This window comes from Planomicrobium sp. YIM 101495, from assembly GCF_009707665.1.
Classification (GTDB): Bacteria; Bacillota; Bacilli; order Bacillales_A; family Planococcaceae; genus Planococcus.
In genome coordinates, this window is sequence record NZ_WLZW01000001.1 from 56,678 (window position 1) to 114,158 (window position 57,481).

Here is a 57,481-nt window from a genome sequence, read left to right on the forward strand (position 1 = left end):
CCGCTCATCTGCGAATTTCTTTACGCAGCTGAGTGGCTCGGGGATCCCCGGGCTCCGCAAAGCTTCAGCATGCTCGTCGCGGTACTAGAAGATGGCACGTTTCATTTGTTGAATTCACTCGAGAAGCATGGAAGCCCTTACTATCACTTAGTGAAAGGGCTGCGTGAAACGTTCAAGGCTTGCGTTGAACGGGAGGTTCAGGCCAATGGACATAGTTAATCAATTCTTATGGGTGATTTTCCCCTATATTTGCATCGCACTGTTCATATTCGGGCACATTTACAGATACCGCACGGATAAATTCCATTGGACTGCAAAATCCAGTGAATTTATCGAGAAGAAACAGCTGATGATCGGCAGTCTCTTGTTCCACCTCGGAATCATTCCGGTCGTCTTCGGTCATATCGGGGGCCTTGGTATCCCAAAATCGTGGATGCAGGCAATCGGAGTCAATGACCATCTGTACCATATCGGTGCAGTCTATATCGGTGGATTCTTCGGAGTCGTCACGTTAGTAGGGATGTTCATTTTGACATTCCGCCGTTTCTCCAAGAAGAACGTGCGCCAGTTGAGTTCGTTCTCGGATCTCGCCGTCAATTCGATTTTGTTGTTCATCGTTTTCATCGGAGTGTATGCGACATTCATTACAAATGCAGTGGTTCCGGATTTTGACTACCGGACGACAATCTCGGTCTGGTTCAGGGGCTTGTTCTACTTGAACCCGAACCCTGCGCTCATGTCGAATGTCCCGTTGACGTTCCAATTGCACGTATTGACTGCCTTCGCTATTTTCGCCTTGTGGCCATTCACTCGCTTAGTCCACGTATGGAGTGTCCCATTGAATTATGCTGGGAGAAGTTATATTCTATACAGAAGACATAAACATACGAAATGAAAAGAGGGGGTCCCCTCTTTTTATTTTCACTTAGGAGATATCTTAATGAGGAATTATGCGGATTACCAAACACAGATCGAACAACTACGCTCCGCTGCACAGTATGACTTCGTGGCCATTGCGCTTGTTGAGCCTGCAGAAAACCAATATGTCCTGAAATGGAAATACGGGGCTGGGAATTTGAATGACCGCTTCAAGAAAGTCGTTTTGAAATCCGGGAAAGGCATCGCTGGAATCGTCTACAAGACAGGCAAGCCGTTGCTGATCAAAAATGTATCGGGCTTCGAAGATCCGACAGGCCTGTTCAATTACCCGATCGTAACGTTCGAGAAATTGAGGAGTATCGGTGCGGTGCCTCTATGGCATAATGGCAGAGTTGCCGGCGTTCTACTGGCGGGCTTCAGGGATACGCACAAGATGACGGATGAAGAACTGGAGCTATTATGGAGAGCTGCTGACAAAGGGATCGGAAATTTGAACGGGAAGGATTTGATGCTGAGTTGATGTCAGCAAACAACGACCTGAAAATAGATTTGATGACGAAGCTGTTTGAAAACAGTACAGAAGCCATTTTTTTCTTCGACCGTGACGGGAAATCGATTTCGATGAATCCTGCAGCGGAAAAAATCGTCGATCCGGCCGTACGTAAACAGCTGAGAGAAGGCGCCGATGATGCGATTTGTAAAGCATGTCGGGGCTACACGAGCAGCACAGATCTTCAGACGTGTCTTGATTGCTATTTAAACAGTACCAAACCAACGGAATTCGCTTCTTTTCAAGTCTATTTGGATACAGAAGGAAAAGGCGTCATACCGTATGCGGCGACGTTCCATACGATCGATCCGGAGCAAGGCATTCGTGTCTTCATGCTACGGGATTTGACGCCTCAATTCGAAACACAGAAGAAACTGCATCAGAACTTGATGATGAAGCATGTCATCGAAGCGCAGGAAAGCGAACGGAAACGGATTTCGCGTGAACTGCATGACAGTGTCGCACAGGAATTGTTGAGCGCAGTCATCGAACTGCGTGCATTGAAGTATATTACCGCGAGCCAGGAGATCTTGAACAAGACCGACGAAACGAAAATGACGTTGACCCGTCTGCTCGATGATATCCGGAACTTATCTGTTGAACTGCGTCCCGCGGCACTTGATGATTTCGGACTGGAAGCGGCGTTTCGTTCGCATTTCAAGCGGACCGAGGAAAGCTTCGGCATTACCATCGAATTCAAGTCGGATATTGAAAAGAGGCGTTACAGTAACGAAATCGAAACGGTCTTTTACCGCGTCTGCCAGGAGGCGGTGCTGAATGCGATCAAGTATGCGGGCGTGGAGGAAGTGAACGTCTATTTATTCGAACGCGACAATGCTGTGCAATTGATCGTCCGTGATGAGGGGGAGGGTTTTATGATGGGCATGGAGCCGCTCGGAACCGGACTTGGCCTTTATGGCATGAAAGAACGGGCAGAGCTCGTGGATGGCCATGTCGGTATTTTTTCACAGCCGACGAAAGGGACGACTGTGCACTTACGCGTTCCAATGGGAAAGTGAGGGCGGAGAGAACATGAAAATTGTTATCGCGGACGATCATGCGATTGTCAGAAGTGGTTTTTCGATGATCTTGAACTATCAAGAGGATATGGAAGTGATCGGCCTGGCTGCAGATGGCATCGAAGCGTACCAGATGGTATCGAAGCACCAGCCTGATATTTTGTTGTTGGACTTGAGCATGCCTCCAGGAGAAAGCGGTTTGATTGCGACCGGCAAGATCAAAGAAGATTTTCCGGAGACGAAGATCCTGATTTTGACGATGCATGACGATGAGGAATATTTGTTCCATGTACTCAAGAACGGCGCATCCGGCTACATGCTGAAGAACGCGCCGGATGAGGAATTGCTGCTGGCAGTCCGGACAATCCATAGCGGAGGGACTTACATACATCCGAAGATGGCGACGTCCTTGGTCCGAGAATTCATCAGCAAGGACTCCAGCCAGAAGAACGCGGATCCATTCGAGCTGCTGACGAAACGGGAGATCGAAGTGTTGCCGCTGATTGCGAAAGGATACGGCAACAAGGAAATCGCCCAGAAGCTGTTCATCTCCGTCAAGACGGTCGAAGCCCATAAAGCGAAGATTATGGAGAAGCTGGAATTGAAGAGCCGCCCGGAAATCGTCGAATACGCCTTGAAGAAAAAGCTATTGAACTTCTAATGCAGGAAAGGAGATCCGAAATGGTGAAACAGACAGAGCTCCGATTCACGGAACCCGGCATGCGTCTGCTGGAAAACGAACATCGCTATTTGTCCTGCTTGATGGATGAATGGCACGCAATCGTTCTCGAATTCGAAAACGACGATATGACGTTGGAGGAAGGGCGCATCAAACTGAAGACGCTGCGCCAAAAGCTCTTTGAATTCATCGAACCGCTGAAGAATCATACTGACAAAGAAGAAGAGCATTTCTTCCCGGTATTAGGGACTTACATCGGCTTCGAGCAAGGACCACTTGTCGGAATTCAGGAAGAGCACCAGGAAATTGACGGCTATATCGGGCACTTTTTCCATCACACGCGGGATAACATCGACTTGATGTCATTGGAGGATCTGAGTGCAGTTGCAAAGGATGCTGGCGAAGCATTTGAGGTGCTGACGATTCATTTCGTCAAAGAAGAGACTGTGTTGTTCCCGATGGCAGAGAAATTGATGAAAGCCGCAGATCAAGATGCCTTGTACGAAAAAATGAATACCCTCATTACGTAAGTTGATGGAGCCGCTTCCTTGTGAAGCGGCTTTTTTGCGCGTTCTTTTAGCGGAAGCTGGAAAAATGGCTGACGGATCGCATGTTTAAGGGATTCCCCTTGCATGGTGAGGGGACTCCCTTATTAAAAAGGTTGTGTCGAAAGGATAAAATGAAGGCAGGGAATCAATAACTGAAATCGTAAAGAAAATTTTACGGAAAAGGTGATTTGGATGATTAAGAAAGTGCAATTACCGCTTCAAACGATGAACTTGGTCGTCGGTTTCATGGTGTGGGTCATCATTTCTTCGCTGATCCCATTCATCAGTGAAGATATTGCGATTCCGCCAGAGAGACTGGCCATCGTCACCGCTGTACCTGTCGTGCTCGGATCGATTCTTCGGATCCCGCTCGGTTATTACGCAAACGTCTTCGGTGCACGAATCATTTTTCTTGTCAGCTTCATCCTGCTTTTTTTCCCGGTGTTCTATTTGAGTGAGGCTTCCACGTTCAATGATTTGATCATCGGAGGCCTCTTCCTGGGAATCGGGGGAGCGGTATTTTCTGTCGGCGTAACGTCCTTGCCGAAGTATTATCCGAAAGAAAAGCACGGCCTCGTCAACGGAATATACGGGGCAGGGAATATCGGGACCGCCATCACGACATTCAGTGCACCGCTGATTGCGACGCAAATCGGTTGGTCTGCAACGATCAAGCTATTCCTGATCTTGCTCGTGTTGTTCGCCTTGCTGAACTTTTTCTTCGGTGACCGTCATGAAGAGAAAGTGAAAACCCCTATTTTTGAGCAGATCAAAGGCGTCTACAAAAATGAAAAGCTTTGGTTTTTCTCTTTGTTCTACTTCATCACGTTTGGCTCGTTTGTCGCATTCACGATCTATTTGCCGAACTTCCTTGTCAGCAACTACGGATTAGAGAAAGTCGACGCCGGCATGCGGACAGCCGGATTCATCGCACTCGCGACATTCTTGCGTCCGGTCGGTGGCTGGCTCGGTGATAAATTGCAGCCGTTAGTGCTGATGATGGGCACGTTCTTGATCTACACGATTGCAGCGATTGTCCTGGCTTTCTCACCGTCGATCGGTTTGTACACAGCAGGAAGTCTTGCCATCGCGATCAGCGCAGGAATCGGGAACGGTGTTATTTTCAAACTGGTGCCATTCTACTTCAATAAACAAGCAGGAATCGTCAACGGGATTGTCTCGATGATGGGTGGGCTCGGAGGGTTCTTCCCGCCGATTATGCTGTCGATTATCTTCTCGTTGACTGGACAGTATTCGATTGGGTTCATGTTGCTGTCCCAAGTGGCATTGGCGAGTTTCGTGCTTGTCGTCTGGATGTATTACCAAGACCGTCTGCAGCTTGCGGGTGAAGTATTCAACTCGACCGGCCAAGGGATTTTAGTGACAGACGTTTCCGGTCGGATCAAGACCGTCAATCCAGCATTCACAAAATTGACTGGCTTCGATATCGATGATGTCCTCGGCCAAAACCCGAGCATGATGAAATCAGGAAGACAGTCGAAAGAGTTTTACCAGAACATGTGGAAAGAAATAAAAGGGCAAGGTATGTGGCAAGGGGAAATTTGGAACGTCCGGAAAAACGGCGAAGAATATTTGCAGTGGTTGAATATCAGTGCCGTCCAGGACGATACAGGAGAAGTGGTTCGGTACGTAGGAACGTTCACGGATATTACGTCCGAGTTCGAAAGCCGTCAGTAATCGGGAGCAGGAAAGGAGGAGGTGCAGTTGAAAGAGCGTTATTCCCGTCAATTACTGTTTAAGCCGGTAGGGGAGAATGGCCAGCGGAAGTTGAGTGAGAGCGCGGTCGCCATCATCGGCTGCGGCGCACTCGGTTCTGCAATTGCCGAAACATTGACGCGTGCGGGTGTCGGAGAAATCCACCTCGTGGACCGGGACTATGTGGAACTGTCCAATCTTCAGCGGCAGCAGCTGTTCACAGAGGCGGATGCTTCTGAGATGATGCCGAAAGTGACGGCTGCCGAAGCACGGCTGAAAGCCATTCGGAGCGACTTGCGGTTATACACATACCTTGAACACCTAGGTGCACGTCTCATGGAAGAACTTACGGCGTCCTGCACACTCGTCATGGACGCGACCGATAATTTTGAAACGCGGTTGTTGATCAATGACGTCTCTGTAAAGCACGGCATTCCGTGGATTTACGGGGCGTGTGTCGGAAGTTCAGGCGTCGTGTTTCCGTTCATTCCAGGACGGACTTCCTGTTTCCGCTGCCTTCTACCTGTTTTGCCAGCAGTAAACGAAACGTGCGATACAGCGGGAATCATCCCGCCAGCTGTGCAAGTAACGGCAGCAATGCAATGCACAGAGGCTTTGAAGTGGTTAAGCGGGAACGAAGAAGCGATGCGGAAAAAAATCCATCACTTTGACTTATGGACGAACGCTCAAGTAGACATTGGTGTTTCCCGTATAAAGAACGGGCAATGTGAAACATGCGGTGACAGTCCTCGCTTTCCATCACTTGAAGACGCCTCAGCCAGCTCCTACGCAGTCTTATGCGGCAGGGAAGCGGTGCAAGTGCTACCGGATCCACAAAGAAAGATTTCACTCGGTGAAGCGGAAAAGGTGGGACACCGGTTAGGCGGTGGTGTGAGAAGTACCCCGCATTTCGTCGAACTGCAAGTGTTCGGGAAACGGGCGGTACTGTTCGCAGATGGACGTCTCATGATTCATGGCATCCGGAACGTTTCGGACGGCAGGAAATTTTATCATCAATTGTTCGGTTGAATGGGAGGGGGGCTGTGGATGTCGGAAGTGTTCGAGCTAGATAAAGAAATCCGCATTGCGGTGATGACGGTTAGTGACACGCGTACTCGTGAAACGGATACAGGTGGTGCGCTTGTCAGAGAGCTAGCGGTCGCACGCAACATGAAAATCGCTGCACAGACCATCGTGAAGGATGATGGAGGAGAAATTGAAGGTGTGATGCGTCAGTGGCTTGCTGATGTTGAAATCGATGCCATCATTTCAACCGGTGGGACAGGGATTGCGGGACGCGATATTTCGATCGAAGCGATCGCACCGTTTTATGATAAAGAGCTGCCGGGATTCGGTGAATTGTTCCGCTACTTGAGCTTCACGGAAGATATTGGGACGCGTGCATTATTAACCCGCGCTTCGGCAGGAGTGGCTAATGAAACAGCCATTTTCATCCTGCCAGGATCACGCGGAGCAGTGGAGCTTGCGATGGAGCGGCTTGTGTTGCCGGAACTACAGCACATCGTCTTCGAGCTGAAAAAGCACCATCAGTCGCGAGCGTAGTCTCCGGACTTGCCGCCAGTCTTCTCAAGCAGCATCGTCGGTCCGACAATCATCTCTTTGCCCGCCGCTTTGCACATATCGTAAATCGTCAAGGCAGCAGCGGATGCGGCAGTCAGTGCTTCCATTTCCACACCGGTCGGCCCTTTCGTTTTGACCGTTGCATACAACAAGACTTCATAGTGGGAATTCGCTTCATCGACATTCCATTCGAATGAAATATCGACGCCACTAAGTGCAAGTGGGTGACACATCGGGATGATTTGCGCAGTGTTTTTGGCAGCCATGATACCCGCTACTTGTGCAACAGCGAAGACGTCCCCTTTTTTATTCGTACCGTCTTTAATTTGTGCGTAAATCGCTTCATTAATGAGTACAGCGGATTTGGCACGGGCAGTGCGCACCGTCTCATTCTTATCCGAGACATCGACCATCTTGGCCCGTCCTTGTTCGTTGAAGTGTGTCAGTTCAGACATTGCAATCATCCTTTCCGTTTCTTAATAGTTATTATATCAGGATTAATTGAGGAGTAGATATGAATGATGGAACAACGTAAGCCGATTCCGGTTTCAGAAGCAGTACGGAAAGTGGTGGAGCACGCCGGCAAACTCGGCCATGAGCGGGTCAAGCTGGAGGACAGCGATCAGCGCATCCTGGCAGAGCCGATTGTGGCAGGACATCCAGTCCCACCGTTCGATCGTTCACCTTATGACGGCTTTGCGATTATCGCGGCGAGCTCTGCTGGTGCTTCTGGCGACAATCGCATCACATATAAGATTGTCGACCAAATCGGAGCGGGAGCGGTGTCAGAGAAGAAGCTGAGTGGGAACGAGGCAGTACGTATCATGACCGGCGCACCACTTCCGGAAAATGCGGATGCGGTCGTCATGTTCGAGCAAACTGTGGAAGCGGAAGACTCTTTTACGATCCGGAAGTCGTTCGAACCTCTCGAAAACGTATCGCTGAAAGGTGAAGACGTGGCACAAGGGGAAACGGTGATTGAAAGTGGCAGCTCCATCCATCCAGGAACAGTGGCGCTTCTTGCGACGTTCGGCTATTCGACCGTGAAAGTTGCGAAGCAGCCGGTCGTCGGGATATTGTCTACCGGGACGGAATTGTTGGACGTCAGTGAGCCACTTGTCCCCGGGAAAATCCGCAATAGTAACGGTCCGATGATCGCGGCACAGCTGAAGCGGATGGGGATTTCCTGTAAAACATACGGGTTATCAGCAGATCAGCTGGATGAGAGCTTCGAGACTGTGAAACGAGCTGCTGCTGAAACTGATTGTCTCATTACGACAGGCGGCGTGTCGGTTGGCGATTTCGATTTTCTTCCAGCCATCTATGAACGTCTCGGTGCAAAAGTGCTGTTCAACAAAGTGGCGATGCGCCCTGGCAGCGTGACGACCGTTGCGGTTGCAGACGGGAAATTCCTCTTCGGTTTATCAGGGAATCCGTCCGCATGCTTTACCGGCTTCGAATTGTTCGTCCGTCCAGCGCTGCTAAAGATAATGGGAGCAGAAAACCTGTATTTGCCAAAGACGAGGGCAATCCTTTCAGAGGACTTCACGAAAGCGAATCCGTTCACTCGTTTCATCCGTGCGATATACGACGGTCGTAATGTCAGTCCTGCCGGTTTCAACAAGTCCAATGCGGTTGCGTCGATTGCGAAAGGGAATGCTTTGATCGTCTTACCGCCTGGAACGAGAGGATTCAAAAGCGGCGATGAGGTCGATGTGCTGCTCATCGGAGTAGAGGAAGGCAGTCCGACATGGACCATTTAAATATTTTACAGGTGGTTGGCTTCAAGAACAGCGGGAAAACAACGATGATTTCTCGCTTCATTGAATCTGCAACAGTGGCGGGAAAGACGGTCTCGGTGATTAAACATCACGGTCACGGCGGACAGCCGGATTTGCCGGATATGAACACGGATAGTATGCAGTTTTTGAACAAAGGAGCGGCGAGCTCGTTAGTGTACGGAGATGGTCTTGTCCAGCTTCATTTGCAGGAACAGGACGACTTGAAAAGATTCATCGACTTCTCGTTTCTCGCGGAGCCGGACGTGATTTTGATCGAAGGATTTAAAAGCGCACCGTATCCGAAAATTGTACTTGTGCGCGAAGCGGAAGATTGGGATCAACTGAAGGGGTTAGAGGCGATTCAGCTAATCGTCACGCACGAGGGAGTAAAACTCGAGAATATCGAAACAATACAGCGAAATGAACAAACAACAATCGACGTTTTTTTTGCTCGGTGGATGAAAGAGGTGCAGGATGAAAGCATTTAGCGTAGTGACGGAGCCGATCGAACCGCAAGTGTATGCCGATTACGTGCTGCGCCCTGAAGCGGGGGCAGTGACTCTCTTTACCGGGCATGTCCGTGAGTGGACGAAAGGCGTGCAAACTCTTTACTTGGCCTACGAGGCATATGTGCCGATGGCGGAGAAGAAGCTGGCGCGAATCGGACAGGAAATCGAAGAGAAGTGGGAAGGGACACGCGTGGCGATCGCGCACCGGATCGGGGAACTCCAAATCAGCGATATCGCGGTCGTTATCGCCGTTTCCTCTCCGCACCGAAAAGTCGCGTACGAAGCAAATGAATATGCAATCGAGCGGATCAAGGAAATCGTCCCGATTTGGAAAAAAGAAATTTGGAACGACGGAGAAGAATGGATCGGGGACCAGAAGAAAAAGCCAGGAGGGGAAACAGGATGATCGATGTTCATTATTTTGCAGGGTTGAAGGAACTGACCGGGCATGAAAAAGAAAGAGTGGACTGTTCCGGCCAGACGGTGGAACAATTGAAAGCACTGTTAGTGGACAAGTACCCGGGAATCGAAGGAAGATCGATCCAGGTCGCGGTGAATGAAGAATATGCCTTGCCTGGGGATGTATTGGCAGCGGGCGATGTCGTAGCACTCATTCCACCGGTCAGCGGTGGATGATGAAAACAGTTGGCATTTTGCTTGCGGGTGGCCTGTCGAGACGATTCGGTTCGCCGAAAGCATTCGCAGAACTTGCTGGGTCAACTTTTTACGAACGAGTCTACGAGGCACTGGATGCAGCGTGTGATCAAGTCGTCATCGTTTCCCGGAAAGAGTTGCTCGAACGTTTCTCGCAGCACCTTGACGTCATCGTGGATTTACCGGAAGTGAGGGGGCAAGGGCCGCTTGCAGGAATTTACTCCGCGATGATGCTGCGGCCGGCGGAGCGGTACATCGTACTGCCATGTGATATGCCGTTTATCGGAGTAGACGAAACGCTCGCTTTGATCAAGTTGGCCGGAGAAGCAAAAGGCATTGCAGCAGTCATGACACCGAATGAAAAGATCCCGTTGTTCAGCATTTGGAATGGTGATTACAGTGCGGAATTAAAAGACGCCATCGATGCAGGAAGCTTGGGCGTCTTCGGTTTTCTCGATAACATACAGATGGAATGGATCGATGCACATTCGATCAATAAGGAACTAGAAGTGTTCAGGAATGTCAATAGTAGGATCGATTAGAGAGGGAGGGCACAATCATGGGAAGACGACCATTGAACGACCGATTAGGCAGACCGATACGGGACTTGCGGATTTCCGTTACAGATCGCTGCAATTTCCGCTGCTCTTATTGCATGCCGAAAGAGGTGTTTGGCGATGATTATGCATTTTTGCCGAAACAGGAATTGCTCTCATTCGAGGAAATACATCGGCTGACCAGAATCTTCGTTTCAATGGGAGTCAAAAAGATCCGGCTGACAGGCGGAGAGCCGCTTTTGCGCCGTGGACTGCCGGAACTCGTGAGACAGATCCTCTCAGTTGAAGGTGTAGAAGATGTCGGACTGACGACAAATGGTGTGTTGTTGAAAAAGCATGGACCGGCCTTGTATGAAGCTGGGCTCCGGAGATTGAACATCAGCCTCGATGCACTGGATCCGGTACTTTTCGGCAAGCTGAACGGCAGGGATCTAGGATCGGATACGATCCTCGAAAACATCGATTTTGCGCTCAAACTCGGCTTTGAAATCAAAGTGAACATGGTCGTTCAAAAAGGGATCAATGAATCGGAGATCTTACCGATGGCTTCATATTTCAAAGAGCGTGGCATCACACTTCGATATATCGAATTCATGGATGTCGGGACCGATAACGGCTGGAGCTTCGAAAAAGTCGTAACGAAAAAGGAGATTTTCAATCTACTGCAGGCAGAATATGACTTGGAGCCGGTCGAAGAGGATTACTTCGGTGAGGTGGCAAAGCGCTACCGTTATACAGGGAGCGATGCACAAGTCGGCTTCATCACATCGGTTTCGGAATCATTCTGTTCATCCTGCACGCGTGCACGGCTGTCATCGGACGGCAAGTTTTACAATTGCCTGTTCGCGGTGGAAGGGTTCGATATCCGCCAGCTGATCCGGGACGGAGTGGATAATGAAGAATTGCTGGAAGCGATCAGCAGTGTCTGGGAAAGACGGGCAGACCGATATTCGGATGAACGGACAGAGCAGACCGCGAAGAACCGGAAGAAGATCGGCATGTCCTATATCGGAGGTTGACGTGCCTTGGAATCTTACCAAAACATAAATTGCCCCCCGATTGCTGGAATGGACCAGCAATCGGGGGGCAGTTTCTTGTGGTATTATGCTATATTTGAAAGAAGTAGAACAAAGGGGTGTTACGATGCAACTGACAATCAAGGCGACTGGCGAGAATGTAGAAATGCTTTCGTATCTGTTGGCTAAAAATCCGGCGAACTTGTATGAGCGAAGCCAAAAAGGCCACAAAGTACGGATGTTCTTCAGCCGGTTCACGAGTGACGAACTGGAAGCGACGATCTTCGTCACACCGGATCCGCTTGAACTCATGCAAAATAAGAACAATTCCTACGACATCACGCATTATATAAACGACCGCGAGTTTGCGGTCAGCAGTATTTTCCTGTCCCTCATCCGGTCATCACTTGGTACTGCGCTGAACGGTCAGCCGAAAGACGAATACATGAAGTGGGTGGATCACCGTTTTCCCTTCACGGTCGAATTCGGTCCGGTCTCGTCTTCGCTGACCGACGAGCAAGTGGCTGCGTTATTCGAACCGATGGGATACGAAGTCGGGTTCACGCGTCCAGAGCTTCATTATTCATTCGACTTGAAAGAAAAAAGCTCGGTCCGGATCATTGCATTGACGGGATTGCAGACGCTGCAACAAGTGCTGCGCCATCTTTTCGTGCTGATTCCTGTCATCGATAACTACAAACACTACTTCATCGACGAAAAAGAAATCGAGAAAATCGAACGATACGGAGAAGGCTGGCTGGAGGATCATCCGATGCGGGAAACGATCTATCGCCAGGCGCTCCGCTTCAAGGAAGTTTACAGCAAAGTCGAACAGGCGACAAAAGAAGAAATAGTGGAAGAAGCGGAAGAAGTACACGAGCCGAAAGTCCGTTTGAACGACTTGCGCTATGACAAAATCACGGGAATGGCTGAACAGTTGAAGCCGCGGAGCATCGTGGATTTCGGCTCCGGTGAAGGGAAGCTTTCTGTACGTCTCGGTTTCATCAACAGTGTGGAACAAGTGCTGGCAGTGGAGCCGTCAGAAGTGGAAACGTTGAAAGCGAGGGAGCGGTTTGCGAAAGTGAAAGACCGTGAAGGGTTCACTGAGCCGGAAACGATGTGGGGCTCGCTTTACTATACGGATGACCGGTTGATGGGGAAGGATTTGATCATCCTTTGTGAAGTGATCGAGCACATCGACGAACCACGGTTGCCGAAAGCGCTCGATACGATTCTCCACACGTATGCACCGAAGTCGTTGATTATCACGACACCGAACCGTGAGTACAACGAAGTGTATGGTCTCGGACCGGCTTACCGGCATCCTGACCACCGCTTTGAATGGACGCGTGAACAGTTCGAGCAGTGGTGTGCAGCACGTAACCACCAGGGACACTATGGCTTGGAGTTCCATGGAGTCGGTGAAGAACAGCAGCCATACGGATTTCCGACGCAAATGTGTGTGTTCAGAAGAAAGGCGGATGCGTGATGAAAATGGCCATACCACATGCAGGCATCGTCCTGCTCATCGGCCCGTCCAACAGCGGGAAGTCGACGTGGCTCAGGAAGCTTGTACAAACAGAAGAGATCTTACCGTCCGAAGTGGTGAGCTCGGATGATTTCCGCACGATGGTCTCAGACAATGATTTCATCGACTGGCGTGATCGGCCACAAGACGAAGCGGCGGGATTGAAAGATGCATACAGCAAAATATCGGAAGAAGCGTTCTTGATGCTCGATGCAGTCATCGAGGCAAGAGGCCGGCTCAACAAGCGGGTGTTCGTCGATGCGACCCATCTCCGTTCGGACGACCGCAAACGCTACATCGAACTTGCGAAGCGGCTGCACGTGCCGATCATCGCGATTGTCTTTGATGTACCGGAGCGGGACTTGCTCGACCGAGACGACAAGCGGGACAATCCGCGTGGAAGAAAACGCATCAAGCAGCAAGTGCAAGTTTTCCGCAACGAAAAGCGTTTCATCAAAAAGGAAGGATTCGCAGCGGTTTATGAGCTGAAGCAACCGGAAGAAACGGAACTTATCAAACGGACCAATCCGATCGAAATTGATCTGGAAGCAGGAATCGATGTTATCGGGGATGTTCATGGCTGTTTTGCGGAGCTTGTGGAACTGCTCGTGAAGCTAGGATACGAGGAGAACCGGGAAGGGTTGTATGTCCACCCTGAAGGCCGCAAGTTCGTTTCGGTCGGCGATATCATGAGCCGCGGACCGGAATCACTTCGCTCGATGCTGTTTTTCCAAAAGCATGTAGAAGCAGGAGTCGCATGGATGGTCGACAGCAACCATGGCTGGAAAATCGCAAGGTGGCTCGGCGGACGTCCGGTGGAACTTTCACACGGAGATGAGAAAGTGGAGCAGGAGTTCCTCGCGTATGAAGCGGAAGCAGGAAGTAGCCAGGCGGAACTATTAAAGGAGCAACTCGCACAATTTTTACTTGCGGCACCGTCTCATTATGTGTTCAAGAAGAACGGAGTGCCGGTGCTCGTCTGTACTCATGCCGGAATCAAGGATGAATGGATCGGCAAACAGTCGCCTGCGATCAGTGATTTTTGCCGGTACGGGGACACGGCAGGGTTCGATGAGAAAGGGAAGCCGGTGCGCAAAGATTGGACGATCGCGCACAGGAGCTCGACACTCATCGTCTGGGGACACGATCCGAAGCCGAAGCCGCTCGTCATCAATCAGACGATCAATATCGACCAAGGCGCGGTATTCGGGGGAGAATTGACCGCTTACCGTTACCCGGAGCGCACATTCGAATCGGTCAAAGCGGCGCAGGACTATTCGGGAGCATCTGACAACCCGCTCGTTGAATGGGAACGGAACCGGTTGAATCCGCCGAACATCGGCAAGTTCCTGAACGGCTATACGGTCACGACAGAAGAAGTTGGCGAAGTGTGGATCCATCCGGATACAGTGAAGCCGGCGGTCGATGCAGTGTCACACTCCACGCTGCCGCTCGAACAGCTTGCCTACATTCCACCAACGATGAGCCCGACACCGAAACCGTCTGCACTGGAAGGCTTCCTGGAACATCCGAGAGAGGCGATCGACTATTACCGGAGCAACGGTGTCGATAAAATGGTTGCCGAGAAAAAGCATATGGGCAGCCGTGCAATCTTGTTGCTGTTCAAAGACGAAGAGGCAGCTGAGAAACAGACGGGGATCCGTGCGTTTGGTGTGATTTACACGAGAACGGGCAGACGGTTCTTTGACGAAACGGCCGAGCATGAAGTGGTATCGCGTCTGCAAACAGAACTTCACCGGATCGGCTATTTCGAGAAGTACGAAACAGACTGGGTGTTGCTCGATGCGGAAATCATGCCGTGGAATTTGAAAGCACGCGAGCTGATCTCTTCACAGTACGCCCACGTCGCCGAAAACGCTGTCGCGGATCGGACGTTACTGAAGGCGAAACTCGAAGCGGGACTAGAACGGATTTCTGGATTGCAAGACTGGCTGGATGAGTACAGCAGCAAGCTTGAGAATGCCCGAACGTTCACGGAAGTATTCCAGAAGTATTGCTGGGATGTGGAGTCCGTCGGAGCGATTCAAATCGCGCCGTTCCATGTGCTTGCGCATAGCGACCGCACGTTCTTCGACAAGTCCCATGAATGGCATATGGAAATGAACCAGATGCTCGCTTCGGAATCGGAGCTGTTCGTCGAAACGGAATGGAAAGTGATCACAGACGAGGCGAGTGAGCAGGAGGTCATCGATTGGTGGCTCGCGGTGACGGAGGATGGCCACGAAGGAATCATCATCAAACCGGACCGTTTCATTGCAAAAGCAAGAGGCAAAACAATTCAGCCTGCGATTAAGGTGAGAGGCCGGAAGTATTTGAGTATCATTTACGGGATGGACTATTTGGAGCCGGCGAACTTGTCACGGTTGAAGAAGCGTAACACAGGAAAGAAACAGAAGATGGCATTGAAGGAGTTTGCGCTTGGTGTTGAAGGGGTTAGCCGGTTTGTTGGCGGCGAGTCACTCGAGCGTGTGCACGAGTGTGTGCTCGGCGTATTGGCGCTCGAATCCGACCCGGTCGATCCGCGGTTGTAATGCTGATATGAAGAGAGATGTGTGATTAAACACTTGCTCATGATTTCTAATATAAGTAAAAAAATAGAAACAGGTGGCGAAAATGGAGGTTTTCGTCACCTGTTTTTTCTGTTTTTTAGTTGTTAAGCAAGAACCGGATAGCCAAGTTTTTCGATTGTATCTTTTACATTTTCTTCGGCAATTTTGTCAGGGTCGAACGTTGCTTTCACTTTCGAGGAGTTGAACAGTACCTTCACTTCCTCGACCCCTTCCATTTTTCCGACCTTCCCTTCGATCTTCTTAATACATGTTGGACAAGTTAGAGGCTCAAGCTGGAATTTGACTGTTTTCATCTCGATCGCTCCTTTGTTTTTTCTATCTTAAGTATAGCTCCAGCTGCGATATGAATCCTTGACGTGGGTCAAGTTTCGATTGACATCAGACCTCACGACAGGAAAGAATTCCGCAGAAAGCGCTGGAACTTGATGGGCGTCAAGTTGTTATTTCCCGTAATGGATTAAGATGAAGGTAGAAAAGAAATAATAATCGGGAGTTGAGCGGAATGATCATGTTTATTCACAAACAAAAGAAGAAGATCACGTTCATTGCTGGGTTCTTGCTTGTCCTGGCACTGGTCCTGCATTTTACGGGCCATCATGACATGAGGCAGCTCGCACTGATCGTCGCGACGGTCATCGCAGGAATTCCAATCGCGATCAAAGCGTTCCAAGCGGCGCGCATGAGAGCCTTCAGTATTGAGCTGCTCGTGACGATCGCGGTCATCGGTGCGCTATTCATAGGTGAGTACGTCGAGTCAGCTGTCGTGACGTTCCTGTTCCTTTTCGGGGATTACCTTGAAGCGCGGACGCTCGAGAAAACGAGAAGTTCGCTACGGGAATTGGTGGACCTTGCACCACAGGAAGCGGTCGTTATCCGTGACGGGAAATCCTTCACAGTACCAGTCGAAGAAGTGGAAGAAGGAGATCGTGTCATCATCCGGACGGGTGGAAAAGTGCCGGTGGACGGACGCATTGTTACTGGTCAAGCATCACTGAACGAGGCAGCCATCACAGGTGAGTCAGTACCAGCTTTGAAAGAATCAGGCGACAAAGTTTTTAGTAGTACGATTCTCGACACGGGCTACATTGAAATCATCGCCGAGAAAGTCGGAGACGACACGACATTCGCGAAAATCATCGAACTTGTCGAAGAAGCGCAGGAATCGAAATCGAAAACAGAGAAGTTTTTAAATAAATTCGCCAACATCTATACGCCAGCAGTCGTCGTCTTGTCCGTACTCGTCTACATCCTGACACGCGACCTTCACTTGGCCATCACGTTCCTTGTTATCGCTTGTCCTGGAGCGCTAATCATCGGTGCACCGGTATCAAGTGTAGCTGGAATCGGGAACGGTGCGAAACACGGTGTCCTCGTCAAAGGGGGCGAAGTGATGGACCGTTTCGCGAACGTCGATACACTTGTTTTCGACAAGACAGGGACGCTGACGAAAGGGAAGCCGGAAGTGACAGATATTCACGTGTTCGGAAATTACGCTGAGCAGGAACTACTGGCTTGGGTTGCTGAGGCAGAGACAGCTTCCGAGCATCACCTTGGACAGACCATCGTCAAAGAAGCGAAGACACGTGGACTCGACTTCAATCATGATCCGGAAGACGTTAAAGTCATCAAAGGGAACGGACTCGCAGCGACGGTAGAAGGCCGCGTGCTCGTCATCGGTAACAAAAAATTGATGCAAGCGAAGAACATCATCATCCCCGCAGCGGTCGAGCAATATGCAATCGAGCGGGAAAAAGCGGGCAATACTGCAATCATCGCAGCGGTCGACGGGAAAGTTGCTGGTATCTTCTCCATCGCGGACCAGATCCGTGACGATGCAGTCGCAGCACTTGGCGAACTGCGGAAGAACGGCGTCAAGAAAATGATCATGCTGACGGGGGATAATAAACACACTGCAGAACTTGTCGCGACGAAGCTTGGCCTCGATGAATTCCACGCAGAATTGTTGCCGCAAGACAAAGTGGCATACGTCAAGCAGCTGAAAGAGCAAGGGCATGTCGTCGCCATGGCAGGAGACGGAGTCAATGATGCTCCGGCAATCGCGACAGCGGATATCGGTGTCGCAATGGGCGAAGGAGGCACCGACATTTCGATGGAAACAGCGGACGTCGTTTTGATGGCTGATAAATTGATGCAGTTCTCACACGCCTATTCACTATCGAAAGCAACAATTCTCAACATGAAGCAGAACACGGCATTCGCAGTCGGTACGGTGTTCATCCTATTGATCGGTGTCTTGATGGGGTCGATCCATCTCGCTTCCGGCATGTTCGTCCATGAAGCGAGTGTCCTGCTGGTCATCTTGAACGGCATGAGGCTCATGGGCTTCGGAAGAAAGAGTTCGTTGCTCGCACGGTCTGCACAGTCTGCTCTTGCATAACATCGTATGAACAAGGAGGAGAACGTTTTGAGAAAAGCGGTTTTTGGACTGGCGTCTTTGACTTGTCCATCGTGTATGAAGAAAATAGAGGACGCATTAACTGGCTGGGCAGGGATGGGAAGTGTCACCGTATTCTTCCATCTGGAGAAAGTCCGAGTGGAATTCGACGAGAACATCACGACTGCCGAAGAAATTGAACGTGTCATCGCAAGTCTCGGGTATCCGATCATCGGAACGAAAATTGCATAATCGATTAAGATGTACACACAATTCTGGATTGGTGTGTACATCTGTCGTTAGAAAGACTACAATCTAGGCAGAAGCAGTTTGGAAGGGGGACGCTGTGCGTGAAACAACCGGAAGCATGTAACCACGGATTCGGAGACGGCGGGAAAGCACTTCAGCTCTGTGTCTCAATCGTGCCGATATTCAATCACCTGGAGCCGGAAGAGATGGAGGAAGTCGTCAAGACGACGCGTCCGGTATCATTGAGGCGGGGGGACTTCCTCTACAGTGCCGGTGATGCATCCGACGCCTTGTCGATTATTCACCGAGGCAAAGTGAAAGTATACCGCTTAGCAGAGAACGGAAAAGAGCAGCTGATCCGCATTTTGGATGCAGGCGATTTTACAGGGGAGCTGGCGCTATTCACCGAAACGATCCACGATGCATATGCAGAAGCGATGGAGGAGACGGAGATCTGCAGCATCCAGCGTCCGGCCTTGCAGGAGCTCTTGACGAAGTATCCGAATATCTCGATGAAGATTTTGACGGAGTTCTCGAGGCGGCTGAACGAGGCGGAGAACCAGATGACGAGCTTCACGACGGAAGATGTCGAGACACGGATCGCCCTTTATTTAGCGGAACAGGTGGAAGCGAGCCGTTCGATGGAAATCCAGCTCAAGATGACGCGGAAGGATTTGGCATCTTATCTCGGGACGACACCCGAGACGATCAGCCGGAAACTCGCGAAGTTCGAAGACGAAGGATGGATCGTGCAGATGGGTCAGCGTACTATCCGTATCCTGGACTTGGATGCACTATTGCTTCTTTGAAATGAAAAAAAGCCCCGGACGATTTTTTCGTCCGGGGCTTGTCGTTGCTTAAAATGCTGCCGTCCAGCCAGCATCCGCCGTGATGACGGAGCCGTTGACGAAGCTAGAGTCGTCAGAAGCAAGGAACAAGGCAACTTGCGCCACTTCTTCGGGTTGTCCGACGCGTGGGATGACGCCTTGTGCGAGACGTGAACGCCCCATGCCGAATTCGTTGATGTTCTTCATGGACGCGCTGATGTTCGTTTCGACTGCTCCTGGAGCGATCGCGTTACACCGGATCCCTTTTTGTGCATACATATAGCCAGTATTTTTCGTCATGCCGACAACCGCATGTTTGGATGCACCATAAGCAGCTCCGGCATGTGCACCGTTCTGTCCGCCAGTTGATGCAATGTTGACGATGACGCCGTTGCCTTTTTCAAGGAAAATCGGGATTGCACGACGCATTGCGCGCATGACACCTTTCGTGTTGATGTCGAAAATTAAGTCCCATTTCTCATCCATAATGTCTGCCACCGGTTCGAAACCGTCCATGATTCCAGCATTGTTTACGAGAACATCAAGCGTGCCGTATTCGTTGATTGCTGCATCGATCATTGCGTCGATGTCTTCTTGCTTCGCAACGTTTGCTGATACTGCTGTCGCATTACCGCCACTGTTCTTGATGCTTTCAACAACTGCTTCAGCACCTTCTTTGTTCAAGTCCGCGACGATGACTTTCGCGCCTTCTTTCGCGTATAATTCCGCGATTGCTTTGCCCATTCCAGACGCTGCACCTGTGACGACTGCTACTTTGTTTTCCAATTTCATTGAAAAAACCTCCTCGTTTTATTGAACAACTGTATGTTAAAATTATAAAGCGTAGACTAGGTGTTTTACAATCACCAAAAATTCAGAAAGTGTACATTTAAGAACATATTCCGGATTTTTGTTCAGTAAAAGGAGGTGGGAATCGGATGGATTTACGTGTATTGAAAACAAAGGAAGCGTTGCGAAATGCGTTGCTCCTGCTTTTGAAGGAAAAGCAGCTCGGCGCAATTTCGGTAACTGAGATTTGCAAGGTGGCGATGGTGAACAGAGGAACGTTCTATTCGCATTACGGACGGGTGGAAGATTTGTTCGAGGAATATTTCAAGAAGATGATGGAGGATCTCGGAGCGTCTTACGAGGAACCGTATAAGCATATGGAGTTGTTGAAGGCGAAAGAGCTGAAGCCGAAATCAATTCGTATATTCCATCACATCGAGAAGTATCAGCCGTTTTATCGGATTGTCTTCTCGAAAGGCGCACCGCTGTCGTATTACTATTTGTTTTTTGACCATATCCAAACGTTAATGCAAGCCGATATGGAGAAGCGACACCGCGCGACGATTGATATCCCGATGGTGAGCGCCTATCAGGCGAATGCCATCGTCGGACTGGCAATCGAGTGGTACCGTCAGGATTTCCAGCAGACGGCGGAAGAGATGAATGAGACTTTCGTGCGGATTTTGCGCGGGGAAGAATAAAAAAACCAAGCAAGGCTGAGCACCGTGCTTGGATTTTCTGCTGGTTACTTTTTCTTTTCTACCGCGACGAGGAATGGCGGGGAATGTTGCTGATTGATGAAGCCGTATTGCAGGACGTCGAATGCCTGCTGCGGCAAGTTTTGCAAAAACGCCATCACCGCATCCCGTTCTTCGCTGCCACCTTCGTGACCGGAATAAATGACGATGAGGACGAGACCGCCAGTTTTCAACAAGTCGAGGCACTGCGAAATCGCCTCGAGCGTACTGTCCGGCTTCGTGATGATCGCGTGGTCACCTTTTGGCAAATAGCCGAGGTTGAAGACTGCTGCGGCAATCGGCTCAGTGACGTACTGCGTGATTTTTGAATGGCTGTCATGGACCAGCTCGACGTGCGTGTGTGCAGCAACTCGCTCAGCAGTCGCTTGGATCGCCTGCTCTTGTATATCGAACGCGTATACTTTTCCGGTCGGCCCTGTCAGTTGTGAAAGGAATAGCGTGTCGTGACCGTTCCCGGCAGTTCCGTCAATGACGTAATCTCCTTGTAATACGGCTTCTTCAAGCAAAGATTTTGTGAATGGCAATACTCGTTTCAAACTCATCCTTCGACACGCTCCTTGTAATTCTTTCCTTGCCAGCTCTCTCGGCGTTCAAGCTCCGCATCGATGCCATTTAGCACATCCCACTTGTTCGTGCTCCACATGGGTCCAATCATCAAGTCGATCGGGCCATCACCCGTAATGCGCTGGACGACCATTTCCGGTGGCAGCACTTCCAATTGATCAGCGACGAGGGAAATGTATTCCTCTTTCCCGAGAAATTCGACCATGCCTTTTTCATACTGCTTGACCATCGGCGTGCCTTTCAATAAATGAAGCAAGTGGATTTTGATGCCTTGTACGTCGAGCTTCGCGACTTCGCGTGCTGTCTCCATCATCATCTCCCGGTCTTCCAGCGGCAAGCCGTTGATGATGTGCGTACATACCTGAATCCCACGTTTGCGGAGCTTCGTCACACCTTCCACATACGCTTCGAAATCGTGCGCACGGTTGACGAGCAGCGCCGTCCGTTCGTGCACGGTCTGAAGCCCAAGCTCGACCCACAAATACGTCCGTTCGTTCAGCTCCGCCAAATAATCGATGACATCATCCGGCAAGCAATCTGGACGTGTGCCGATACTGAGGCCGATGACATTTTCCTGGTTGATCGCGGCTTCGAATTTTTCACGCAGTACTTCGACTGGTGCATGGGTATTCGTATAGGCCTGGAAGTAGGCGATGTATTTGCCGTCTTTCCATTTCTTATGCATTTTTGTTTTAATCGCTTCCATCTGGACCGGGATCGGATCGACGCGGTCGCCTGCAAAGTCGCCAGACCCAGCGACCGAGCAAAATGTGCAGCCACCGTATGCGACCGTGCCGTCCCGGTTCGGGCAGTCGAAGCCGGCATCCAGTGCAATCTTCATTACTTTATGGCCGAAGTGGTCGCGCAAATGGCGGTTCCATGTATAGTAGCGTTTGCCGTCTGAAGCGAAGGGCAAATGGGTCTCCATGTAAAAACAACTCCTCTGGTGTTTATTATATCAAATGTTGAGCGGAGGTAGAGCGGCTGATATTTATCCGACGAAGCAACAACACAACAAAACGTGGGCAAATGTTGATGGAAAGTTAAGAAAATTAAACCCATTTCAAAAATTGGACATCATCCACTATTTTTATTGTAAAAAAGGGAAGTTTCTCTTGTTGTTCAGTTGGAAAAGGAATACAATTTCCTATGGAATTTAGTGGATGAAGGAGAGTTTGCTGTGCCGAAACAAGTTTGGCTGCTTATTATTGGAATGTTGGTGAACGTCACGGGTAACTCGTTTCTCTGGCCGTTGACGACCATTTATATGAATGAACATCTGGGGAAATCGCTGACGGTAGCCGGCCTCGTTTTGATGGCAAACGCTGGAGCGGCAGTGGTCGGGAACTTGCTTGGCGGTGTCATGTTCGACAAAGTCGGCGGATATCGCTCGGTCCTGCTTGGCATCGTCGGGACAGTCTTCGCACTTGTCGGGCTGACGCTGTGGCATGAGTTCACGCCGTTCGTCATTTTTTACACAATCATCGGATTTAGCGGCGGGATTGTATTCCCAAGTATGTATGCGATGGTCGGTACAGTATGGCCAGAAGGTGGTCGGAAAGCGTTTAACGCCATCTATTTGGCGCAAAACGTCGGTGTCGCAATCGGGCCGGCAATGGCTGGATTTTTGGCAGCCTATAGCTTTGATCTTATTTTCACCGCGAACTTGGTGATGTACATCCTGTTTTTCTTCATTGCATTGTTCGGATTCAAATCGATGTCGATTTCGAGTTCGATTCAGACGTCGGTCATTCAGGAAGGAAAGAAAATCCGCAACCGCGCACCATTTTACGCATTGCTCATCGTCAGCATCGGTTATTTGCTGTGCTGGTTCGGGTATGTGCAATGGCAATCGACGATCTCTGCCTACACGCAGCAGATTGGAATTACCTTACCGCAATATAGCTTACTTTGGACATTGAACGGGTTATTGATCGTCATCGGCCAGCCGTTCATCCGGCCGATCGTCAAGCGCATTGAAGATAATTTGAAAGCACAGATGGTCATCGGGATCGTCATTATGATTATTTCATATATTGTCGTTGCATTCGCTGAGGAATTCAGCATGTTCGTCATCGCCATGGCAATTTTGACCATCGGGGAAATGTTCATTTGGCCAGCGGTACCGGCACTTGCCAACCAATTGGCACCAAAAGGACGCGAAGGTTTATACCAGGGGATCGTCAATAGTGTCGCAACGGGCGGCCGGATGATCGGACCGTTTTTCGGTGGGGTGCTGGTCGACTCATACGGGATGTCAGCGCTGTTCATCCTCGTCGCGATTTTACTCCTTGCAGCCATCGTTACGTCGGTACTTTACGACCGGCCGCTCGAGGCAGCGGAAGCAGCAAGAACAGCAGAACCAATCGAATCAATGTGATAGAAACCGGAGCCCCGGAAATTTGCCGAGCTCCGGTTTTTTCTATAGAATTGCGTTTACAGAAGGACTTTGTTTAAATTGAAGTGGAAGGTAAATGATAAGTTTGACAATTGTGCGAGGGGGAGTAGCAGATGAAACCGATTTATCAATCGGCAAAAGAGGCTGTAGAGCCGATCAAAGACGGCGCGACGATCATGGTAGGAGGATTCGGGTTGGTCGGAATTCCGGAACAGCTGATCTTGGCGCTAGTCGACAAAGGAGTTAAAGACTTAACCGTCATATCGAACAACTGTGGCGTTGACGAATGGGGTCTAGGCCTATTGCTGAAAAACAAACAGATCAAGAAAATGATCGGTTCGTACGTTGGCGAGAACAAAGAGTTCGAACGCCAAGTACTAGCAGGTGAAATCGAAGTCGAGTTGACGCCGCAAGGCACATTGGCTGAGAAGATGCGTGCGGGTGGAGCAGGCATCCCGGCATTCTTCACTCCAGCTGGCGTTGGCACGACAGTCGCAGACGGCAAAGAAATCCGCGAATTCGATGGCAAAGAATACGTTCTTGAACATGCACTGACAGCGGACTTTGCACTTGTCCGTGCAGCGAAAGCGGACAAGATGGGGAACCTTGTCTACAACAAGACGGCGCAAAACTTCAACCCGCTCGCGGCAGCGGCAGGCAAAGTGACGATTGCGGAAGTCGAAGCGATCGTAGAAACCGGCGAACTGGATCCGCATCACGTACAAACTCCGAGCATTTACGTGCAAGGATTGCTTCAAGCGGACCAGGAAAAACGGATTGAGCGTTTGACAACACGCAGCTCTTAAGAAATGGGAGGGACCGAAATGGACAAGAAATTGCAGAGAGAACGAATTGCAAGACGTGCAGAAAAAGAAATCAAAGACGGGGACTATGTCAACCTTGGAATCGGCATGCCGACATTGGTAGCGAACTTCATCTCTGATAACAAGCAAGTCGTCTTGCAGTCAGAGAACGGACTGCTCGGCATCGGGCCATACCCGACAGAAGATGAAGTGGATCCGGATCTCATCAACGCCGGGAAAGAAACAGTGACGACGATTCCGGGATCCGCTTATTTCACGAGCGCAGAATCATTCGCGATGATCCGCGGCGGACATATCGACGTCGCAATCCTCGGCGGAATGGAAGTTGCAGAAAACGGCGACCTTGCGAACTGGATGATTCCAGGCAAGATGATCAAAGGAATGGGCGGCGCGATGGACTTGGTACATGGTGCGAAGAAAGTTATCGTCATCATGGACCACGTGTCAAAAGACGGCTCTCCGAAGATCAAGAAGCAATGTGACTTGCCACTAACAGGGAAAGGCGTCGTCAACAAGATCATCACAGAACGTGCAGTGATCGAAGTGACAGACAACGGCCTTGTTTTACTTGAAGTCTTCGAAGGATTCTCGGTTGAAGATGTCGTCAATTCGACGGATGCACCACTGAATACGGATAACGTCAAAGTCGCGTGAGCTATTGCCAAACGGCAGCTCCTCGGCTAAAATGAAAGTAATAGGCTGTGACCGTGAAGAGGAGCAGTAGGACACTTTCCGTTTTTTAGAGAGCTGGTATTGGTGGGAGCCGGCAAATGGAACGTTCGAACTCACCTCGGAGTCGTGTATGTGAACACAAGTAACATACACCGTTTTCCGCGTTAAGGAATCAAGTTGAGCGACATAGATCGCTAATTTGGGTGGCACCGCGGGCAAAAACCCGTCCCTTACGTTTTTTAAGGGACGGGTTTTTTATTTTGTCCGGAGCGGCTTCACGGAGAATCACGCCATTTCTAGGAGGAATGAACATGACATTCAAGCACAAAGACATCGAGAAAAAATGGCAGAAGCATTGGGAGGACAACAAAACATTCAAGCTGGAAACAGATTTCGACAAACCGAAATTTTATGCACTTGATATGTTCCCTTATCCATCCGGCGCGGGTCTGCACGTCGGTCACCCCGAAGGCTACACAGCGACAGATATCTTGAGCCGCATGAAACGCATGCAAGGATACGATGTCCTGCATCCGATGGGCTGGGACGCATTCGGCTTGCCGGCTGAACAATATGCGCTTGATACAGGGAATGACCCTGCGGAATTCACAGCGAAGAACATCGCGACGTTCAAACGCCAGATCCAAGAACTCGGATTTTCTTACGACTGGGATCGCGAAGTGAACACGACGGACCCATCTTACTACAAATGGACGCAATGGATTTTCATCCAGCTTTACAATAAAGGCCTTGCGTATGTGGACGAAGTGGCAGTCAACTGGTGTCCGGCACTCGGCACGGTATTGGCGAACGAAGAAGTGATCGACGGCTTGTCAGAGCGCGGTGGACATCCAGTCGAGCGCCGTCCGATGCGCCAGTGGGTTCTGCGCATTACAGAATATGCGGATCGCTTGCTTGAAGACTTGGAAGACCTTGACTGGCCGGAAAGCTTGAAAGACATGCAGCGGAACTGGATCGGGAAATCGCAAGGTGCCCAGCTCCGTTTTGAAATCGATGGCACGGAGCATTCGTTCGAAGCGTTCACGACACGTCCAGACACGATTTTCGGTGCGACGTATGCAGTGCTTGCACCGGAACATGCTCTAGTCGCAGACATCACAACAGCAGAACAGAAGGAAGCGGTCGAGCAGTACATCGATTCTGTCAAAACGAAGAGCGACCTCGAGCGAACAGATTTGGCGAAGTCCAAGACGGGAGTTTTCACAGGTGCATATGCATTGAATCCAGTGAACGGCGAGAAAATGCCGATCTGGATCGCTGACTACGTCCTTGCAACATACGGGACGGGTGCCATCATGGCAGTTCCTGCACATGACGAGCGGGACTACGAATTCGCGAAGCAATTTGATTTGCCGATCGTCGAAGTTGTTTCAGGCGGAAACATCGAAGAAGAAGCTTACGCTGGTGACGGCGAGCTCATCAACTCGGACTTCCTGAATGGCTTGAACAAAGAAGAAGCAATCGCTAAAGCGATCGAATGGTTCGAAAAAGAAGGAACTGGCGAGAAGAAAATCACGTACCGTCTGCGCGACTGGTTGTTCAGCCGTCAGCGGTACTGGGGCGAGCCGATTCCGATCATCCACTGGGAAGATGGGACGATGACACCGGTCGACGAAGCGGATCTGCCATTGATGTTGCCGATCACGGACGACATCAAGCCGAGCGGTACAGGCGAATCACCACTTGCGAACATCGCGGACTGGGTCAATGTCGTGCATCCTGAAACGGGATTGAGGGGCCGCCGCGAAACGAACACAATGCCGCAATGGGCGGGCAGCTGCTGGTACTACTTGCGCTACATTGACCCGAATAACGATGAAATGCTTGCTGATCCGGAGCTCTTGAAACACTGGCTGCCGGTCGACATCTATATCGGCGGAGCGGAACACGCGGTTCTTCACTTGTTGTATGCGCGATTCTGGCACAAAGTGTTGTACGATCTTGGCGTCGTCCCGACGAAAGAGCCATTCCAGAAATTGTTCAACCAAGGAATGATCCTTGGCGAAGGCAATGAGAAGATGTCCAAGTCGAAAGGCAACGTCGTCAACCCGGACCACATCATTGAAAGCCACGGAGCGGATACGCTGCGCTTGTATGAAATGTTCATGGGGCCGCTTGACGCTTCAATCGCTTGGTCGACAAACGGCTTGGAAGGCGCACGTCGTTTCTTGGACCGCATCTGGCGGTTGTTCATCGAAGACGACGCATTGAGCACGAAAGTTGTCGATGCGAACGATGGCAAGATGGAGAAAGTATTCCACCAGACCGTGAAGAAAGTGTCTGAGGATTTCGAAGCGCTGCGCTTCAACACAGCGATTTCGCAATTGATGGTCTTCATTAACGAAGGCTACAAGGCAGACACCATTCCGAAAGAATACGTCGAGAGCTTTGTAAAATTGCTTTCGCCGATCGCGCCACACGTAGCGGAAGAGCTATGGGAGAAACTTGGTCACTCAGAAACAGTCACGTACGAAGAGTGGCCGACGTACGATGAGTCGAAATTGGTCGACGATGTCGTAGAAGTGGTCGTTCAAGTGAACGGCAAAGTGCGGACGAAGATTTCCGTTGCGAAAGACATTACGAAAGAGGAACTGGAAGCAGCTGCGCTTGCGGATGAAACGATTCAGAAGGCGGCGGAAGGCAAACAGATCCGCAAAGTGATTGCGATTCCTGGGAAACTTGTGAACGTAGTTGTTGGATAACTGATAAGAGGGAGCCCTGGCTGGTTAGCTGGGGCTTTTTTTGACGGGAGAAGAGGGGGTATTTTGCTTCCGGATAGTATTTTCGGTTTGCGGATAGTATTTTGGTGATTCCGGCTAGTATTTCACGTCTCCGGATAGTATTTGGTCAATTCCGGATAGTAAATCGATTTTGAGGCCAGGAGAGGGAGCCGTCACAGTCGATTCCGGTGCCATAATCCCCAGGTTCCAGTTTCTACATGTGTTGTCCGATCGCGAACTCCTATCATCAACCACGAAAAAGAAACCGATCACGCACAATGCGCGACCGGCTTCATCGAACAAAATTTAATTAAACTTCTTTCGAGAATGCCGCAGCACTTCTCCCGGCAACGTTGCCCGTGACGAGTGCGGATGTAATATTGTAGCCACCTGTGTAGCCATGGATATCGAGGATTTCACCACAGAAGTACAGGCCGGCTTTTTTGCGGGATGCCATCGTTTTCGGCTCGATTTCCTTGATCGAAACACCGCCGCCAGTGACGAACGCCTTCTCGATCGACTGCGTGCCGTGAACGACCATTTCAAAGCCAGTGATTTCCCTGGCGAGCGCACGCACTTTTTCAGCAGGAAGCTCTGCTCCGATCGCCTGCGGATCGATGTCAGCACGTTCCATCAAGAACAGCAACCAGCGTTCTTGTGTGACCGAGCGCCAGACGTTCTTAACGGATTTTTTCGGTTCAGCTTTCATCATGGCGTGCAATTCCTGGAAAGCGGATTCCGCGTTCAAGTGCGGCAAGGAATTGATCCGCATCGTGACAGGCATTCCGCCATTTTTCTTCAGCTCCTTGACGACATACTGGCTGCAGCGGAGAACCGCAGGGCCACTGATGCCGAAGTGCGTGAAGAGCATGTCCATTTCGTGGGTGATGATCGGCTTGCCATTTTTCTTCAGCACCGAGACTGCCGCTCCGCGTAAAGCGAGGCCTTGGAGTTCACGGCTTTGGATGAACGGTTCTTTCGACAGCACAGGCACTTCGGTCGGATACAGTTCTGTCACCGTGTGGCCCGCGCGTTCCGCCCACGGATAGCCGTCGCCGGTCGAGCCGGTCTGCGGCACCGCTTTGCCGCCGACTGCGACAACGACGGCGATCGCTGTGAATTCTTCGCCGGTTTCAAGACGGACGCCTGTAATCCGCTCATCGTCCATCAATAATTTTTTGACAGGGGACTGGAGCATCACGGTCACGTTGAGGCGGTCCATTTCGTTGAACATTGCTTCTGCGACGTCTTGTGCACGGTCCGACACGGGGAACATGCGGCCGTGGTCTTCTTCCTTCAACGGCACACCGAGCCCTTCGAAAAAGTTAATGATGTCGTCGTTGTTGAAAACGGAGAACGGACTGTACAGGAAACGTCCGTTGCCCGGGATGTTTTTGACGATTTCTTCGAGTGGCAACCGGTTGGTCACGTTACAGCGGCCGCCACCGGAGATGACAAGTTTTTTCCCAAGTTTTTTCCCTTTTTCTATTAACAAAACTTTTTGGCCGTTCATTGCGGCCGCGATGGAAGCCATCAGCCCAGATGGACCGCCACCGATGATGATTACGTCATACATGAAAAAACACACTTTCTTTTTTCTTTTAGTATACAACAGACTGCGCTGTCCGTTGAGTAATTTCATTTATCGGTGTAAACTAGCGAGTAGATTGCTTTTTAATTGAACTTAGTCAGGAAGTGCGAAATGTCCACATTACTCAAAGGAACAGCTATTTTAACTCTAGGTTTGTTTTTGTCGAAAGTTTTGGGCGTTATTTACATTATTCCGTTTTATGGAATGGTCGGTGAAGAAAATATCGTTCTTTACCAATATGCCTATATTCCATATAACTTGATGCTTGCCGTGGCGATTTCCGGCGCGCCGCTTGCATTCTCGAAATACGTCGCCAAGTATAATTCGCTCGGCGATTACGAAACCGGGCGAAGGCTTTTGAAGTCCGGATTATTGACGATGATGGTGACCGGCTTTGCGTCTTTTCTTGCCCTGTACTTCCTGGCAGATGTCATTGCACAAATAACCATCGATCCGAAAGATGAAGTTTTCACAGTTGACGATGTCGCCGATGTCATCCGCTGGGTCAGCTTCGCATTGATCGTCGTGCCGTTCATGAGTTTGTGGCGTGGCTTTTTCCAAGGCTATAACTACATGATGCCAACCGCCGTATCTCAGCTGATCGAACAGATCGTCCGGATTGCGTTCCTGCTTGCAGGTGTGTATGCGGTCATCCACCTCATGGGAGGGACACCGAAATCAGCGATTCAGTTCGCGGTGCTGTCCGCTGCAATCGGTGCAGTCGGGGGCTTGCTCTCACTCGTTTACTTCTGGCGGAAGAAACAGCCGGAATACAATGAGCTGCGGCTGAACTCAGTCGAATCGTACAATGTGCGGTTACGCGATATGTATAAGGAAATCCTGACGTATGCGATTCCGATCGTCTTTCTTGGCGTCGCGAACCCGTTGTTCCAGCTTGTCGACATGCTGACGTTCAGCCGGGGGATGAGAGAAGCGGGCAATGCAGCCAACGCCAGCATCTATCTCGGGATGCTGAACATTTCTGCGCATAAGCTCGTCATGATCCCGGTTATGCTCGCGACCGGTTTCTCGATGGCGCTGATTCCGCTGATCACGAAGTATTACACGAAAAATGAGCATCGTCTGCTGACGCGGACATTGGATCAATCGTTCCAGATCATCCTGTTCTTGACCGTGCCGGCAGTGATCGGGATGGCTATGTTGTCCGATGAGTTATACCATGTGTTTTACGAAATCAGTGAAGTCGGCTCCGGTGTCCTGGCGTTCTACTTGCCGGCCGCGATCCTGTTCGCCTTGTTCCCGGTGACAGCATCCATCCTGCAGGGGATCAATCAGCAAAAGTGGATCATCCTGAACTTGCTGGTCGGTCTGCTGCTGAAATTGTCGCTCAACATTCCGCTTATCACCGCTTTCGAAACGTACGGTGCAATTCTTGCTACGGTCATCGGCTATTGTGCCGCAATCGGGATGAACATCGCCGTCATCATGGTGACGATGAACTACCGATCGAAACTGGTGGTCCGCAGAACGATCCTGATCATCCTATTGAATGGTGTTATGGCGCTTGCGGTGCTCGCAACGTTGTTCGCCATCGATTTCTTCATTCCGATGGATGCCAAGTGGCAGTCAATCATTCGGATCCTGATCGTTGGTGCGGTCGGTGGGGCAGTTTATGGCTATTTGAGTTTAAAAATCGGCATCGCACAAAAATTATTCGGCGAGCGGTTGACGAAAATCACACGGAAATTCGGTTTCTAGGGGGCGATGTTTAAGTGAGACTCGATAAATTTTTGTCTGATATGGCATTCGGTTCGCGCAAGGAAGTGAAAGTGCTGCTGAAATCCAAAGCAGTGGAAGTGAACGGCCATGTAGAGAAAGACCCGAAGCAGCACGTCGATCCGGACAAGGATACCGTCACAGTCAACGGCGAACCGGTCGTTTATCAGGAATTCATTTACTTGATGCTGCATAAACCGCCTGGTGTCGTCTCGGCGACGGAAGATACGCGTGACCCCACGGTGATTGACCTGCTCGGACCAACGGAACAGCATTTCAAGCCTTTCCCGGTCGGCAGGCTCGACAAAGATACGGAAGGCTTGCTGTTGCTGACGAACGATGGAAAGTTGGCGCATGAACTGTTGTCTCCGAAAAAAGATGTCGGCAAACGGTACTATGCCCAAATCAACGGCGTTGTGACGGAGGAAGACAGCGAAGCGTTCAAGCGCGGCGTCACACTCGACGACGGCTACGAAACGAAACCGGCGGAGCTGACCATCTTGAAGAGCGACGACATTTCCGAAATCGAACTCGTCATCACGGAAGGGAAGTTCCACCAAGTGAAGCGCATGTTCGAAAGCAGAGGAAAGCGCGTGACGTACTTGAAACGACTTTCGATGGGCAAGCTCAAACTCGACCCGGAATTGAAAATTGGTCATTACCGACCGTTGACGGAGGAGGAATTCGCAAGTCTCCGCCCGGCAAAACAATAAAGAACAAAAGCCTCCCCAATTGAATTGGAGAGGCTTTTGTTCTTCAGGAAAGGGGTTATGAGGGCATTTTGACTTTTTTCTTCGTCGTTGTCCATTTGCCGCGAGTTGGACTTTCTACCAAATCGTTAAAGGCTAACACATTCAAATCTCGTTGAATGGTGCGAGGAGTGATGCCGAATTCATCGACTAAATCTTGCGTACTAACAGTCCCATTATCCAGGATGTACTTGTACATATCTTTAATACGAATGAGCATGCGATCAGTTGTAGGTTTCAAAAGAGAACCACTCCTTCATCTTTTTTCCTAATAAGCAAAGACAAGCGGACGGGTTACCGATATGAATCACTCAGTTGAACAATGCCATTAGCCAGCTCCTTTTCCGGAATAATAAGTGTAGTCAGAATTTATGACAACTAAATTATAACGAAAGATTTCCGCGATGGCTATGATTTTTACTTAATTGAAAGAAGCTTAACACCATTTTTACAGAACGATTTCATTTATGAAGGGCTTTGATATGATCCGAAGCAGGGGGAAATTTGCGCTTTTTTCTGTTCATTTCGCTGAAACAGTGTACAATAGCGATATTGAAAAGGAGTGAACCGGATGAACTGGCAAGCAGAAGCAGAAAAGCGACGAGCGGAATTGACCGGGCAATTGCAGCGGTTGATCGCCATTCCGAGTGTGTTGAGCGAAGAGACGTCGGAACAGGCGCCGTTTGGGAAAGAAGTAAGACGTGCACTTGATTGGGTGCTCGAAGAAGGGGAACGCCAAGGATATCGCGTGAAGAATGTCGCGAATGTGGCAGGACATTTGGAAATCGGTGAAGGGAAAGAGCTTTTCGGAATCCTCGGACACGTGGACGTCGTACCAGCAGGAAGTGGCTGGAAGCATGATCCGTTCGGCGGCGCAATCGAAGGCAATAAATTGTTCGGACGCGGGGCGATCGACGACAAAGGGCCGACGATTGCGGCTTGGACTGCACTGAATATGGTCAAAGATTCAGGGCTGACGTTCGATAAGCGCGTGCGCTTGATCGTCGGAACGGATGAGGAAAGTGGTTTCCGCTGCGTCGAGAAGTATTTCCAGGAAGAAGAGATGCCGGGCGCAGCATTTGCACCGGATGCGGATTTTCCGCTCATCAATGCGGAAAAAGGCATTGCCGGCTTGAAATTCTCGGTCGATGAAATCGGTGCTGACGATGCACTCGTGTCTTTCCATTCCGGTGAACGGACGAACATGGTGCCGGACGTCGCCACGGCAGTTGTGGATAACAGCCGTGACTGGCAAGAAGCGTTTGCAGTGTTCCGTGATGTACAAGGACTGGAAGGCTCAATCGACGTGCAAGACGAAACGGCAACACTTGTCATCCGCGGCAAATCGGCGCACGCCATGGAGCCGGATGCAGGCGTTAATGCCGGCATCCATTTGGCCACGTTCCTGGCGCAACAGCTTGATGGCGCAGGTGGGGCATTCAGCCGCTTCATCGCCGACCATTTCTCCGGCGATTCACGCGGCCGTGCGCTCGGCTTGGCTTACGCCGACGAGGAATCCGGCGATACAACGTTGAACCTCGGCATCATGCGCTATGTGCGCGGAAGCCATGCATACGGCGAAGTAAGTTTGCGCTATTCGATCACCTATCCATTCGCGGACAAGCTCGAAGCGCTAAAAACAGCAGGCATCACGTATGAAATCACATCAAACTCGGAACCGCATTACGTCGACGGAGACGACCCGTTCGTCCGGACATTGCAAAAAGCTTACGAAGACAATACGGGTGAACGTGCGGAACTGCTGGCGATCGGCGGGGGGACATACGCCCGCGTGCTCGACAAAGGGGTGGCATTCGGTATGCTGTTCCCGGGAGAGCCGGACGTCGCGCACCAAGCAGACGAATTCGTGGACATCGATAATTTAGTGAAAGCAACAGCAATCTACGCACAGGCAATCAGCGAGTGGGCATGTAAAAAATGATGAAAGAGGGAATCGACATGGATTGGATTTTGTATAACGGTGACTTAATCAAGGAAGATGAATTGAAATTATCAAGAGAAGATCGCGCGTATCAATTCGGTGATGGCATCTACGAAGTAATCCGGATATACGGAGGCGACTTCTTCACAGCGGAAGAGCACATCGACCGCTTTTACGAAAGCGCAGAAAAAATCCGCATGGTATTCCCTTACACGAAAGACGTTTTCCACAAAATGCTCCATGAATTGGTTGAGCGGAACGAAGTGACAGACGGACAAGTATATGTGCAAGTGAGCCGTGGTGCATCAATGCGCCAGCACCACTTCCCAGAGCTTGCAGAACCGGTTCTAGTGGCTTCCACAAAGCCGCTTTCACGTCCGGTTGAGTGGATGAAAGCAGGCGTCAAGGCGAAGCTCATCGAAGACGTTCGCTGGCTGCGCTGTGACATCAAGAGCTTGAATCTCCTCGGCAACGTCCTGGCGAAACAGGAAGCGCATGAAGCAGGCTGCTTCGAAGCGATCCTGCACCGCGGCGACGTCGTGACGGAAGGTTCTTCTTCGAACATGTTCGGCATCAAAGGCGGAATCCTTTACACACACCCAGCAACGAACTTAATTTTGAATGGCATCACACGACGCGTCATCATGCAAATTTGTAAGGATTTGGACATCGAGCTTCAAGAAACGGCCTTCACAGTCGACCAGGCCCTGGCGATGGACGAGTTCTTCATGTGCTCGACTACAGCGGAAATCTTACCGGTCATCCAGATCGACGACACAGTGATCGGCAACGGTAAGCCGGGGAAAGTGACGAACCGGTTAATCGAAGCGTTCGAAGCGCGCATCGGCGTGTCCGTCAACGCATAATGGAACAATGACCGTTTTCCGCAGGAATGTCCGCGGAAAACGGTTTTTTCATGGTAAACTATGGAGAGGTGATAGAAATGGCAATCCATTATTTTATCGGCATTCCCGTCCCGCTTTCACTAGCAGAGCAATTGATCGAACAACGGGACGGCTGGAATCTTCAAGGCTTCAAGCGTTACCCGGAATCAGTGGACCTGCACTTGACACTGTCGTTCATCGGAGCGGCGGAACCGGATGAAGTGGAAGGAATGACCGAGCTCCTCGGGAACGTCACCGCGAGCCCGTTCACTTTGAAGATCAGTCGGACGGAAACATTCGGTCCGGCAGACAAGCCGCGCGTCGTTTTTGCCGCAGTAGAAGACAATCAGGCGCTAATGCAACTGCAGCGACAAGTGCTGGAGGCAATCGGACAGCTCCAATTCAAGCTGGATCCGAAGCCGTTCCATCCGCACATCACACTTGCCAACAAGCGGGCAGGCGATGAATCGTTGCCGGCAGTGATGCCGCTTGCATCGGTGCAATTCGAAGTAACCAAGTTTTGTCTGTACCGGATCGCGCCGCAACAGACGCCGCGGTACATAGAAGTCGCAGCGATTGCATTGGCATCACAAGTAAACCGTTGAGAGGAAGATCCCGAAGACGTGAAGACTATTTTTTTGATTAATCCTGTTGCCGGCAATGGCAAAGCGTTAAAGAAATGGCTGCATCTTAAAAGCCAGATCCGGTCCCCGCACGAAGTCATCCAAACGGAGAAGGCCGGACACGCAACTGAATTGGTCCAGCGTTTTGCGGATGAAGGCGAACGTGCACTCGTCGTCGGGATCGGAGGCGACGGGACGATGCGAGAAATCATCACAGCCGCTGCGGGGGTTGCGCATTTATCTGTCGGATTCGTCCCGGCAGGCTCAGGCAACGATTTCGCTCGTGGCTTCGCTTCGTTCAAACACGGAGCGGACATCGAACGTTATTTGGCACAGCAGACGGAACGACCGCATGACCTCGGCCAAGTCGGGGAAAATGACCCGATTGTATTCGTATCGAGTACGGGAATCGGGTTCGATGCGGAAGTGACTGCCCGCGTCAACAAGTCCCCGCTGAAAAAAGCCTTGAACCGCATCGGCATGGGGAAACTCGCCTACGCGCTACTCGTGGCGAATTCGCTGGTCAAGTTCCAGCCATTCACGCTGGAAGTGGCGGAAGCGGGGGAAGTCCGCCATTTTGAAGACGTCTGGCTCGCAACCATCAGTAACCAACCGTTCTTCGGCGGCGGAATGAAGCTGTCGCCGACTTCCAAGACCGATGACGGCAAATTGGAAATCACCGTCGTCCATGGCATCCGCCGATTGAAACTGCTGCTCGTTTTTGGTACGGTATTTACCGGAAGCCATCTCCGCCTTAAAGAAGTAGACCAATGGCACAGCGAGGCATTCCAACTGAAAACGGATGCAGCCGTCAGCCGCCACGCTGATGGTGATGCCGCAGGAACTACACCGCCAAACGATGCGGTTCTTTATACAACGAGCAAGAAGCGCTGGCTTCTCGCCCGTAATCAAACATAGAAAGAGGATTGACCATGAGAGCAAGATACAAACCGTGGGCTGCAGACTTGATCGCAGCCAATCCGGAGATCGTCATCCCGGAACCACAGCAACATAAAGGAAAATGGCACGAAGTATTCGACAACGACCGACCGATCCATATCGAAGTCGGATCAGGGAAAGGCCGTTTCATCAGTGGCATGGCCAAGATGAATCCAGACATCAACTACATCGGCATCGAATTGTTCGAAAGTGTCATCGTCAGCGCGCTCGAAAAAGTACTTGAAGAGGAAGAAGGCATCCCGAACTTACGCTTGTTGGAAGTGAATGGGGAAGCTTTGCAAGATTTCTTCGAAGCAGGGGAAGTCGGCCTTGTCTATTTGAACTTCTCGGATCCTTGGCCAAAAACGCGCCACGCGAAACGCCGCCTTACGAACGAACGCTTCTTGAAGCTGTATGAATCGATTTTGCCGGTCAACGGCGAAATCCATTTCAAGACGGACAACCGCGGACTTTTCGAGTACAGCTTGAAAAGTATTTCGGAATACGGCATGCTATTGACAGATGTTTCACTTGATTTGCACGCAGAAGAGCCGGAGTGGAACATCATGACTGAGTACGAAGAGAAATTCTCAAGCCTTGGTCAGCCGATTTACCATCTCGAAAGTCGTTTTCAAAAATAAATCCACAAAGGGGGACTTGAAATGGATACGATGAAACTCAATGATCTACAACTGACATGGCTCGACGGGGGAACGACGATGTTAGACGGCGGGACGATGTTCGGTGTTGTACCGAAAGTCGTCTGGTCGAAACGTTATCCAGTCAACGAAAAAAACCAGATCGAACTGCCGACACACCCGATTCTGATCGACACTGGCAAAGAAAAGCTGCTGATCGACACAGGACTCGGTGACGGCAAGCTGGACGAACGCCAGCTGCGCAACCTTGGCGTTTCATCACAGTCGCGTCTTGAGAGCCAGTTGGAAGAGCTCGGTTTGACTGCAGCCGACATCGATCACGTTCTCATGACACACTTGCACGGTGACCATGCGGCAGGACTGACGAAATGGCAAGGTGAAGGACTCGTATCGGTCTTTCCGAACGCAGTGATTCACACGTCAGCTATCGAGTGGGACGAAATGCAGCACCCGAACATCCGGTCACGCAATACATACTGGAAAGAAAACTGGGAGCCAGTCGCAAGCCAAGTTCAAACGTTCGAAGGCGAGACAGAAATCGTCCCGGGTATCCGAATGATCCACACGGGTGGTCACTCGAACGGCCACTCCGTCGTCAAAATGACTTCCGGTGATGAAACAATCCTTCACATGGGCGATATCATGCCTACGCATGCACACCAGAACCCGCTGTGGGTCTTGGCATTTGACGACTATCCGATGGATTCGATCTATGCGAAAGAAAAGCTGATGGAAGAAGCGCTCGCAGGAGGCTACTACTTCACGTTCTATCACGACGCCTACTACCGCTATCTGAAATGGAGCGCCGATGGCAAAGAAATCATCGACGCGCTGCAGTATAAGGATAAAGAGTAATAAGATGAAAATGAGCCTATCCCAATAGCTTTTATGGGGATAAGCTCATTTTTTTTAGAGTTTTCTATGGGAGTGGAGGGGATTAAATGGGAAGTCGCTTGCGGCTTAAGGACATGGCTCCCCCGGTAAGCTGAGCTGAGAACCGCTCATCTTACCACTCCGCCATGTCCAGGCCAGCCACTTCGCTGAGGGTGTGGGAGAAATGGTAGTGAAATGGAGTTTTCATTTTATTCTAATGTTGGTATTGAGTTGAATGTTTGGGCGGCTGACTGCGTAGGCCGCCCGGGTTCTAATCTAGTGAGTGTAAAAGAAAGAGCGGGTGTCGCATGGGAATCCGCTTCGTCGCTTCGGACAGGGCTCCCGGAAGAAGCCAAGCTGAAGAACGCTTGTCTTACCCTCCGCCCAGTCCAAACCAGCCACTCCGCTGTGGATGTGGGAGAAATAGTGATGAAATGCCATTTTCATTTCTTTCTACTGTTGATGTTGAGTTGAATGTTCGGGCGGCTGACTGCGTAGGCCGCCACTCTCAGTTGATTTTGTGTTTAATAGTTATCGGGAGCGTAGCAATATTGATTCCTTCTTATCCAGCATCGCGTTGCAGCTGAAAATTGGTGAAGTTTGACTAGATGATTACGAGATACGACTATGCCAACTTGCTCATTATCGAGTGCAAAAACATCTGATTCACGATTAAATTTAAGATGACAAACCTCCTGAGCTTGCCGGCTACTATCCGACACCTTCTAGTAGAAAGCGACATAAGCAGCTTATGCAGGAATCATCCCAATCACTGAAATTCTACAAAAGCTCCGATTCTCGAACGAGCTGAGCCGAAATGGAAGAGTGAGCGTGCCGGAGGAGTCAAGCTAACCCGAGACCCCGCAGGTTGCAAAGCGGCCGAGGAGGCTCGGGTCAGCGCCTCCAGCTCGTGAAACTCTGGAATGCAGGTCAGCAGGATTCTGATTTCGACAATCCCCAAGAAAGTGGGTTCGAAATGATCACAAAATAAAAAAAGCCGCTGCAAACGCAACATGCGTATTTGCAGCAGCTGGACAGCCATTACACTTTATTGATTTCCACAATCGCCCCAGTATAAGCATCTGCAGCAAATTCGAATTGCTGGAGCTCATCATCCTTGTGGCGACTGATTCCGCCTTTGTAGACGTCTGTCGAAATTGCATAGCGGTTGAAAGGCTCGGCTTTCATGTAGATCCAAGAACCGTCAATCGGTCCCTCTTCCTTGAACGCATTCTTGACCGATTCCAAAACATCATCAGCAGGATAAAGCGTTTGACGGCGATCATTCACTTCTTTGATCAAATAAGCAGCAGCTGCTCCTGTCACAAATCCGATTAACAAATCACGATTTTTCACTGGCCATTCCTCCTCTGTCGATTGCCCCAATTGTAACATAAATGAAAGAGCCAACGCATCTGGGAGCCTTTCGCCGAACTTTTCTTTCGTTAAGCGAAATAATAGTGGCAATTTACTGATAAAAGCTCTAAACTGGAAAAAGAGATTGTTTAGAGGGGGATATTGAAAATGAATCAAGAAACATTGCAGATGTTCAAGACGTTGACGGAACTGCCTGGTGCACCGGGGAACGAGCACGAGGTCCGCAAGTATATGAGAACTGAGCTGGAGAAAGTTTCCGATCGTATCATCCAGGACAATTTAGGAAGTATTTTCGGTGTGCGTGACGGCGCAGCAGACGGCCCGCGCATCATGGTTGCCGGCCATATGGACGAAGTCGGCTTCATGGTTACACAAATCACAGACAACGGCATGATCCGTTTCCAGACACTTGGGGGCTGGTGGAACCAAGTTATGCTTGCGACGCGGGTGGAGATCATTGTCGGCGACAAGAAGATTCCAGGAGTCATCGGCTCGATCCCACCTCATCTATTGAGCGATGAAGACCGCAAGAAGCCGATGGAAATCAAGAACATGTTGATCGATATCGGTGCGGATAGCAAAGAAGACGCACAGGAAATCGGTATTCGTCCAGGGCAGCAGATCGTCCCGTTCAGCCCGTTCACACCGATGGCCAACGACAAGAAAATCATGGCGAAAGCTTGGGACAACCGTTATGGCTGTGGTCTTGCAATCGAACTGTTGAAAGAATTGAAAGACGAGAAATTGCCGAACCAATTGTTCTCTGGCGCTACGGTTATGGAAGAAGTCGGCCTGCGCGGTGCACAAACGGCAGCGCATATGATCGATCCGGATCTTTTCTTCGCACTTGATGCGAGCCCGGCGAACGATGCGAACGGCAATAAAAATGAATTCGGCCAGCTTGGCAAAGGGACGCTGATGCGCATCCTCGACCGCAGCATGGTAACACACCGCGGCATGCGCGAATTCGTTTTGGATACAGCTGAATCAAACAACATCCCATATCAATACTTCGTTTCACAAGGCGGAACAGACGCAGGGAACGTCCACACATCGAACGAAGGTGTACCGAGCTCAGTTATCGGAATTTGTTCGCGATACATCCACACATCTGCTTCGATTATTCATACAGATGACTATGCGGCTGCGAAAGAACTGATCGTCAAGCTTGTGAAAGCAGCCGACCGAGCGACAGTTGAAACGATCAAACAAAACGGTTAAAAAAAGTGCCTTCGGGCTCTTTTTTTTGAAGAAAATTTACGCAACCGAAAAAGGGGACACGTTATGCACAACATCAAACTAGCGGTAGCATCGTTGAACAAAGCGAAGGTCGGTGCCGTCGCAGCAGTTATCGAGAAGCTCGAATGGGATACCGATATCCAACCAATGAATGTCGAATCCGGCGTTTCTGCTCAGCCGATGACACTGGAGGAGACGAAGAGGGGAGCGGTCAACCGCGCACAGAACGCCTTACAGGGAGATCGTGACATGGCAATCGGTCTTGAGGGCGGTGTCTTCATGATGGAAGATGGCATGTACCTTTGTAACTGGGGCGCACTCGCAACATCCGATGGCCGCGTCTTTACAGCAGCAGGTGCACAAATTCCGCTTCCGAAAAGCATCTCCGCTGAACTGTTGCGGGGCAGGGAACTCGGTCCGGTGATGGACATTTATGCGAATGAATCCGGCATCCGGAACCATAAAGGCGCGATCGGAGTTTTAACGAATGGCATGATGAATCGGGACGAAATGTTCGACCATCTCGTCACTTTATTGATCGGGCAATATGTGCGCGACAGCGATTAAGTTGCAACTCCACTTAAACACTATTAAAATAAAGCATAGTATAGTGAGGGAGGAATTCATTTGCCTCGAAGATTAGGAATGATCATACTGTTGGCATCAGCCGGTTTTTTGGCCGCATGCGGTGCAACGATGGAAGAACGTGTACAAGAAGGAATCGATGATACGCGGGCAGCGTTTGAAGCTGAGCCGGAAAATGCGAATGAGACTGCTGACCGGACAGAATTTTATTTGCCTGGCGAGTATACTGTAGAAGACCCTTCCGATGAAAATAATATTATCGTGACCGAAGGCGGTGACTCGTTCGTCTTGTTCGTCAACCCGAACGAAGCACCCGATAGTCAATTGTTTTATGAGCTGCAACAGCCTCTTGCGGAGGAGTGGATAGCGAACGAAACGTTCCAGGAAAATGAACGGTTCGGCTTCGTGACGGTCCGTGAAGTGGCGGAAGACCGTTTCGAAATCGTAGCAAGTGCTGGTGGTGTGAAAATGACGACATTATCGGAGGAATCCGATGTGGCGGACAACATGGAATGGATGATGAAGACGGTCCGTTCCGTCGATACTGGAAATTAGGAGCTGAGACTGATGAGAGAGCTACAATCAATCGAGGAATTCAAGCAACTGGCAGACAATGAACCGGTCATCTTCATGTTCACAGCCGGCTGGTGTCCGGATTGCTGCGTGATCGACCCGATCATGCCGGAAGTGGAAGAGAAATTCAGCACGTATACATTCGTTTCCGTCGACCGTGATCAGTTCATCGATCTGTGTGTCGAACAGGAAATCTACGGAATCCCGAGTTTCCTCGGTTTCCGGGACGGCAAGGAAGTCGGCCGTTTCGTCAGTAAAGACCGCAAGACGCAGCAAGAAATCGAATCGTTTATCAACAACCTGTCAGAATAAAAAATCCGAACGGTTCACCCCCAGGGGAGAGCCGTTTGTTTGTGGAAAGGCGGAAAGAAATGAAATCATCTGAATTGATTGGTATATTGAAAAGCCGCATGCCGGGCGAAGAAATCCGTTGGAGCTTCGACCGCGAGAAGGATTCATTACGTATTGAGCATACTGGAATCGGCCAAGGGATGACACTTGGCATCCCGCAAGTCATCAACCGTTACAAAGCAAAAGGTGACGCAGCGATCGACGAGGTCGTCTACACGATCAGCGAGACGTTCAAAGCGATGGAGCTTGAGGAGAGCGGGGCAATTGCAGAGAGCGATCAAATCTTCCCGGTCATCCGTTCGACGTCGTTCCCGGAAGAGTCGCGTGAAGGCATCCGTTTCGTGACAATGGACCATACTGCGGAGACGCGTGTCTATTTTGCCCTTGACATTGGCAATACGTATCGCTTAATTGACGAAAATATGTTAAATTCATTAAGTCTTACTGAAGCACAGCTGCAGGAGATGGCGAAATTCCAAGCAAGAAAATTGTCGACTTCGGTGAAACAGGATGAAGTTGCAGGGAATATCTTCTATTTTTTGAATGAAAATGATGGCTATGACGCTTCCCGCATTTTGAACGAAGCGTTCTTAAAAGAAATGAAAGAAAAGATCCAAGGGGATATGACGGTTTCGGTGCCGCACCAAGATGTGCTGATTATCGGCGATATCCGCAATGAAACAGGTTATGATGTATTGGCCCAGATGGCAATGCACTTCTTCACAAATGGGAAAGTCCCGATTACATCACTGTCATTCGTCTACGAAGACGGTGTGCTTGATCCGATCTTCATCATGGCTAAAAACAGACGCGAGCAGGAGGAAAAATAAAAATGAATGTTTTCTACAATACAAAAGGTATCGGTGATACGCTACTCGTTCGTTTACAAATGGAAACACCAGAGAAAATCACACCGGAAACATTCGGTGATATCACGCTGATTAAAGATGCAGAAGGGCAAGTGGCAGGCTTTAACTTGTTCAACGCTTCAACTTATTCGGATGCGTTGAAAGAAGACACTGCAGTTGAACTGAACGAGCAGCTTGTAACAGACCTTCAAAATGCACTGGAGAAGAATGGTGTCAGTTTGACATTGGAAGTGGATTTGACACCGAAATTCGTCATCGGATTCGTAGAGTCAAAAGAAAAACACCCGAATGCTGACAAACTGAACGTTTGCCAAGTAGTTGTTGGGGAAGAAACATTGCAAATCGTCTGTGGTGCTCCGAACGTCGAGCAAGGACAAAAAGTGGTCGTGGCGAAAGTCGGCGCTGTTATGCCTTCAGGGATGCTCATCAAAGACGCAGAACTGCGCGGTGTTCCTTCAAGCGGCATGATCTGTTCAGCAAAAGAACTGGCATTACCGGATGCTCCAGAGCAAAAAGGGATTCTTGTTTTGCCTGAAGACACTGAAGTCGGTGCAGCATTCGAAGTGAAGGCGTGACGAGTGATGAGCTGGTTTAAAAACTTATGGAGCCGTGTATTCGATTCGGATGATGACGAAGCCCGGTTGGAAGATGCCCGGAAACAGCCGCAACCAAAGACCGCACGATCTGCACCTTTCCGATTTCCGCTCATACCGGATGAAGATAAGCAGGCATTTCTAGCAGGGGAACCAGACGAACAAGAAATCCAGGATGTACGCCCGACCGCCCGGATCGAACCATCGATGAAGCGGACTGAATTGCGTGCAGCTGATCGCGACCGTTTTCGGGACCAGGATATCATCACACCGGTGACACCGGTACGGAATCCGCGTCCTATCCGAGAAGTGAGCAGAACCGCACCGCTTCCGAAGCGGACGGAATTGAAAGACAAGCCGGGATCATCCCGGCGGTTCGAGCCGACTCGGGTGCCTTCCCCTGTCTACGGATTCCAGGAGCAGCGTCCGTTACCGATCGAGCAATTGCTTGATCAGAAAGAGACAGCAACAGGGCCGGAGACGACGACGGAAATCTTGAAGTCGGATCAGCATGAAAAAGTCGGCAAAGACCGGACTGGCATGGAAACCTTCATCAGCGATGTCGCACTGACTCCCTCTGCAGCACAGCAGGCGGAGCGGGTGCGGATGGAGCTGAAAGGATTGCGCTACGTCCAGCCGGAAGAAAAAGTCGTCGCACCACCAGTACAAGAGAAAATCACAATGCCCGAAGAGATAGCCCAGCCGGAAGTAGTAGCTGAACCTGTTGCTGAACCTGTAACACCCGTGATTACCGCCGAACCACAAAGCACTGAAGAACCAATTGAAATAGCAGAACCGATCGAGAAGCCGGCAGTCGCCGAAGCTTATGTTTCACATGCGCCGCCAGCTCCGACGAAAATCGAAGTGCCGGAACAGCTTGAGGAACCGATCACAGAAGAGCCGGAAGAAACACCACAAGCAGTAGAAGTGGTCGAAGAACCGGTCCTTGTCCCTGCACCTGTAGCTGAAAAAGTTGCAGAGCCTGAAGTGAAGAAACCGTCGACGGAGAGGAAAGTGCCGTTCAACGTCTTAATGCTGAAGTCGGACAAACAAAAAATGCAACAGCGTCCGGTTGGAAAACCGGTGTTGCCGAAAGCGGTCCAAGAAGTGAAAGCGCCGGAACTTGTCGTCCAGCAGCCTGAAGTGGTTGCAATAGAAGAGACATCTGCGCCGGAAGTCGAAGTACCGCAGACAGAGATTGTCAAAACGGCTGAGCCTGTCGCCGCTTATTTCTTGCCTGAAAAAGATTCATTGCGTCCACCTGAGAACGATTTGATCGATACGGAGTGGATGGAAGAGCAGGGAGACCGCCTAGTCGAGGCGCTCTCGCATTTCCACATCAATGCGGAGATTACGTCAATCGTACAAGGCCCCGCCGTCACACAATTTGAATTGACCGTTGCCCACGGCGTGAAAGTCAGCAAGATCCGCAACTTGGCGGATGACTTGAAGCTAGCCCTGGCAGCACGTGATATCCGTATCCAAGCACCGATTCCTGGGAAGAGCTCAATCGGCATCGAAATTCCTAACCGCAAATCGCGCCCGGTACGTATTTCTGAAATTATCGGCAGTGATGTATTCACCTCATCCGATTCACCTTTGGAAGCGGCACTTGGCCTTGATTTGACAGGGAAACCTGTGAGTGTCGACTTGCGGAAAATGCCACATGGCTTGATTGCCGGTGCAACAGGTTCCGGAAAATCGGTGTGCATTAATTCAATTCTCGTCAGTTTGCTATTTAAATCGACACCACGTGATTTGAAATTATTGCTGATCGATCCGAAAATGGTCGAACTTGCACCGTATAATCATATTCCGCATTTGCTGAGTCCAGTCATCACGGACGTGAAAGCAGCGACCGCTTCCTTGAAATGGGCAGTCGAAGAAATGGAGCGTCGCTATCAGTTGTTCGCCCACACAGGCGTCCGCGATATCGCGCGTTATAATAAGATGGTTGCCTCTAAAGGACAACCAGCACAGCACTTGCCGCACATCCTCATCATTATTGATGAGTTGGCGGATCTCATGATGGCCGCGCCGTCTGATGTCGAAGAATCGATTTGCCGCATCGCCCAAAAAGCGCGTGCTTGCGGAATCCACTTGGTCATCGCCACACAGCGTCCATCCGTGGATGTCATTACCGGCTTGATCAAATCGAACATCCCGACACGCATCGCCTTCTCTGTATCGTCCCAAGTGGACAGCCGGACAATCCTGGATTCCCAAGGAGCAGAACGTCTTCTCGGGAAAGGGGACATGCTATATTTAGGAAATGGCATGTCAGCACCGGTCCGGATCCAAGGAACATTCGTCACAGATGAAGAAATCGAAGACGTCATCGCGCATGTCCGGAAGCAAGGTGAACCGGAATACATCTTCAAAGAAGAGGAATTGATCCGCTCGAGCTACATGGCTGAAGAGCAAGATGAACTGTTCGAGGAAGCGTGCCGACTCATCGTTACACAAAGCACGGCTTCTACATCGATGCTGCAACGTCACTTCCGGATCGGTTATAACCGCGCAGCGAGACTTATGGATATGATCGAGGAGCAGGGAGTCATTTCGGTCCAAAATGGCAGCAAACCGAGGACTGTTCTGATGACAAAAGAGGACATGGAAGAAGTGTTCCAGTAAAAGGTGCTCATCATCATCAAGATTTTAGCTACCAAATAGCAGAAAAGTTATGATATAATCAACTGATTAACAATTAGAAGGTAGCAGCTTGGATAAAGCAGCATACATAGAAGCTGGTTATCCAACTTCCACAGGGGGTACGTTTATGAATACAATGCATTTTACCGGCATCAAAGGCTCCGGGATGAGTCCGCTTGCTCAAATTATGCATGATATGGGAAAGTACGTGCAGGGATCTGACATCGACCAGCACTTTTTCACTGAAGATCGTTTAAGAGAACGCGGAATCGAAATCTTGCCGTTCGATCCGGAAAATATCAAAGAAAATATGACCATTATTGCAGGCAATGCATTCCCGGACGACCATCCGGAATTGTTGCGCGCGAAAGAACTTGGTGCTACAATCATCCGTTATCACACATTCCTTGGCGATTTACTGAAGCAATTTGTCTCGGTCGCTATTACAGGCGCCCACGGGAAAACGTCGACGACAGGATTGATGGCGCACGTCTTGGCAGGCTTCAAACCGGTTTCTTACTTGATCGGTGACGGCACTGGATACGGTCAGGAATCCTCGCACTTCTTCGTATTGGAAGCGTGTGAGTACCGCCGTCATTTCCTTGCATATCATCCCGACTATGCCATCATGACGAATATCGATTTCGATCATCCCGATTATTTCGGCGGAATCGACGATGTCTTCCAGGCATTCGAGGAAATGGCACAGCAAGTGAAAAAATGCATCATTGCTTGCGGTGATGATGCTTATTTGCAACGCATCCAAGCACCGGTGCCGGTCGTCTATTACGGCTTCGGTCCGGAGAATGATTTCCAGGCGCGCAATATCGTCAAGACTCCAGAAGGCACGACGTTCGACGTGGTCGTGCGTAATGAGTTCTTCCATACATTTACTCTGCCGATGTACGGGGACCATGCGATTTTGAATGCACTCGGTGTCATTTCATTGTGCCATTACGAGAACATCTCGGCAGACATCATCCAGCGCCAATTCGACAGCTACGAAGGCGTTAAACGCCGCTTTACGGAAACGATCGTCGGAAGCCGTGTATTAATCGACGATTATGCACACCATCCTACCGAAATCAGTGCGACTCTTCAGTCTGCCCGCCAGAAGTTCCCGGATCGTGAAGTGATTGCGGTTTTCCAGCCGCATACATTCTCGCGGACGGAAACATTCCTCCAGGAGTTCGCGGACAGCCTTGACGGAGCCGACAAGGTTTATCTATGCGATATTTTCGGATCGGCACGCGAGCAAAAAGGCGAGCTGACAATCCAGGACCTAGCCGACAAAATCGACGGTGTTAAATTGATTGAAGTGGGAGACCTGTCTCCACTCATGGATCACGAAGATGCAGTCTTCCTATTCATGGGTGCAGGAGATGTGACGAAATTCCACGAAGAATTTGAACGCCTGCTAAAAATGCAGGAAACAGTGTAACATGTGAAAGGCAGTTGCCAAAGGAAGAATACTCCTTTTGGCAACTGCTTTTTTGCGTATTCCCCGCGGATTATAGAATGTTCCGTCTATCTCGAAAAGGAGAGAAAGTTAAAGGATTTCTAGAAGACATGTCGAATAAGAACTTGAACCGGCAAAGTTTACTGTTCGAGAAGGAGGGGTAAAAGAGAGTAGAACAATTTATTCACTTTTCAAAGGAGGAATTAATATGGATTGGTCGATACTGCTCTACATAGCTGCAATTGTGGCTGCGATCGGGTTCCTTGTCCTATGTATTGCATTGGCAATGACCTTGAACTCATTGAAGAACATTCTAAAAGAGGTTTCAGGAACGGTGGCAGGCTTGGAGAACCAATTGCAAGGCATTACGCTTGAAACGACGAACCTCCTGCATAAGACGAATTCCCTAGCAGAAGACGTGCAAGACAAATCACAGAAACTGAACGGTCTTGTAGACGCTGTGAAAGGAATCGGCAACTCGGTGACGGACTTGAACTCATCAGTACGCCGCGTCACTTCTTCCGTGTCGACTTCGGTCGAACAGAACGAAGATAAGATTGCACAGGTTGTTCAATGGAGCAACGTCGTTCTTGGCATCCGCGACAAGTGGAAAGAGCGTAAAGTATACGAAGCACGTGCTCAAGCACCATATGAGCCAGTACCGGGCCAAAAGCGCCTACCGCATAACCAATAAAAAAACCGATATTCAAAAACACTCTGGAGGGATTCACAATGGGAAACTACGACAAACCGAACTACAACGAAAACACGTACAATAAAGACTACTACTCTCAGAGCGGTGCAAACTACCAGCACAGCGACTACACGCCACAATCCTACGGCATGTACAACCGCTACGATGACCTTTATGATTTCGAAGAAGAGTCAGCATCAAAAGACTTCATCATCGGTGCGCTGATCGGGGGAATCCTCGGGGCAGCAGCGGCATTGTTCCTAGCTCCAAAATCAGGCAAGGAACTGCGCACGGACTTGAATACGCAAGCAACGATGCTGAAAGAGAAATCAAGCGAATATACGGACATCGCAAAAGAGAAATCCGGCGGCTTGAAGCAGCAGGTGATGGAGCAATCGACGAAAGTAGTCGACAAAGTGAAAAACATGAAAGGTGGTTCTTCACCGATGGACGATGGCACAGCATCTTCCGAAGGAGAGGAATCGATCGAAATGCTGGACACAGTCCAAAACACGATCGAAAAAGCTGAGTCTACTGGACAAGATGCATTCACTTCCACTGCGAACGCCTTGAAAGAAGCAGTCGAAGAAGTGAAGGAAGAAAATAAAGAAGAAATGAAAAACAACAAAAACGTTTAATAGCTGGGAGCGAATGGAATGGACAACTTGATTCGCGTACAGAGCCTGGAAGAGCTGAAACAGGCCACAGCCGATACACAGCACTTCTGGCTGTTCAAACATAGCAGCACATGCCCGGTATCTGCCGCGGCATGGAATGAATTCAACGAGTATGCTTCACTGCATCCGAATCAGAAATTCTTATTTTTGGTGGTACAGGAAGATCGACAACTATCGAATGAAATCGAGCGTATTACCGAAGTGAAGCATGAGTCACCCCAGCTGTTCCACTTTGCGAGTATGCAGGTGGATTGGCATGAATCTCATGACAATATCAAGAGCAAGGCGATGCAGGCATTTATTGCATGAGCCGAGCAAAAAGGAAATCGGAGCGGCGAGTTGCTGCTTCGGTTTTCTTTTTGTTTTGCGGCTGACTGCGCAGGCCACCGGGGTTCTGATTTGGTGAGTGGAGGAGTGATTTGGGTGTCGCATGGGAATCCGCTTCGTCGCTTCGGACAGGGCTCCCGGAAGAAGCCCAGTCCAAACCACCTCCTCCGCTAGGTGTTGTGGGAGAAGTGGGAGTGAGGTGGAGCTTTCATTTTATTCTAATGTTGGTATTGAGTTGAATGTTTGGGCGGCTGACTCCGTAGGCCGCCCGGGTTCTAATCTAGTGAGTGTAAAAGAAAGAGCGAGTGTCGCATGGGATCCGCTTCGTCGCTTCGGACAGGGCTCCCGGAAGAAGCCAAGCTGAAGAACGCTTGTCTCCTTCCTCCGCCCAGTCCAAACCACCTTCTCCGCTGGGTGTTGTGGGAGAAGTGGGAGTGAGGTGGAGTTTTCATTTTATTCTAATGTTGGTATTGAGTTGAATATTTGGGCGGCTGACTTCGTAGGCCGCCACTTTCAGATGATTTTGTGTGTAAAAGTTATCGGGAGCGTAGCATTATTGATCCCTTCTTATCCAGCATCGTATTGCAGCTGAAAATTGATTGGGGTTGACTATATGATCACGCGATACAACTTTGCCAACTTGAAGTATGATAAACTTCTTGAACTTGCCCGCTAATACTTGTCACCTTCTGATAGGACTAGAAGAAGGCACGGTATGCAGGGATCATCCCACTCCATAAAATTTTATGAAACTCCCGTTATCGAACGAGCTAAGCTGGAATGGAAGAGTGAGCGTGCCGGAGGAGTCAAGCTAATCCGAGACCCCGCAGGTTGCAAAGCGGCCGAGGAGGCTCGGGTCAGCGCCTCCAACTCGCGATCTCTGGAATGCAAGTCAGTCGAACTCCATATATTAATATCCTTTTTTCAATCTAACAGGTCAACCGGAAACAAACTTAGTAATTCTTCTTAAATTCCGACTACTACCCCCAATCCCTTATTACCGATTTTTAATCAATAATCACAACTTTCTACCTAATAAAATACTTTCGCGCGTTGAAGCACTAAAACTTTCTTCGTGACTTTCGGAAATCCATTGCATATAATAGGTCTTATACGTTAAGATGATTCAAATACATGTGATAGTGAAAGGAGAAGCAATTTTATGAGCCCACTAGATTTAGAGCAACTTAGAGAGCAAGTCGACGCAGTTAATCTTCAGATTCTCGGTCTTATCAACGAACGCGCGAAAGTCATCCAGGAGATCGGTAAGATCAAGGAAAAGCAGGGGGTAAATCGCTTCGACCCATTGCGTGAACGTCACATGCTGGATTTACTGAAAGAGAACAATATAGGTCCACTTGATCAGAAGACAGTCGACCATATTTTCAAAGAGATCTTTAAATCGGCACTTGATATGCAAGAAGAGGATCAACGCAAAGCACTTCTTGTTTCCCGTAAACGGAAATCGGAAGATACGATCATCACGATCAACGGCGAGCGGATCGGTGATGGCACGCCATCATTCATCTTCGGTCCATGTGCTGTAGAATCACAGGATCAAGTATCACAAGTCGCAGCAGCGATCGGCGGAAAAGGTCTGAACTTGATCCGTGGAGGAGCTTACAAGCCACGTACATCGCCTTACGATTTCCAAGGACTTGGACTTGAAGGCCTGAAAATGTTGAAGAGTGCAGCAGCAGCCCACAACCTTGCAGTCGTATCGGAAATCGTTACGCCATCACATTTGGAAGAAGCTTTGGACTACGTGGATGTCGTACAGATCGGTGCGCGTAACATGCAGAACTTCGAATTGCTTAAAGCAGTCGGGGATATCGGAAAACCGGTCCTCCTGAAACGCGGAATGTCAGCGACGATCGACGAATTCGTCAACGCAGCTGAGTACATCATCGCTTCAGGGAACGATCAGATCATCCTTTGTGAACGCGGAATTCGCACATACGAAAAAGCGACGCGCAACACATTGGACATTTCAGCAGTGCCAATCCTTAAACAAGAGACACATCTTCCAGTATTCGTCGATGTGACGCACTCGACTGGTCGTCGTGACCTCTTGTTGCCAGCAGCGAAAGCGGCGATTGCAATCGGAGCTGATGGCGTCATGGCAGAAGTGCACCCGGATCCGGCGGTTGCGTTGTCTGATGCACAGCAGCAGATGGACCTTCCACAATTCGATGCATACTACGATGCGTTGATGACATTCATGAAACAATACGAACTAAAATCATAATTCATTGAAAAACCGGATTCTTTCCGGTTTTTTTTAATTATTGATTGAACGCGTCCAACTATCGTATGATTAAGGGAGAAGTGGAAAGGAGGCGCATCATGACCGTAACAATTTATGATGTTGCACGGGAAGCGAACGTATCGATGGCAACGGTGTCAAGGGTTGTAAACGGCAACCAGAACGTCAAGCCAGCAACGAGGAAGAAAGTATTGAAAGTGATTGAAGATTTAGGTTACCGTCCGAACGCAGTGGCACGAGGATTGGCGAGCAAGAAAACGACAACGGTCGGCGTCATCATTCCCGATATCTCAAATAGCATGTTTGCGGAGCTTGCACGTGGAATCGAGGACATCGCGACGATGTACCGCTACAACATCATTTTGTCCAACTCGGATCAGAACGAGAACAAGGAATTGCAGCTGCTCGAGACAATGCTCGGCAAGCAAGTGGACGGAATTGTCTTCATGAGTGACATGCTGTCTGATGAGTTGCTGACGGAGATGAAACGCTCACGGACGCCGATCGTTCTGGCGGGATCTCTTGAGGAGAGTGGAGAGCTTGCATCTGTTAATATCGACTATTACGGCGCAGCTTATGAAGCGGTTAAGAAACTAACAGCAAATGGTCATAAGAAAATCGCTTATTTCTCAGGCCCGCTAAAATCAAAGGTCAATAAAACACATAAGCTGAAAGCATATCAGCAAGCTTTGCTTGATGCAGGCATCGAATTCGATCCGCGCTACGTCATTGAAACAGACAACTCGTACGATGATGCGGTCGAAGCAGTGCGTTCCCTGCACAAGATGGACCTGATTCCGACAGCTTACTTCGTCAACAACGATGAAATGTCGATCGGCGTCATTCATACAGTCGAAGAGGACGGACAGTCGGTTCCGGCACAAGTGGAGATCATCAGTTATGAGAACTCCAAACTTGCGCGGATGGCACGTCCGATGCTGACGTCAGTCGCATTGCCGCTTTATGATATCGGTGCTGTTTCGATGCGTCTTTTGACGAAGTACATGAACAATGAAGAAATCGAAGAGAAGCAAGTGATCTTGCCATATCGGATCGAAGAACGGCAAACGACCAAGCAATAATATATTGAGCAAAAAAGAGTTGCTCCGGAATGTCGTCAAAACGACTCCCGGAACAGCTCTTTTGTTATTTGTTTCGAATGATATAAAGTGCTTTCTCCATCATTTGTGCATTCTTATCGGTGATTTCAGCTTTACGTGGAATCGGTTTGTACAGCCCGTCCGGATCATCCCAAGTGCCGATCAATTCGACAGGGGACTCGGGCTGCCATTTGTCGAGCCAGTTTTGTGGAAGAGGGCCTTCCGGAAGAGGGACATTGTTCATCTCCATCCAGATCAAGGACCAGGCACGCGGAACGACACGCCAAATATCGTAGCCACCGCCGCCGACGGCAATCCACTTTCCGTCACAAAACTCATGGGCAAGTTCATGGGCGATTTTCGGGATCTCCCGGTAAATCTTCATCGTCGAAGACAAGTGCGTCAGCGGATCGAGATAATGAGCATCCGCGCCGTTCTGACTGAGTATTACATCGGGTTTGAAAAATTCGACAATTTCGCGCATGGAGGTGCGATAAATATCCAAGAACGATTCATCTTCCGTGAACGCATCGATCGGGAAGTTGAAGGAAGTGCCGTAGCCTTGCCCATTGCCACGCTCGTTGATGTTCCCGGTGCCTGGGAAGAGGTAACGGCCGGTTTCATGGATGGAGACCGTACAGACGTCCGGATCGTCGTAGAAGCACCACTGCACGCCGTCTCCGTGATGGGCATCTGTATCGATGTACAACACGCGCGCGCCGTATTTCTGTTTGATGTAGTTGATCGCGACGGAACTGTCGTTGTAAATGCAGAATCCCGAAGCTTTCCCGCGGAATCCGTGATGAAGGCCGCCGCCAAGGTTCAGTGCATGCTGAGCTTTTCCTTCCATCACGTAATCAGCGGCAGTCAAAGTCCCACCGACAAGCCGCGCGCTCGCTTCGTGCATGTTTTCGAAAATCGGTGTATCTTCCGTACCGATGCCGAACCCTTCGCCAGCTTCCGGAGACAATTCACCACGGCTCGCTTTTTTGACGGCTTCGATGTAGCGTGGATCGTGTGCGAGCATCAGCTCTTCATCCGTTGCGATCCGTGCAGGCACGACCGAAGCAGCATCGAGTGCGTTCATTTCACGCAACAAGTCGATTGTCAGCAGCAATCTTTTTTGATTGAATGGATGCGTCTCAGAGAACCGATACCCCAATTGGTCATCTGAGAAGACAAACACCGCATGCTTCATGGACGCATGTGAGGGTTTTGCGGCCAAAGCACGTCATACCCCTCTTCTCGCAACTGTTCAGTGATGGTGAATGGATTCATGGTTTGGACGCGGAATGTCAAAATCTTGTTCCGATTGTCCTCTTTGTCGGGGTAAACGAGAACGCTCAATACGTTCACCTTATGTTGGTGGAACACTTTCGTCACTTCATACAGTTCACCGGCGCGGTTCGGAACGCGCAGCTCGATCTGAGAGCCTGGCTGATGTGCGCCCGTCAGTTCGATATACGCGTATAGAAGATCTGTTTCGGTCAGGAAGCCGACCAGCTTGTCGTTGCTGACGATCGGCATGCAACCGATTTGCTGGTCATGGAAGATGGCTGCAATTTCTTCAACGAACTCCATCGGATGGGCAGTCACAGGATTTTTCGTCATGATTTCTTCTACCGGTGTCGAATACGCATCGGAGGAATCGGCTGATGTAAAGCGGGAAGGTAATGCTTCTTTCAAGTCGCGGTCGGTAATGACGCCGATGACTTTTTCCCCTTCGACGACCGGTGCATGACGAATCTTTTTCGCTTCGAACAAGTCGAGCACGTCTTTTGCAGTCTGTTTGCGGTTGACGGTATGGACTTCTGTTTTCATGATTTCTTCAAGCAGCAAAATACTCACCCCTTCAGTGGATTCAATACATATAACGGTTCATAAAGCGCAATTGGTCAAATTTCTGGATGGATTCTGCGTCGACGCGTGAGCCGATCCGTGCCATCAGGCAGTTTGCCGGATGCGAGCTGATTTCAGGGTCGTCCGTCGCGAAATATTCGAGGCCGCCGTTTTGCATCATCTTCTCCATGATCTTCCGGTATTCCCAGACGTTCAAACCGGTGCCTTTCAAATCCCAGTGCCAATAATATTCGGTCGTGATCACGATGAAATCGTTGTATTCATCTGCGCTCATCGATAATTTCAATAATGATTTCCCGACGCCGCTCCCACGATATTCCGGAATGACTTCGATGGCGCCGAGTTCGATCAAGTTGTCCATTTTCCCTTCAGACCAGCGTTCGAGCGGATCAGGGTAGAGAAACGTCACATAGCCGACGATCAACTGGTCTCTGCGTGCTACATAAATGCGGCCATCCGGCAAGCCGGCGATTTCAGCAATCGCTTTGTGTTGCTGAGGTGCAGGTCTGAATGCGATCAAGTCTTCGTGAAAGTCCATCGCCGTAAGTGTTTCCGGAGAAAGGGGCCCTTCGAGGACGAGGGGGCCACTTTTCGTTTCGAGGTCCAGCGATAAATATTCTTTTACATGCTCCATTAATACACCGCCTCTTCATCACAATTACCTCTATTATACACAATTCATCCCGAAAGTTTTAAGTGGAAAGTAGGAAGAAATAATTATATTCTAAAAAGTTGAAATAATTCGCGTTTTCCAGACAAAATATTGTAATATATAAATAGAGAAATCAGAAAGGGTGATTGGATGAGTTCAACAACATTGCAACCGAGCGAAGGGGATCATCAATTACATAACTATGAGGAACTTGCTTCGAACTTTGACTGGTCTGAAGTAGAGAAGGCGTTCAGCTGGTATGAGACCGGCAAAGTCAATATGGCTTACGAGGCGATCGACCGCCACGCCGAGTCCAACCGCAAAAATAAAGTAGCTCTTTATTATAAAGACGATAAACGGCAAGAAGAGTATACATTCCAGGATATGAAGGAAATGACGAATAAGGCAGCGAATGTGCTGGATGCTCACACGGATTTCGAGAAGGGTGACCGGATCTTCATTTTCATGCCGCGTTCACCGGAATTGTATTTCATGATGTTCGGCGCTTTGAAGAAAGGGCTGATTGTCGGTCCGTTGTTCGAGGCATTCATGGAAGGGGCGGTATATGACCGTCTCGACGACAGTGATGCTAAAGCGATCATCACCACACCGGATTTGGTCGGGCGCGTGCCGTTCGACCGGCTGCCGAAGCTGAAGACGATCTATTTGATCGGGGAAGACATTCAAGAGAATGAGCATACGGTGGATGTCTTGAAAGCGCTGGACACCGCTTCCGGCTCGTTTGAGATCGAATGGCTCGATAAAGAAGATGGTTTGGTGCTGCATTATACGTCCGGTTCGACTGGCCGTCCTAAAGGGGTCTTGCATGCGCAATACGCGATGGTGCAGCAGTACCAGACAGGCAAGTGGGTGATGGATTTTACGGAGGATGATATTTATTGGTGTACAGCCGACCCAGGTTGGGTGACCGGCACAGCCTACGGGGTCTTCTCGCCATGGCTGAACGGTGTGACCACATTGATCGTCGGTGGCCGATTCTCTCCGGATGCTTGGTACAAAGCGATTGAGGAATACAAAGTCACAATCTGGTACAGTGCGCCGACCGCCTTCCGGATGCTGATGGGAGCGGGCGATGCAATCGTCGAATCACACGACTTATCGAGCTTGCGCCACGTGCTGTCCGTCGGTGAGCCACTGAACCCTGAAGTCGTCAAGTGGGGAGCGGAAGTGTTCGACAAGCGCATCCATGATACGTGGTGGATGACGGAGACGGGTGCCCAGGTCATCTGTAACTATCCTGCACTCGCGATTAAGCCGGGCTCGATGGGCAAACCGGTGCCGGGCATCCATGCGACGATCGTCGATGATCAAGGCAAAGAACTGCCGCCGAACCAGATGGGGAATCTGGCGATCAAAAAAGGCTGGCCAGCGATGATGCGCCAAATCTGGAACAACCCGCAAAAATACGACTCTTACTTCCTGAAGGATGAATGGTACGTTTCAGGGGATTCGGCATACAAGGATGAAGATGGCTACTTCTGGTTTCAAGGCCGTGTCGATGATGTCATCATGACGTCGGGTGAGCGCGTGGGACCATTCGAAGTCGAGAGCAAATTACTTGAGCATCCCGCAGTTGCCGAAGCAGGAGTCATCGGGAAACCGGACCCGGTGCGAGGTGAGATCATCAAGGCTTTCGTCGCACTGAATGAAGGATATGAACCTTCGGAGGAATTGACGGAAGACATTCGCCAATTCGTAAAGAAAGGACTGGCGGCACATGCGGCACCGCGGGAGATCGAATTCAAGGACAAACTGCCGAAGACGAGGAGCGGCAAGATCATGCGCCGCGTGTTGAAAGCATGGGAGCTGGATCTGCCAGCCGGTGATTTATCGACGATGGAAGACTAAAAAAACGCACCGCTGAATGTCAGCGGTGCGTTTTTTTTAGTGCATATTATTCTTCATCTTCTTCCGGTGGTGTGTCGCCGTCGCCTTCTTCCGGTTCATCGGGCTCATCCGGTGCTGGCGTGTCTCCTTCCGGTTCATCTTCCACAGGCTCATCATTTGAGTCGCCGTCGCTTCCGCCAGATCCTCCGCTTCCTCCACTTTCAGCTGGTGGTGGAGAAGCCGGTTCGCTTGATGCGCTTGTCACCGTATTGGAAAGAGGGGACTGCTGGCCAGTAATGTCGACTGCAACAACGAAATAGCTTCCAGCACTAGGAATTCTGAAGGAATTGCTCCGTGCTTCCGAAATGGATGCGACGAGTGAATTGCCGCCGCCTGTCCGGTACACACGGTAGCCGACAACGTCATTTGAAGCAGAGTTGCTCCAGGTCAGTGTTCTGCCATTTAATGACGCCTGTACCCCTGCTGGTGCCACGCCGTCATGGCTCAGCGCTGCTGAAGACACGACGCGGGAGAAGC

General features: G+C 50.1%; 59 protein-coding genes and 1 other annotated feature (2 of these 60 cut by a window edge). Of the genes, 47 read left to right on the top strand and 12 right to left on the bottom strand.

Going from position 1 to position 57,481, the window contains the following annotated elements; all coding sequences use genetic code 11:
- The 9 genes from narJ to GIW82_RS00420 form a co-directional block, all read left to right on the top strand.
- Positions 1–219, top strand: partial view of a nitrate reductase molybdenum cofactor assembly chaperone gene (narJ, locus tag GIW82_RS00380; protein ID WP_370455937.1) — the 3' portion only. It extends 357 nt beyond the left edge of the window; only the last 219 of its 576 coding nucleotides appear in the window; its start codon lies beyond the left edge, outside the window; it ends in the stop codon at positions 217–219.
- Entirely contained in the window at positions 206–895 is a 690-nt protein-coding gene (gene narI, locus GIW82_RS00385; protein WP_154747963.1) for a respiratory nitrate reductase subunit gamma, read from the top strand. Before narJ ends, narI begins: the two co-directional genes overlap by 14 nt.
- A gap of 45 nt (positions 896–940) precedes the next feature.
- Positions 941–1,399: a GAF domain-containing protein gene (locus GIW82_RS00390; protein WP_154747964.1), complete on the top strand. Its 459-nt coding sequence runs from the start codon at positions 941–943 to the stop codon at positions 1,397–1,399.
- Positions 1,399–2,448, top strand: coding sequence for a sensor histidine kinase (locus GIW82_RS00395; protein ID WP_154747965.1), 1,050 nt, complete (start codon positions 1,399–1,401; stop codon positions 2,446–2,448). The genes GIW82_RS00390 and GIW82_RS00395 overlap by 1 nt, the downstream gene beginning before the upstream one ends.
- Before the next feature lie 13 nt (positions 2,449–2,461).
- Positions 2,462–3,109 (top strand): response regulator transcription factor, encoded by a 648-nt coding sequence (locus tag GIW82_RS00400; RefSeq protein ID WP_154747966.1) that lies wholly within the window; start codon positions 2,462–2,464, stop codon positions 3,107–3,109.
- Between the two features lie 20 nt (positions 3,110–3,129).
- A complete protein-coding gene (locus GIW82_RS00405; RefSeq protein ID WP_154747967.1) occupies positions 3,130–3,657 on the top strand; it encodes a hemerythrin domain-containing protein in 528 nt (175 codons plus the stop codon).
- Between the two features lie 210 nt (positions 3,658–3,867).
- Positions 3,868–5,373 carry a nitrate/nitrite transporter gene (locus GIW82_RS00410; RefSeq protein WP_154747968.1) on the top strand — a complete coding sequence of 502 codons (1,506 nt, stop codon included), beginning with the start codon at positions 3,868–3,870 and terminating at the stop codon, positions 5,371–5,373.
- A 27-nt stretch (positions 5,374–5,400) separates the two neighbouring features.
- A complete protein-coding gene (locus GIW82_RS00415) occupies positions 5,401–6,420 on the top strand; it encodes a ThiF family adenylyltransferase (RefSeq protein WP_154747969.1) in 1,020 nt (339 codons plus the stop codon).
- Positions 6,421–6,438: 18 nt separating this feature from the next.
- Complete coding sequence (locus GIW82_RS00420) at positions 6,439–6,954, top strand: MogA/MoaB family molybdenum cofactor biosynthesis protein (protein WP_154747970.1); 516 nt, start codon at positions 6,439–6,441, stop codon at positions 6,952–6,954.
- Here GIW82_RS00420 and moaC read toward each other — a convergent pair.
- Positions 6,939–7,427, bottom strand: a complete 489-nt coding sequence (moaC, locus tag GIW82_RS00425) for a cyclic pyranopterin monophosphate synthase MoaC (protein ID WP_154747971.1) — start codon at positions 7,425–7,427, stop codon at positions 6,939–6,941. The genes GIW82_RS00420 and moaC overlap by 16 nt on opposite strands.
- Before the next feature lie 63 nt (positions 7,428–7,490).
- Between moaC and GIW82_RS00430 the strand changes: the two genes are divergently transcribed.
- The 8 genes from GIW82_RS00430 to GIW82_RS00465 all read left to right on the top strand — a co-directional run bounded on the left by GIW82_RS00430 (position 7,491) and on the right by GIW82_RS00465 (position 15,569).
- Positions 7,491–8,735, top strand: coding sequence for a molybdopterin molybdotransferase MoeA (locus GIW82_RS00430; protein ID WP_154747972.1), 1,245 nt, complete (start codon positions 7,491–7,493; stop codon positions 8,733–8,735).
- Positions 8,723–9,241 carry a molybdopterin-guanine dinucleotide biosynthesis protein B gene (gene mobB, locus GIW82_RS00435; RefSeq protein ID WP_154747973.1) on the top strand — a complete coding sequence of 173 codons (519 nt, stop codon included), beginning with the start codon at positions 8,723–8,725 and terminating at the stop codon, positions 9,239–9,241. Before GIW82_RS00430 ends, mobB begins: the two co-directional genes overlap by 13 nt.
- Positions 9,228–9,668 (top strand): molybdenum cofactor biosynthesis protein MoaE, encoded by a 441-nt coding sequence (locus GIW82_RS00440; RefSeq protein ID WP_154747974.1) that lies wholly within the window; start codon positions 9,228–9,230, stop codon positions 9,666–9,668. Before mobB ends, GIW82_RS00440 begins: the two co-directional genes overlap by 14 nt.
- A complete protein-coding gene (gene moaD, locus GIW82_RS00445; RefSeq protein ID WP_154747975.1) occupies positions 9,665–9,898 on the top strand; it encodes a molybdopterin converting factor subunit 1 in 234 nt (77 codons plus the stop codon). The genes GIW82_RS00440 and moaD overlap by 4 nt, the downstream gene beginning before the upstream one ends.
- Complete coding sequence (gene mobA, locus GIW82_RS00450; RefSeq protein WP_230309122.1) at positions 9,895–10,458, top strand: molybdenum cofactor guanylyltransferase; 564 nt, start codon at positions 9,895–9,897, stop codon at positions 10,456–10,458. Before moaD ends, mobA begins: the two co-directional genes overlap by 4 nt.
- A 17-nt stretch (positions 10,459–10,475) precedes the next feature.
- Positions 10,476–11,492, top strand: coding sequence for a GTP 3',8-cyclase MoaA (gene moaA / locus GIW82_RS00455; RefSeq protein WP_154747976.1), 1,017 nt, complete (start codon positions 10,476–10,478; stop codon positions 11,490–11,492).
- A gap of 124 nt (positions 11,493–11,616) precedes the next feature.
- Positions 11,617–12,978 carry a 3' terminal RNA ribose 2'-O-methyltransferase Hen1 gene (locus tag GIW82_RS00460; protein WP_154747977.1) on the top strand — a complete coding sequence of 454 codons (1,362 nt, stop codon included), beginning with the start codon at positions 11,617–11,619 and terminating at the stop codon, positions 12,976–12,978.
- Positions 12,978–15,569 carry a polynucleotide kinase-phosphatase gene (locus GIW82_RS00465; RefSeq protein ID WP_154747978.1) on the top strand — a complete coding sequence of 864 codons (2,592 nt, stop codon included), beginning with the start codon at positions 12,978–12,980 and terminating at the stop codon, positions 15,567–15,569. Before GIW82_RS00460 ends, GIW82_RS00465 begins: the two co-directional genes overlap by 1 nt.
- 122 nt (positions 15,570–15,691) lie before the next feature.
- On the opposite strand, the gene GIW82_RS00470 is transcribed toward GIW82_RS00465, so the two are convergent.
- Positions 15,692–15,901, bottom strand: a complete 210-nt coding sequence (locus GIW82_RS00470) for a heavy-metal-associated domain-containing protein (protein WP_154747979.1) — start codon at positions 15,899–15,901, stop codon at positions 15,692–15,694.
- A gap of 209 nt (positions 15,902–16,110) precedes the next feature.
- On the opposite strand from GIW82_RS00470, the gene GIW82_RS00475 reads away from it, so the two are divergent.
- The 3 genes from GIW82_RS00475 (at position 16,111) to GIW82_RS00485 (ending at position 19,061) form a co-directional block, all read left to right on the top strand.
- Complete coding sequence (locus tag GIW82_RS00475; protein WP_154747980.1) at positions 16,111–18,006, top strand: heavy metal translocating P-type ATPase; 1,896 nt, start codon at positions 16,111–16,113, stop codon at positions 18,004–18,006.
- A gap of 27 nt (positions 18,007–18,033) precedes the next feature.
- Entirely contained in the window at positions 18,034–18,255 is a 222-nt protein-coding gene (locus GIW82_RS00480) for a heavy-metal-associated domain-containing protein (protein ID WP_230309123.1), read from the top strand.
- A 98-nt stretch (positions 18,256–18,353) separates the two neighbouring features.
- Positions 18,354–19,061: a Crp/Fnr family transcriptional regulator gene (locus tag GIW82_RS00485; protein WP_370455940.1), complete on the top strand. Its 708-nt coding sequence runs from the start codon at positions 18,354–18,356 to the stop codon at positions 19,059–19,061.
- Between the two features lie 48 nt (positions 19,062–19,109).
- Here GIW82_RS00485 and GIW82_RS00490 read toward each other — a convergent pair whose 3' ends face one another.
- Positions 19,110–19,871 (bottom strand): SDR family oxidoreductase, encoded by a 762-nt coding sequence (locus GIW82_RS00490; RefSeq protein ID WP_154747982.1) that lies wholly within the window; start codon positions 19,869–19,871, stop codon positions 19,110–19,112.
- Between the two features lie 146 nt (positions 19,872–20,017).
- On the opposite strand from GIW82_RS00490, the gene GIW82_RS00495 reads away from it, so the two are divergent.
- Positions 20,018–20,569 carry a TetR/AcrR family transcriptional regulator gene (locus GIW82_RS00495; protein ID WP_154747983.1) on the top strand — a complete coding sequence of 184 codons (552 nt, stop codon included), beginning with the start codon at positions 20,018–20,020 and terminating at the stop codon, positions 20,567–20,569.
- Positions 20,570–20,613: 44 nt separating this feature from the next.
- Here GIW82_RS00495 and mnmM read toward each other — a convergent pair whose 3' ends face one another.
- Both mnmM and mnmL read right to left on the bottom strand, forming a co-directional pair.
- Complete coding sequence (gene mnmM, locus GIW82_RS00500) at positions 20,614–21,168, bottom strand: tRNA 5-(aminomethyl)-2-thiouridylate-methyltransferase MnmM (RefSeq protein ID WP_154747984.1); 555 nt, start codon at positions 21,166–21,168, stop codon at positions 20,614–20,616.
- Positions 21,165–22,118 (bottom strand): tRNA modification radical SAM protein MnmL/YtqA, encoded by a 954-nt coding sequence (mnmL, locus tag GIW82_RS00505; RefSeq protein WP_154747985.1) that lies wholly within the window; start codon positions 22,116–22,118, stop codon positions 21,165–21,167. Before mnmL ends, mnmM begins: the two co-directional genes overlap by 4 nt.
- A 252-nt stretch (positions 22,119–22,370) precedes the next feature.
- Between mnmL and GIW82_RS00510 the strand changes: the two genes are divergently transcribed.
- From GIW82_RS00510 to leuS, 4 genes are all read left to right on the top strand, one after another.
- Positions 22,371–23,570 carry an MDR family MFS transporter gene (locus GIW82_RS00510; RefSeq protein WP_370456160.1) on the top strand — a complete coding sequence of 400 codons (1,200 nt, stop codon included), beginning with the start codon at positions 22,371–22,373 and terminating at the stop codon, positions 23,568–23,570.
- A gap of 131 nt (positions 23,571–23,701) precedes the next feature.
- A complete protein-coding gene (locus GIW82_RS00515) occupies positions 23,702–24,394 on the top strand; it encodes a CoA transferase subunit A (protein ID WP_154747986.1) in 693 nt (230 codons plus the stop codon).
- An 18-nt stretch (positions 24,395–24,412) separates the two neighbouring features.
- Positions 24,413–25,066: a 3-oxoacid CoA-transferase subunit B gene (locus tag GIW82_RS00520; RefSeq protein ID WP_154747987.1), complete on the top strand. Its 654-nt coding sequence runs from the start codon at positions 24,413–24,415 to the stop codon at positions 25,064–25,066.
- Positions 25,067–25,110: 44 nt separating this feature from the next.
- Positions 25,111–25,318: a binding site (T-box leader), on the top strand.
- 77 nt (positions 25,319–25,395) lie between these two features.
- Entirely contained in the window at positions 25,396–27,807 is a 2,412-nt protein-coding gene (gene leuS, locus GIW82_RS00525) for a leucine--tRNA ligase (protein WP_154747988.1), read from the top strand.
- Positions 27,808–28,135: 328 nt separating this feature from the next.
- Here the strand turns inward: leuS and GIW82_RS00530 are convergent, their stop codons facing one another.
- Positions 28,136–29,401 (bottom strand): BaiN/RdsA family NAD(P)/FAD-dependent oxidoreductase, encoded by a 1,266-nt coding sequence (locus GIW82_RS00530; protein WP_154747989.1) that lies wholly within the window; start codon positions 29,399–29,401, stop codon positions 28,136–28,138.
- Between the two features lie 126 nt (positions 29,402–29,527).
- On the opposite strand from GIW82_RS00530, the gene GIW82_RS00535 reads away from it, so the two are divergent.
- Both GIW82_RS00535 and GIW82_RS00540 read left to right on the top strand, forming a co-directional pair.
- Positions 29,528–31,135: a putative polysaccharide biosynthesis protein gene (locus GIW82_RS00535; RefSeq protein ID WP_154747990.1), complete on the top strand. Its 1,608-nt coding sequence runs from the start codon at positions 29,528–29,530 to the stop codon at positions 31,133–31,135.
- Positions 31,136–31,149: 14 nt separating this feature from the next.
- Positions 31,150–31,866, top strand: a complete 717-nt coding sequence (locus GIW82_RS00540) for a pseudouridine synthase (protein ID WP_370455941.1) — start codon at positions 31,150–31,152, stop codon at positions 31,864–31,866.
- Between the two features lie 55 nt (positions 31,867–31,921).
- On the opposite strand, the gene GIW82_RS00545 is transcribed toward GIW82_RS00540, so the two are convergent.
- On the bottom strand, positions 31,922–32,143 hold the full coding sequence (locus GIW82_RS00545; protein WP_154747991.1) for a DeoR family transcriptional regulator: 222 nt from the start codon (positions 32,141–32,143) through the stop codon (positions 31,922–31,924).
- Positions 32,144–32,473: 330 nt separating this feature from the next.
- Here GIW82_RS00545 and pepV point away from each other — a divergent pair, with 330 nt between their 5' ends.
- The 6 genes from pepV (at position 32,474) to GIW82_RS00575 (ending at position 37,804) form a co-directional block, all read left to right on the top strand.
- Positions 32,474–33,844 carry a dipeptidase PepV gene (gene pepV, locus GIW82_RS00550; protein WP_154747992.1) on the top strand — a complete coding sequence of 457 codons (1,371 nt, stop codon included), beginning with the start codon at positions 32,474–32,476 and terminating at the stop codon, positions 33,842–33,844.
- Positions 33,845–33,861: 17 nt separating this feature from the next.
- Entirely contained in the window at positions 33,862–34,710 is an 849-nt protein-coding gene (dat, locus tag GIW82_RS00555; RefSeq protein WP_154747993.1) for a D-amino-acid transaminase, read from the top strand.
- A 77-nt stretch (positions 34,711–34,787) separates the two neighbouring features.
- Positions 34,788–35,333 carry an RNA 2',3'-cyclic phosphodiesterase gene (thpR, locus tag GIW82_RS00560; protein WP_195913908.1) on the top strand — a complete coding sequence of 182 codons (546 nt, stop codon included), beginning with the start codon at positions 34,788–34,790 and terminating at the stop codon, positions 35,331–35,333.
- A gap of 18 nt (positions 35,334–35,351) precedes the next feature.
- Positions 35,352–36,269 (top strand): diacylglycerol/lipid kinase family protein, encoded by a 918-nt coding sequence (locus GIW82_RS00565; RefSeq protein ID WP_370455942.1) that lies wholly within the window; start codon positions 35,352–35,354, stop codon positions 36,267–36,269.
- A 14-nt stretch (positions 36,270–36,283) separates the two neighbouring features.
- The gene (trmB, locus tag GIW82_RS00570) at positions 36,284–36,931 is read left to right on the top strand and encodes a tRNA (guanosine(46)-N7)-methyltransferase TrmB (RefSeq protein WP_154747995.1); all 648 of its coding nucleotides are present in this window, start codon (positions 36,284–36,286) and stop codon (positions 36,929–36,931) included.
- A gap of 21 nt (positions 36,932–36,952) precedes the next feature.
- Positions 36,953–37,804, top strand: coding sequence for a YtnP family quorum-quenching lactonase (locus tag GIW82_RS00575; protein ID WP_154747996.1), 852 nt, complete (start codon positions 36,953–36,955; stop codon positions 37,802–37,804).
- A 1,059-nt stretch (positions 37,805–38,863) separates the two neighbouring features.
- Here GIW82_RS00575 and GIW82_RS00580 read toward each other — a convergent pair.
- Positions 38,864–39,178, bottom strand: coding sequence for a hypothetical protein (locus GIW82_RS00580; RefSeq protein WP_370455943.1), 315 nt, complete (start codon positions 39,176–39,178; stop codon positions 38,864–38,866).
- A gap of 168 nt (positions 39,179–39,346) precedes the next feature.
- Here GIW82_RS00580 and GIW82_RS00585 point away from each other — a divergent pair, with 168 nt between their 5' ends.
- The 13 genes from GIW82_RS00585 to ccpA all read left to right on the top strand — a co-directional run bounded on the left by GIW82_RS00585 (position 39,347) and on the right by ccpA (position 52,566).
- Entirely contained in the window at positions 39,347–40,420 is a 1,074-nt protein-coding gene (locus GIW82_RS00585) for a M42 family metallopeptidase (protein WP_154747998.1), read from the top strand.
- 63 nt (positions 40,421–40,483) lie between these two features.
- The gene (locus GIW82_RS00590) at positions 40,484–41,005 is read left to right on the top strand and encodes a DUF84 family protein (protein WP_154747999.1); all 522 of its coding nucleotides are present in this window, start codon (positions 40,484–40,486) and stop codon (positions 41,003–41,005) included.
- A gap of 78 nt (positions 41,006–41,083) precedes the next feature.
- Complete coding sequence (locus GIW82_RS00595; protein WP_230309124.1) at positions 41,084–41,578, top strand: hypothetical protein; 495 nt, start codon at positions 41,084–41,086, stop codon at positions 41,576–41,578.
- 12 nt (positions 41,579–41,590) lie between these two features.
- Positions 41,591–41,908: a thioredoxin family protein gene (locus tag GIW82_RS00600; protein WP_154748001.1), complete on the top strand. Its 318-nt coding sequence runs from the start codon at positions 41,591–41,593 to the stop codon at positions 41,906–41,908.
- A 59-nt stretch (positions 41,909–41,967) separates the two neighbouring features.
- Positions 41,968–42,777 carry a DUF1444 domain-containing protein gene (locus GIW82_RS00605; protein ID WP_154748002.1) on the top strand — a complete coding sequence of 270 codons (810 nt, stop codon included), beginning with the start codon at positions 41,968–41,970 and terminating at the stop codon, positions 42,775–42,777.
- 2 nt (positions 42,778–42,779) lie between these two features.
- Positions 42,780–43,391 carry a YtpR family tRNA-binding protein gene (gene ytpR / locus GIW82_RS00610; protein WP_154748003.1) on the top strand — a complete coding sequence of 204 codons (612 nt, stop codon included), beginning with the start codon at positions 42,780–42,782 and terminating at the stop codon, positions 43,389–43,391.
- A gap of 6 nt (positions 43,392–43,397) precedes the next feature.
- A complete protein-coding gene (locus tag GIW82_RS00615) occupies positions 43,398–46,043 on the top strand; it encodes a DNA translocase FtsK (protein WP_154748004.1) in 2,646 nt (881 codons plus the stop codon).
- 145 nt (positions 46,044–46,188) lie between these two features.
- Complete coding sequence (murC, locus tag GIW82_RS00620; RefSeq protein ID WP_154748005.1) at positions 46,189–47,502, top strand: UDP-N-acetylmuramate--L-alanine ligase; 1,314 nt, start codon at positions 46,189–46,191, stop codon at positions 47,500–47,502.
- Between the two features lie 226 nt (positions 47,503–47,728).
- Positions 47,729–48,214, top strand: coding sequence for a DUF948 domain-containing protein (locus tag GIW82_RS00625; protein WP_154748006.1), 486 nt, complete (start codon positions 47,729–47,731; stop codon positions 48,212–48,214).
- Between the two features lie 38 nt (positions 48,215–48,252).
- On the top strand, positions 48,253–48,852 hold the full coding sequence (locus GIW82_RS00630; protein ID WP_154748007.1) for a YtxH domain-containing protein: 600 nt from the start codon (positions 48,253–48,255) through the stop codon (positions 48,850–48,852).
- An 18-nt stretch (positions 48,853–48,870) separates the two neighbouring features.
- Positions 48,871–49,200, top strand: a complete 330-nt coding sequence (gene ytxJ, locus GIW82_RS00635) for a bacillithiol system redox-active protein YtxJ (RefSeq protein ID WP_154748008.1) — start codon at positions 48,871–48,873, stop codon at positions 49,198–49,200.
- A gap of 1,180 nt (positions 49,201–50,380) precedes the next feature.
- A complete protein-coding gene (locus GIW82_RS00640; RefSeq protein ID WP_154748009.1) occupies positions 50,381–51,466 on the top strand; it encodes a bifunctional 3-deoxy-7-phosphoheptulonate synthase/chorismate mutase in 1,086 nt (361 codons plus the stop codon).
- Positions 51,467–51,564: 98 nt separating this feature from the next.
- The gene (gene ccpA / locus GIW82_RS00645; protein WP_154748010.1) at positions 51,565–52,566 is read left to right on the top strand and encodes a catabolite control protein A; all 1,002 of its coding nucleotides are present in this window, start codon (positions 51,565–51,567) and stop codon (positions 52,564–52,566) included.
- Positions 52,567–52,630: 64 nt separating this feature from the next.
- Here ccpA and GIW82_RS00650 read toward each other — a convergent pair whose 3' ends face one another.
- From GIW82_RS00650 to GIW82_RS00660, 3 genes are read right to left on the bottom strand one after another with little or no spacing between them, the layout of a single operon-like run.
- On the bottom strand, positions 52,631–53,782 hold the full coding sequence (locus GIW82_RS00650; protein ID WP_154749535.1) for an acetoin utilization protein AcuC: 1,152 nt from the start codon (positions 53,780–53,782) through the stop codon (positions 52,631–52,633).
- Complete coding sequence (locus GIW82_RS00655; protein WP_154748011.1) at positions 53,779–54,423, bottom strand: acetoin utilization AcuB family protein; 645 nt, start codon at positions 54,421–54,423, stop codon at positions 53,779–53,781. Before GIW82_RS00655 ends, GIW82_RS00650 begins: the two co-directional genes overlap by 4 nt.
- A gap of 22 nt (positions 54,424–54,445) precedes the next feature.
- Entirely contained in the window at positions 54,446–55,078 is a 633-nt protein-coding gene (locus GIW82_RS00660; RefSeq protein WP_154748012.1) for a GNAT family N-acetyltransferase, read from the bottom strand.
- 168 nt (positions 55,079–55,246) lie between these two features.
- Here GIW82_RS00660 and acsA point away from each other — a divergent pair, with 168 nt between their 5' ends.
- Positions 55,247–56,965, top strand: a complete 1,719-nt coding sequence (acsA, locus tag GIW82_RS00665; protein WP_154748013.1) for an acetate--CoA ligase — start codon at positions 55,247–55,249, stop codon at positions 56,963–56,965.
- A gap of 46 nt (positions 56,966–57,011) precedes the next feature.
- Here acsA and GIW82_RS00670 read toward each other — a convergent pair whose 3' ends face one another.
- Positions 57,012–57,481, bottom strand: the end of a protein-coding gene (locus GIW82_RS00670; RefSeq protein ID WP_370455944.1) for a transglycosylase domain-containing protein. The gene runs 2,473 nt beyond the window's last position; the window shows 470 of its 2,943 coding nt (coding positions 2,474–2,943); its start codon lies off the right edge, out of view; it ends in the stop codon at positions 57,012–57,014.

Excerpts from the sequence above, each read along its gene's own strand:
- GIW82_RS00465 (WP_154747978.1), top strand. The coding sequence starts at position 12,978 with ATGAAAATGGCCATACCACATGCAGGCATCGTCCTGCTCATCGGCCCG.
- moaC (WP_154747971.1), bottom strand. The coding sequence starts at position 7,427 with ATGTCTGAACTGACACACTTCAACGAACAAGGACGGGCCAAGATGGTC.
- GIW82_RS00615 (WP_154748004.1), top strand. The coding sequence starts at position 43,398 with ATGAGCTGGTTTAAAAACTTATGGAGCCGTGTATTCGATTCGGATGAT.
- GIW82_RS00470 (WP_154747979.1), bottom strand. The coding sequence starts at position 15,901 with ATGAAAACAGTCAAATTCCAGCTTGAGCCTCTAACTTGTCCAACATGT.
- GIW82_RS00530 (WP_154747989.1), bottom strand. The coding sequence starts at position 29,401 with ATGTATGACGTAATCATCATCGGTGGCGGTCCATCTGGGCTGATGGCT.
- GIW82_RS00590 (WP_154747999.1), top strand. The coding sequence starts at position 40,484 with ATGCACAACATCAAACTAGCGGTAGCATCGTTGAACAAAGCGAAGGTC.
- GIW82_RS00585 (WP_154747998.1), top strand. The coding sequence starts at position 39,347 with ATGAATCAAGAAACATTGCAGATGTTCAAGACGTTGACGGAACTGCCT.
- moaA (WP_154747976.1), top strand. The coding sequence starts at position 10,476 with ATGGGAAGACGACCATTGAACGACCGATTAGGCAGACCGATACGGGAC.
- ytpR (WP_154748003.1), top strand. The coding sequence starts at position 42,780 with ATGAATGTTTTCTACAATACAAAAGGTATCGGTGATACGCTACTCGTT.
- GIW82_RS00630 (WP_154748007.1), top strand. The coding sequence starts at position 48,253 with ATGGGAAACTACGACAAACCGAACTACAACGAAAACACGTACAATAAA.
- GIW82_RS00460 (WP_154747977.1), top strand. The coding sequence starts at position 11,617 with ATGCAACTGACAATCAAGGCGACTGGCGAGAATGTAGAAATGCTTTCG.
- GIW82_RS00410 (WP_154747968.1), top strand. The coding sequence starts at position 3,868 with ATGATTAAGAAAGTGCAATTACCGCTTCAAACGATGAACTTGGTCGTC.
- mobA (WP_230309122.1), top strand. The coding sequence starts at position 9,895 with ATGATGAAAACAGTTGGCATTTTGCTTGCGGGTGGCCTGTCGAGACGA.
- GIW82_RS00395 (WP_154747965.1), top strand. The coding sequence starts at position 1,399 with ATGTCAGCAAACAACGACCTGAAAATAGATTTGATGACGAAGCTGTTT.
- thpR (WP_195913908.1), top strand. The coding sequence starts at position 34,788 with ATGGCAATCCATTATTTTATCGGCATTCCCGTCCCGCTTTCACTAGCA.
- GIW82_RS00600 (WP_154748001.1), top strand. The coding sequence starts at position 41,591 with ATGAGAGAGCTACAATCAATCGAGGAATTCAAGCAACTGGCAGACAAT.
- GIW82_RS00640 (WP_154748009.1), top strand. The coding sequence starts at position 50,381 with ATGAGCCCACTAGATTTAGAGCAACTTAGAGAGCAAGTCGACGCAGTT.
- GIW82_RS00595 (WP_230309124.1), top strand. The coding sequence starts at position 41,084 with ATGATCATACTGTTGGCATCAGCCGGTTTTTTGGCCGCATGCGGTGCA.
- GIW82_RS00520 (WP_154747987.1), top strand. The coding sequence starts at position 24,413 with ATGGACAAGAAATTGCAGAGAGAACGAATTGCAAGACGTGCAGAAAAA.
- GIW82_RS00430 (WP_154747972.1), top strand. The coding sequence starts at position 7,491 with ATGATGGAACAACGTAAGCCGATTCCGGTTTCAGAAGCAGTACGGAAA.
- GIW82_RS00650 (WP_154749535.1), bottom strand. The coding sequence starts at position 53,782 with ATGAAGCATGCGGTGTTTGTCTTCTCAGATGACCAATTGGGGTATCGG.
- GIW82_RS00575 (WP_154747996.1), top strand. The coding sequence starts at position 36,953 with ATGGATACGATGAAACTCAATGATCTACAACTGACATGGCTCGACGGG.
- ytxJ (WP_154748008.1), top strand. The coding sequence starts at position 48,871 with ATGGACAACTTGATTCGCGTACAGAGCCTGGAAGAGCTGAAACAGGCC.
- pepV (WP_154747992.1), top strand. The coding sequence starts at position 32,474 with ATGAACTGGCAAGCAGAAGCAGAAAAGCGACGAGCGGAATTGACCGGG.
- GIW82_RS00405 (WP_154747967.1), top strand. The coding sequence starts at position 3,130 with ATGGTGAAACAGACAGAGCTCCGATTCACGGAACCCGGCATGCGTCTG.
- GIW82_RS00625 (WP_154748006.1), top strand. The coding sequence starts at position 47,729 with ATGGATTGGTCGATACTGCTCTACATAGCTGCAATTGTGGCTGCGATC.
- GIW82_RS00475 (WP_154747980.1), top strand. The coding sequence starts at position 16,111 with ATGATCATGTTTATTCACAAACAAAAGAAGAAGATCACGTTCATTGCT.
- dat (WP_154747993.1), top strand. The coding sequence starts at position 33,862 with ATGGATTGGATTTTGTATAACGGTGACTTAATCAAGGAAGATGAATTG.
- GIW82_RS00535 (WP_154747990.1), top strand. The coding sequence starts at position 29,528 with ATGTCCACATTACTCAAAGGAACAGCTATTTTAACTCTAGGTTTGTTT.
- acsA (WP_154748013.1), top strand. The coding sequence starts at position 55,247 with ATGAGTTCAACAACATTGCAACCGAGCGAAGGGGATCATCAATTACAT.
- GIW82_RS00495 (WP_154747983.1), top strand. The coding sequence starts at position 20,018 with ATGGATTTACGTGTATTGAAAACAAAGGAAGCGTTGCGAAATGCGTTG.
- mnmL (WP_154747985.1), bottom strand. The coding sequence starts at position 22,118 with ATGGAGACCCATTTGCCCTTCGCTTCAGACGGCAAACGCTACTATACA.
- GIW82_RS00440 (WP_154747974.1), top strand. The coding sequence starts at position 9,228 with ATGAAAGCATTTAGCGTAGTGACGGAGCCGATCGAACCGCAAGTGTAT.
- GIW82_RS00390 (WP_154747964.1), top strand. The coding sequence starts at position 941 with ATGAGGAATTATGCGGATTACCAAACACAGATCGAACAACTACGCTCC.
- GIW82_RS00420 (WP_154747970.1), top strand. The coding sequence starts at position 6,439 with ATGTCGGAAGTGTTCGAGCTAGATAAAGAAATCCGCATTGCGGTGATG.
- murC (WP_154748005.1), top strand. The coding sequence starts at position 46,189 with ATGAATACAATGCATTTTACCGGCATCAAAGGCTCCGGGATGAGTCCG.
- trmB (WP_154747995.1), top strand. The coding sequence starts at position 36,284 with ATGAGAGCAAGATACAAACCGTGGGCTGCAGACTTGATCGCAGCCAAT.
- leuS (WP_154747988.1), top strand. The coding sequence starts at position 25,396 with ATGACATTCAAGCACAAAGACATCGAGAAAAAATGGCAGAAGCATTGG.
- GIW82_RS00660 (WP_154748012.1), bottom strand. The coding sequence starts at position 55,078 with ATGGAGCATGTAAAAGAATATTTATCGCTGGACCTCGAAACGAAAAGT.
- GIW82_RS00605 (WP_154748002.1), top strand. The coding sequence starts at position 41,968 with ATGAAATCATCTGAATTGATTGGTATATTGAAAAGCCGCATGCCGGGC.
- narI (WP_154747963.1), top strand. The coding sequence starts at position 206 with ATGGACATAGTTAATCAATTCTTATGGGTGATTTTCCCCTATATTTGC.
- GIW82_RS00490 (WP_154747982.1), bottom strand. The coding sequence starts at position 19,871 with ATGAAATTGGAAAACAAAGTAGCAGTCGTCACAGGTGCAGCGTCTGGA.
- mobB (WP_154747973.1), top strand. The coding sequence starts at position 8,723 with ATGGACCATTTAAATATTTTACAGGTGGTTGGCTTCAAGAACAGCGGG.
- ccpA (WP_154748010.1), top strand. The coding sequence starts at position 51,565 with ATGACCGTAACAATTTATGATGTTGCACGGGAAGCGAACGTATCGATG.
- moaD (WP_154747975.1), top strand. The coding sequence starts at position 9,665 with ATGATCGATGTTCATTATTTTGCAGGGTTGAAGGAACTGACCGGGCAT.
- mnmM (WP_154747984.1), bottom strand. The coding sequence starts at position 21,168 with ATGAGTTTGAAACGAGTATTGCCATTCACAAAATCTTTGCTTGAAGAA.
- GIW82_RS00400 (WP_154747966.1), top strand. The coding sequence starts at position 2,462 with ATGAAAATTGTTATCGCGGACGATCATGCGATTGTCAGAAGTGGTTTT.
- GIW82_RS00515 (WP_154747986.1), top strand. The coding sequence starts at position 23,702 with ATGAAACCGATTTATCAATCGGCAAAAGAGGCTGTAGAGCCGATCAAA.